Origin of the sequence: Acinetobacter portensis (assembly GCF_009372215.1) — a bacterium.
Lineage (GTDB): Bacteria > Pseudomonadota > Gammaproteobacteria > Pseudomonadales > Moraxellaceae > Acinetobacter > Acinetobacter portensis.
In genome coordinates, this window is the sequence record NZ_LWRV01000113.1 from 1 (window position 1) to 57,671 (window position 57,671).

Sequence of the window (57,671 nt, forward strand, 5' to 3'; positions counted from 1 at the left end):
TTGATTTATGACGGAAGTCTAATGTAGTAAATGAATAAATCCAACTGTTTTGATAGGATTTTTATAAACAGTGCTGAACTTTACTTAACCTTAGCCTAAATAATCGTTAAACTATGACATTCTGCTGTATATCCAGACTTGGAGTAATTGTATGTCGTGGCTTTCTTCACTTAAATCTGTCTTTTCACCTGCCAAAGGGGTGAATGAAGAAGAAATCCAAAATGTGCTTCAAAATTACATTTTGCCAAATTCGACAAATCAATTAAAAGATCGAATTACGCAAGTAAATGTAGAAGGCCATACATTGCAAATTACAATTAATACAGTGCCTGCTGAAGCAGATGATTTGCAAAAAATCCATGATGATTTAGCGGATGCTTTGGAAAAATGTGGCATCACAGAATTGAATATGCATGTGATTCAGCAAAAAACAGGCAGTTGTGGTCACGACCATAAAGAAGGTGAAAGCTGTTCAACGCCTAAGCCTGAAACAGCAAAAAATAATTTACCGCCTGTCGTGGATGCATCGGGTTCAGCCAAAGCAGAAGAAGATCCGAACAATCCACCTATTCAAAAAGCTGCTCCACAACAACGTGATGTGCCAAAACATCCACGTATTCAAAATGTGATTCTGGTTTCATCAGGCAAAGGTGGTGTAGGTAAATCTACAACAACGGTGAATATTGCACTTGCACTTCAAAAGCTTGGTTTAAAAGTGGGTGTATTAGACGCAGATATCTACGGCCCAAGTATTCCGACAATGTTAGGTAATGCAGGTCGTACACCAATGATTGAGGCAGAACAATTTGTTCCTATTGAAGCATATGGTATGGCAGTGCTTTCAATTGGGCATTTAACAGGGGATAACAATACACCTGTGGCTTGGCGTGGTCCTAAGGCAACAGGTGCGCTTATGCAGTTGTTTAATCAAACATTGTGGCCAGACTTAGATGTACTTGTGATTGATATGCCACCGGGTACAGGTGATATTCAATTGACACTTGCTCAGCGCATTCCTGTAACAGGTGCGGTTATTGTGACAACACCACAAAACGTTGCCTTGCTTGATGCGACTAAAGGTATTGAGTTATTTAACCGTGTACAAATTCCTGTCATGGGTGTGATTGAAAATATGTCGACACATATTTGTTCGAACTGTGGTCATGAAGAACAAATTTTTGGTACAGGTGGTGGCGATAAACTTTCTGAACAATATCAAATTCCATTACTTGGTCGTTTACCGTTAAATGCATCTATTCGTGAAAATGCCGATGCAGGTAAACCATCTGTTATTGTGGGTGATGCTGCAGCAGAAAACTATATGGATATTGCACAAAAAATTGCAGGCAAATTATCAAAAGTTGAAAAAGATCAAAGCCGAATTTTCTAATTTTGTGTCATTTTTAACGCAATTTAAAAAGCTCATCAGATGATGGGCTTTTTTTATGTGTAGAAAATTAGATTGCAAATTAGTTGATTAATCCACAATCCGACAAGCGGTTAAAAAACACCTCATTTTGTGATTATTTACTCTAATTTTAATTTCTAGAATATGAGTTCTCCCTAATCATGAAAAGAGTGTATTGAAAATGATGACTCAAAAAATTCTAGCTACTGTAATTTTTTCACTTAGTGCCGTGGCTTTCAATGCTTCAGCAGCAATCATTAATAATGTAGATTTTCCTGCTGAGTTTGTTCAAGCAAAAGACAAAGTTGCTTCTGCCGATCAAGAGCAAGTAACCGCTGCTGATCATGCAAAATAAAACTTAAGTTTTGCAGAGATTAAAGAGGGCATTAGCCCTCTTTTTTATTGTAGATTTAACATATTGATGAATAAAAAATCAGTTAAATCATAAAAATAGTTAAATTTACAATTCAGTTACATTTGTTTCACAAGTAATTCTTATTTTCAGCGCTTAATTCCCGATATTGAATAACACCCATATCTATTTTGTTTTAGGCATTCACATGAAATCTATCATTAAAGCTTTAGTTCTTAGTTTATCAACAGCAATTGCTGTACCTACTATGGCAACAACTACATCTGCACCAACGTTGAAACAAGTAGCAACTTCTGTTGCACAGCAAAAAACTGCTGAGAATAAAGATGTTCAAAAAGTAAATGCACAAAAACAAGTAGCATTAAAGAAAGCTGAAAAGAATAAAAAAGCCCTTGCTGACAAAGAGTTGAAAGAGCAAAAAGCAGTTCAAGAAAAGCTAAATAAGGCAAAAGTAAAAGCAGATAAGCAAGCGGCAAAATCAAAAGCGAAACAAGAAAAAAATCAAAAAGCCTTAGCGGAAAAACAAGCAAAAGCACTGAAAGAAAAAACAAAAGCAGATCAAAAAATTCAAATGACAAAAGATATTAAAAAATCTGTATTTACAGGTTAATATTTTTTTAATCATTAGATTAAATTGATTTAAAAGACCCAAAGATTGGGTCTTTTTTTATATTTGTATGAAAATTAAACACTATGACTTTGCAGTCTATATCGTAATAATAAGAGTGAATCCATGCCTAATGTATTGATAATCATCATTATATTTAATTTTTTGTTGCAATTAGATAATTCCGCTTACAATTGATTTTTTGCTAAGATTTATCAACTGATCTATTCTTCGCTGATTCTCAGGTGAGGTCTTTATATGATTTCATGGTTATTTATCGGTTTAGTGGTGACTATTCTTTTAACACCAGGGCCAACAAACACGTTGCTTGCATCGTCAGGTATACAAGTTGGCATACGCAAATCTTTCCGATTAATTCCTTCTGAAGCATTTGGCTATCTTATTTCAATTACGGCTTGGGGTTTCCTTATTGGAAAAGTTGCTGCGTATATGCCGTTACTCCCTGTAGTTCTTAAATTATTTAGTGCAAGTTATATTATTTATTTAGCGATTAAACTTTGGCGTACAGCAAATGTTGAAGTGAGTTTTAATCAGCCGACCATTCGTGCACGAGAGTTGTTTGTTGCGACTTTGCTAAATCCTAAAGCTTTATTATTTGCTTCGGCAATTTTCCCAGCAATTGCATGGCTGAACATTAATTATTATGTTTCACACATGCTAACATTCTTATTACTTATTGTGCCTATTGCATTTTTTTGGACATATATTGGTTCTGTATTGGCATCGAATAAAATACGTTGGTTAAATCAAACCAATTTGCAAAAAACAGCATCTTTGGTCTTACTTAGTTTTTCAATTCCGCTAAGTTATTCTGCAATTTTAAGCCTTTGATGCGATATTCATCTCATTCCTTGAATTGAATTTCTTGCAAGATGCATAGACTTATTTTCATTAAGCTAGATTTCAGTTAAAGTACTTCGCAGTGAATTATTTAGCATTATTTGGATAGAACTCAATGGCAATTAAATCGGATCGCTGGATTCGCGAAATGAGCGAAAAGCACGGCATGATTGAACCGTATGCTGAAAATCAAGTCCGTTTAGATGAAAATGGTCAAAAACTGATTTCATACGGTGTTTCAAGCTATGGTTATGATGTACGTTGTGCGCGTGAATTTAAAGTTTTCACAAATGTACATTCTGCAATTGTAGATCCGAAAAACTTCGATGATAAATGTTTTGTCGATATTGAAGCAGATGTTTGTATTATTCCACCAAACTCATTTGCCTTAGCGCGTACTGTAGAATATTTCCGTATTCCACGTAATGTGTTAACGGTTTGCTTGGGTAAATCTACATACGCACGTTGCGGTATTATCGTGAACGTAACACCACTTGAACCAGAGTGGGAGGGTCACGTGACTTTGGAATTCTCAAATACAACAAACTTACCTGCTTATATTTATGCAGGTGAAGGTGTTGCACAAATGTTGTTCTTTGAATCTGACGAAGTATGTGAAACATCTTATAAAGACCGTGGTGGTAAATACCAAGGTCAAACAGGCGTAACTTTACCTAAAGCTTAATGTTTTAAATAAAGTAAAAAATCCCGCTATTTAGCGGGATTTTTTATGTCATGCAGTTTTATATTTTGATCTTTTAACGTCCTCAATTGAAAAAATTAAAAGATCTATAAAACTGAATATTTCAGATTTTACTTGGCAAATTTTGCAAGCAATTCTTCTTTGGTTAAGTTCGTAGATTCTGCATCTGTACGACCTTTATATTCGAATGTACCTGCATCCAAACCTTTTTCGCCAATGACGATACGGTGTGGAATACCTGTTAATTCGATGTCAGAGAATTTAACCCCTGGACGTTCGTTACGGTCATCAAGAAGTACATCAAAACCTGCCGCTTGAAGTTCTGCATAAAGTGCTTCAGCAGCTTCTACAGTGCGTGGAGATTTATGTGCATTCATTGGAACAATCGCAACATCAAAAGGTGCAATGGCAGCAGGCCAAATAATACCTTTGTCATCGTAATTTTGTTCAATTGCAGATGCAACCACACGTGTTACACCAATACCATAACAACCCATTGTCACAACTAAAGGTTTACCATCATCACCTAATACTTTACAGCCTAAAGCTTCTGAGTATTTTTGACCCAATTGGAAGATGTGACCCACTTCAATACCACGTTTAATTTGAAGTGTACCTTTACCATCAGGAGATGGATCGCCTTCAACAACATTGCGTAAGTCATAAACTTCTGTGAATTGTGCATCACGTTCCCAGTTTACGCCTGTAGCATGTTTGTCTGCTTCGTTAGCACCTGCAACAAAGTCAGAAAGCACAGAAGCTGCACGGTCAATAATTACGGTTAAGCCTTTTTCAACTAAACCTTGAGGACCGCAGAAACCAGGTGTTAAACCAAATTCAGCAATTTGTTCTTCAGTTGCAAAAGTAAGTGGAGATGCAATTAAAGGATGTTTTTCAGCTTTAATTTCATTCAGTTCGTGATCGCCACGAATGAACAATGCAACAACAGGTACTTTTTTACCTTCTTCTGCTACACCTTGAACTAATAATGCTTTAACAGATTGAGCAGGATCAGATTTTAAGAATGTAGATACATCTGCAATTGTTTTTTGATTTGGTGTTTCTACAATTGCTAATGCTTGAGTTGGTGCAGCACGCTCACCAACAAGAACAGCTTCAGCCATTTCTACGTTCGCTGCATAATCAGAATCTGTAGAGAATGCGATATCGTCTTCACCACTTGAAGCCAATACGTGGAATTCGTGAGAACCTGAACCACCAATAGAACCTGTATCTGCTTGAACAGGGCGGAAGTTTAAGCCTAAACGTGTGAAGATTTTGCAGTAGGCATCGTACATCACATCATAGGTTTCTTGTAATGATGCTTGGTCTACGTGGAAAGAGTAAGCATCTTTCATAATGAATTCACGTGAACGCATTACACCAAAACGTGGACGAATTTCGTCACGGAATTTTGTTTGTACTTGGTAGAAGTTAGCAGGAAGTTGCTTATAACTTTTCAATTCGTTACGTGCTAAGTCTGTAATGACTTCTTCGTGTGTAGGCCCAAGTACAAAGTCGTTGCTATGGCGGTCTTTAAAACGTAATAATTCTGGACCGTATTGCACATAACGACCCGATTCTTCCCATAAAGATGCAGGTTGCGTTACAGGCATAAGTACTTGAAGAGAACCTGCGCGATCCATTTCTTCGCGAACAATCGCTTCAACTTTATTTAATACGCGAACGCCCATCGGCAACCAAGTATATAAACCTGAAGCCAATTTACGAATCATCCCCGCACGTAACATGAGCTGATGTGAAATAACTTCAGCATCATTTGGGGTTTCTCTTAACGTTGCAAATAAAAAGCGACTCGCGCGCATGGAAACTGTCCTAATAAATTTTGCGTGAAAGCAAAGAGTATACAATAAAAAATGAGGTGAGAATTTGTCGATCTCACCCCAATATTTTGCCAAATATGGTCAAGGGAAATTATGACATGATTTTTTTAGTTTGACGCATCATAAAGTTTTTAAAATCGTCTAAATAGGTAAAAATCACAGGAACAACGACTAAGGTCAGTAGGGTGGAGGTAATAACGCCACCAATCACAGCATGTGCCATAGGCGCACTTTGTTCACCGCCTTCGCCTAAACCAAGTGCAAGAGGTACCATTCCCATCACCATTGCACTTGTGGTCATTAAAATTGGGCGCAAACGTGTTTTACCTGCTTCAATAATAGCATCGTATCTGCTTGTGCCTTTATCCATTGCTTTTTTAATAAAGTCGATGAGTAATATGGCATTTTTAGTGACCAAACCCATCAGCATGATAATGCCAATAATAGAGAACAAGTTCATGGTCGAATTGAACAAGAACAAGGCAAGAAATACACCAATGAGCGATAAAGGCAACGATGCCATAATTGCCGCAGGATGTATAAAGCTATTGAATTGTGAACCTAAAACAATATAAATAAACACAATAGAAAGGGTAATTGCCGTTAAAGCATAACCTGCCGATTCTGCCATGTCTTTGTTTGAGCCTTGAGTATCGAAGCTATAACCGACAGGGAGTTTGAAATCACTTTGAATTTTTGCAATATCTCCACCAATGTCACCTGTAGGTCGTCCTGATGTATTTGCTTCTATCAAAATTTCACGAGATAAATCACGACGATTAATCTGTGATGCACCAAGTGTTTCATCAAATTGGGCAACAGATGCTAAAGGAATCAGAATTGGATTGTTATCTGCATCAGTTTTTTGCGATGTTAAATACATGTTTTGAACATCGCTTGGTAAGCGACGTTTGTCTTCATTTAAACGCAGATTTACATCGTAAGTTTCACCATTTTCATCTTGCCAAGAAGTCACATCATCACCTGCAATAAGCGGGCGAACAACGTTGGCAATTTGATTCACTGAAAGTCCTAAGTCACTTGCTAAAACCCGATTGATTTGAACATTTAAGGTCGGTTTCGGTTCTTTAAATGAACTTTCTAAATCGACAATACCATCGACTTTGGAAATTTTAGCCATAAAACGATCTGAAATTTTTTGTAGTTCGTTTAAGTCAGGGCCTTTAATTGAAATCATCACTGGTTTTTTGCCACCTGAAACCACTTCATCTGCCGATGCAATTGAGGTAATGGTAATCCCTGCAACCGATTTTAAGCGTTCACGGAATTCGTTATTTAACGCATTGAGTTTTTGTGTGCGTTCAGAACGAGGGGTTACAGAAACACGCAAACTCACATGATTTTTGCCGCGATCTGTTGTGCTATTGATAGAACCATAAGTGGTTTTTACTTCAGGATGCTGACGAATAATGGCATCGACCTGTTGTAATTTTGCTTGTGAATATTCTAAAGATGCATTTACAGGCGTTTCGAATTTAATGCGAATTTCACCTTTGTCGGGTACAGGTACAAATTCTGTTCCGACAAATTTAGAGAGTCCTAAAGCGCCAAATAAAGAAGCAACGGCTATTAATAAAGTGATGAAACGGAACTTTAAGGCAAGTTTTAACAGTTTTTCATAGTGTTCGTTTAAATTGTCGAGTTTGCGTGAAATCCAATCGAAGAATTTTTGTAGTTTGTTTGGCTTTTTATTTGGATTGTGCTTTTCTGCCCAATGTGCTGAAAGCATTGGATCTAGGGTAAAACTAACAAACATCGAAATCAGAACAGCTGTGCTTACCGTCACACCAAATTGATAGAAGAAACGTCCAATAATACCGCCCATAAAGGCTACAGGTAGGAATACCGCAACAATCGTCAGGGTTGTAGCTAAAACAGCAAGACCAATTTCCTTGGTGCCATCTAATGCCGCAGTTACATGATCTTTGCCCATATCTGCATGGCGCACAATGTTTTCACGCACCACAATGGCATCATCAATAAGTAAGCCAATACTTAAAGATAGTGCAAGTAGTGTCATCATGTTAATGGTGAAACCAAATGCCCATATAAAAGCTAATGTACCTAAAAGGGCAATAGGTAAAGTCAAACCTGTAATGATGGTAGAGCGGAATGAACCAAGGAAAAGTAGAACAATCAATATGGCTAAAACAGCACCTTCTACAATGGTACGAGCAACATCTTTAATACTGCCTCGAATTCCTTTAGAACTGTCTACAACAACTTTTGCGGTTGTGCCTTTTGGAAGTTGTTCATTTACAGATGCTAAGGTTTTATTCATGTTGTCGACAACATCAATCACATTAGAATCTGAGCTTCTTAATATATCTACGGCAACGGCAGATTGACCATTCAGATAAGCACTCGATTCCATTTCAGCTTGGCTGTCTTCAACGTTTGCAATTTGTTTAAGATAAATGGGCGCATCATTTTTATTGGCAACCACTAAATCGCCAAAGGCAAATGGATGAATGACTTTTGATTTAATTTCGACAACAAGTTCTGAATTGGCTTGTTTCAGCGTTCCACCGGGCAGATCAATATTTTCAGATTTAAGTGTGTTGATAACTTGATCTACACCAATGCCAAAACTTTGTAGTTTTTGTGGATCGACCTGAATACGAATTTGTCTTTGTGCATCGCCTAATAAGTTGACCGTACCAACACCAGAAACAGTTTTGAGTTGCGGGATAATACGTTGATCTAAATAAGAGCTTAAATCTCGTAAGGACATCGTATTCGATTCAAATACAATCGACATAATTGGGCTTGTTGTCGGGTCGTATCGTTCGACAATGGGGTCTTGAATTTCATCACGAAATTCGGCAGAAACAGGTGCAACTTTATCTCGAACATCTTGTGCTGCAACAGATGAAGAAACATCTAAATTAAATTCTGCAATGATGGTCGATAAGCCTTCACTTGATTGTGAAATGACTTGTTTAAGACCTGAAATCGTATTGATTTGGTCTTCCATTTTTTTTGTAATTTCAGATTCAACGGTTTCGGGTGATGCACCCGGATAGTTGGTATAAATTACGACAAAGGGGAAATCGACATCTGGAAATTCTTCCACGCCCATGCGTTGCCAAGACGATAAACCCAATACCATCAAACAGAACATCATCATGATCGTAAAAACGGGATACTTCACACTAATTCGGGTTAACCACATAATATGTATCCTAATTTTTAGTTTTTACTCATGACCACTTCTTTATGAATGTCCTGATCTGTGAATTTAATTCGACTGACCACATCATTTTGTTGTAAGCCTGAAATGACTGCAGTGTTTTCATTGTAGCGTTGTTCAAGAATTTGAATATTTGCCTTGGTGATTTTGTTTTGGCGAATTACCCAAACATAAGGCTGAGTTGTTGCATTTACAATTGTATCGAGTGGGATAATTTGTCCTGAAATTTGCGTAGATGAAACAATATTTCCATCAACAAATGAACCAATACTTAATGAGTTAATGGTCGTTGTTGGTTTTGCAAAGAACTCAATTTGGCGGCTGTTTGAATCTGCAATCGGGGAAATGCGCTGAATTGTGCCAGTAAGTTTGTTGGCATTACCTTGAATATTAAACTCAACTTTTTGACCAAATTTTAGTGCAGATTGAGCATCGCTTGGAACTTTGGCTTGTAATTCGAGTTCATTGATATCGACAATTTCAAAAAGAGTTTGTCCCGCGCTCACGGTTTGACCTGGTTCAACTTGACGTTTTGTAATCACGCCATGAATAGGACTGGTAATTACACCATCTTGATTGGCTTTTTGTGCAATATTGACATTGGCTTGCTGCGCACGCGCGTTTTCCAATTGGCTTTTATAATCAAGTTCACTTTGCTCATATTCAACACGTGAAATAAATCCCTGATCTAATAAACGCTTTTTACGTTGCATCATGCTTTTTGCTTGATTGGCTTGTGCTTGCGCAGAATTTAAGTTCGCTTGAGATTGGGCTAATCGAGCTGCATTGTCTTGATTATTTAAGCGTACAAGAACCTGTCCTTTAGATACAGTTTGACCGACCTCTGCATTGACTGTAGTGGCAGTCGCAGTTACTTGAGCTTGAATACTACTTTGATTTACTGCACGAATTGTGCCTGTAAAAGCAGTTTTTTCAATTGAATTGCCTTGCTTAACTTGAATTAAATCTGCCTGAATAAGTTCAATTTTATTATTTTGTGCTTCTGTTGTTTTTGGTGCATCTTTACTACAAGCACTTAAAGCGATACATACACATAGCGTAGTCATACGAAGAGGCGTACATAAATGTGTTTTTAATAATGTTGCTTTAGCGTGCATTAATTCATCCTTTGATGGTAGAAGCGCTTTAAAATTCAATTTATTCAATTACTTTTAGTCGTGCAATAATTTTGTCGTACTCTGCCTGTGTATTTAGGTAACTAACTTGTAATGATTGAATATTTTGTTTCATAGAACTTAAGTTGTTTAGATTGTAAGCGAGATTGTTTTTCAAATTAGCAGGTACTGCTTTACCTTTACGTGTAAATTCCATTTCTTCACGCTTAAATTGAACCCGATCATTTTGTAATTGTTTTAATTGTGTTTGTTGATAATCGATTTGTTTTTTTATCGCTTGTAATGCCACATTACGTTTTTGAGTCGCAATATTACTATTGTTATATGCTCTTTTTAATTTTTGATCATTTTCATGTTGCTTTGCTTGTACTGCACGTTGTGGTGCTTGTTTTAAATCTGCTTCTACGCTGTAAGCTCTATTTTTCTGAATGACTTGCATATTTTTATCTAAAGCTTCATAACCATGGCGAATATGCGCAGGTGTAACAGTAGAACTAATATTGGCAATACCACGACTATCGTAATATCTATACCATGCTGCTTTATTTGGATTGTTAGCAAAACTCATCATAGGGTATAGGCTAAGTATGCTTAGGATTAAAATTCTTTTAATTTTGAGATTACATATTTTAATTATGCAATTGGACGTATGCTCATGCCAGTTCACTTTTTTCCCCAAGATAAAGTTGACTAAATTGCTTATTTTAAAGTAATAATGAAGCTATTTTAGAATAGTTTCATCTATATTAACTTTATATCACTCAAAAAAAAATCGTTGAATCTTGTAAAGTGTGAAGCTGTTGTTGTATTGCTGGTTAAAGTGTAAATTTATGAAGAATAAGTTCATTGAAACTGCAAGTAAAGATATGTTAAAAATGCTTACAATCTGTAATGAATTACAAATTAATCGCTTATCCAAAATGGGAAGGGTCAGTTAAATGGACGATAAATTGCAAAATCTTAAAGTCATGGTAATTGATGATTCAAAAACAATTCGTCGTACTGCAGAAACTTTATTGCAACGCGAAGGTTATGAAGTTGTTACAGCTGTAGATGGCTTTGAAGCATTGTCCAAAATTGCTGATGCAAATCCGGATATTGTATTTGTAGATATAATGATGCCACGTTTAGATGGTTATCAAACTTGTGCGCTCATCAAAAATTCACAAGACTACCAAAATATTCCTGTCGTTATGCTATCGAGTAAAGATGGTTTATTTGATCAGGCTAAAGGTCGTGTTGTGGGCTCAGATGAATATTTGACAAAACCATTTAGCAAGGATGAATTGTTGAACGCGATTCGTAATCACGTTTCGGCATAATCTAAATGGCTGTTCTTGGGGAAAATTATGGCTCGAATTTTAATAGTAGATGACTCACCAACCGAAACATTTCGTTTTAGAGAAATCTTAACTAAGCATGGTTTTGATGTGATTGAAGCTGTAAATGGTGCAGATGGGGTAACGATGGCGCAAGCTGAATTACCAGATTTAGTACTTATGGATGTGGTGATGCCTGGTGTAAATGGATTCCAAGCAACTCGTCAAATTTCACGTGGTGCATCAACAAAACATATTCCAATTGTCATTGTAAGCACAAAAGATCAAGCAACTGACCGTGTTTGGGGAAAACGTCAGGGTGCAAGTGATTATTTAACGAAACCAGTCGATGAAAACCAACTAATTGATGTGATTAAACAACACCTCAATGCAGGATAAAATATGGCAGCGAATGGATTTATCGAATTACTTCGGTTGTCCAAGCGTGGCAATAAAAACTACGCTTCAACTGAAAATGAAGTAAACCGATGGTCAGGCATTGCTTTTGAAATGATGGGGCAATATTTTGTTGCTCCGCTTGGGGAAGTTTCTGAGGTAATTTATCCACCAAAATATACGCTTGTTCCAAATACGCAACCTTGGGTTGTGGGACTTGCAAATATTCGAGGAAGATTGCTCTCAATTTCTGATTTATCTCATTACGTTTCAGGTAAAAAAAGTCAAAATACTCAAACTCAAAAAGTGATGTGTATTAGCCATAACGACCATTATGTCGGTTTAGTTGTAGATCAGGTTTTAGGAATACAACACTTTAATAAGAAAAGTTTCTTTTCTAAACATGAGAATTTAGAAACGAATTTACAAGAATACTGTCAAGGTTATTTTCAACAACATAATCAACAGTGGAATGTTTTTTTATTTAGTCAATTATTAAAGAATCCTAAATATCTGAATGCATCAATGAATTTTTAAAATTAACAATCGTAACCTTATTTTGTAAGGCTAAAGTTTGTAATCGGGGGAAAGCTGAATGGGCTTTAAGTTTAAAAAGAAAAAAACGGGTGAAGTCAGTCCAAAAAAAGAATCTGCATTGGCGAAAAAACTTCAACCGCAAATTGATCAATACGCGCGTGTATTTGGCGATACAGACAAGTCAAAACCGTTACTTTTAGCCGCAACAATTGCTTTAGTGATTGCTGCAATCAGTCTTTTTTCACTGTTTTATACAGTACCCCATTCAAATAATTTGACTCAAAGTTTGGGTGATTTACGTTTGTTATCTCAAACAGTATCTCGTCAAGCGACTGAGGCAACAGCTTCTGGTACAAAAGAATCGATTGATAAGTTGAAAAATCTACAATCAGAATTCAATCGTAATTTGGAAATTGTAAAAAGCGGTCACTCGGCTACAGCAGAACTTGAAGCTGTTGAAAATGACTGGTTTAAAGTATCAAAAAATATTGATTTGATTGTTTCACAACAAAAATTCATTAATACCTTATACGATACAAATATTGCAATTGGTGAAGCGATTCCAGGTATTCAAGCCGAATATAACTTGATGGTTGACCAAATGGCACGTCAAAACTTGCCAAGTAGTCAGGTGGTTATTGCAAAAAACCAAGTATTCCTTGCAGAGCGTATTTTACGTTCTATTAGTTCTGTTTTGGTTGGGGTAGAAAACTCGCGTGAATCTGCCGATGATTTTAGTGTTGATACAGAAACCTTTGGTTCGTATTTAAAAGCGCAATTAAATGGTAGTGCAGAATTAGGTGTACAGCGTATTTCGGATGCCGATTTACGTGCTTCTTTAGAAAGTATTGAAGCTGACTATGACAATGTATTGAAATCTGCTGCGTCAGTTGTTTTAAAAAACTCGAATCAAATTGTACAAGTTCGTAAAGCATCTTCTGAAATTTTTGCAAAATCGGATGAACTACTGAAAAACTTGAGTCAAATTTCTAACGGTTCAGGTTTATACATTATTGTTCCTGCAATTGTTCTAATTTTGGCACTTGTTGCGTTCTTAGTGGTTGTTTATAAATTATTAACACTGCGCGGTGTTTCAGACAAACAACGTGTAACACGTTTACAAGATGAATATGACCGTAACCAAAACGCAATTTTACGTTTACTTGATGAAATTGCCGATTTAGCAGATGGTGACTTACGTTCTTACGCAACGGTATCTGAAGATTTTACAGGTGCAATTGCCGATTCTATTAACTTCGCCATTGACCAATTACGTGACCTTGTATCGCGTATCAATGATACATCTCAAGAAATTGCACAATATACTGCGAACACGCAGGGCATTACCAACCAGTTAGCTGAAGCATCTGAACATCAGGCGCAAGAAATTGCAGGCGCATCTGCCGCAATTAATGAAATGGCATTGTCTATTGACCAAGTATCTTCAAATGCCGATGAATCTGCTTCGGTTGCGGAACGCTCTGTACAAATTGCCTCAAATGGTGCAGATGTTGTAAACCGTTCTATTGATGGTATGGATATCATTCGTGAACAGATTCAAGAAACCTCTAAACGTATTAAGCGTTTGGGTGAATCTTCACAAGAAATTGGTAACATCGTTGCCCTCATTAACGATATTGCAGACCAAACGAACATCTTGGCATTGAACGCTGCAATTCAAGCGTCTATGGCAGGTGAAGCAGGTCGTGGTTTCGCCGTGGTTGCCGACGAAGTACAGCGTCTTGCAGAACGTTCAGCATCTGCAACTAAGCAGATTGAAAGCTTAGTTAAAACCATTCAAACAGATACCAACGAAGCCGTTATATCAATGGAACAAACGACTTCAGAGGTTGTACGTGGTGCGAACTTATCTAAGGATGCTGGTGTTGCCTTAGATGAAATTCAAACGGTATCAAACAACTTAGCGAAGCTCATTGCAAACATTTCCGATGCAGCAAAATTACAGTCTGCATCTGCAAGTCATATTGCAACAACGATGAACGTTGTACAGGAAATTACATCGCAAACGACAAGTGCTACTTTTGATACAGCACGTTCGGTATCTGAGCTTGCAGGTATGGCAGAATCATTACGTGAGTCTGTAACTGACTTTAAATTACCTGAATAGGGCTTAACAGCTTGGGGAAGATGTATCTACTTTTCGAGGTGGGTACATCTATTCAGAGATGAGTATTTATGCTGTAAGTATTTTTAGAGTACAGCATGATCACGACAGATTCAGTTTAAGTGCCTTTCGGTGCGGATAACGTAAGAAGCCTTAGCTATGAAAGAAATATTAAAAAATTTAGTTGAATCGACAACGCTTCCTGAAGATAGCTATCTTGAGCAAGATCAAGAAATTTTAGAAATTTTTGTTGAAGAAATTGAAGAAATCTTCGAAGAGCTCGATCCATTACTTGCTTCGTGGTTGGAAAATCCAACAGAACAGGAATTGTTAAAGACCATACGTCGCCATTTCCATACTTTAAAAGGTTCTGGACGTATGGTGGGTGCGCGTTCGGCTGGTGAAATTGCATGGGTTGTTGAAGATCTTTTAAATCGTGTTTTAGCAGGTGCGGTTCAAACCGATAAAAAAGTAGAGCAGTTTGTTGCGACTGTTTATCACATTTATAAATACAAACTTTATCCGCTCTTTAAAAATGTACAGCCGACACAAATAGACTTAAGACCTTTGGTTTTGATGGGGCAAAGTTTACAGCAACAAGAAAGTCTTGAACCTGCACTTGACGATTTATTGCAATTAGCATCAACGGTAAATTCAGAAGATGATTTAACTGGATTAGAAATTGTTATTGATAATGCTGTTGTTGATGGCTTAGAGATTGAAAATTTTGAGGCGATTGAGCCATTCGTTGAACATGTAGACGTAAATGAAACGATAGAGCCTATTTATTTTGCTGAAGACATTAAAGATATTGAGCAGAATGAAAACATTAATTTAAGTGAAATTTCAACAGAAAAAGACACTGAAGAAAGTGCATTGTTGGCAGAAACAATTGACATTTTCATTGAGGAGGCTGAAGAACATCTTATTGTTATTCATGAGTTTTTAAGCAATGAAAATATTGCCGAAAAAGATTATAACAATCTAATTCGCGCATTGCATACATTACGTGGTAGCTCAACCATGGTAAATTTAGACCATGTATTTGATGCGAGTACCAAAATAGAACATCTGTTTAAAACCTTGGTAGACGATGGTTTAGACGTTAGCTATCAAGAAATGTCTGCATTGCTGAAATATTCAGACTTTATTCAAGATTATTTAGAAGAACTTAGCCAATCATCGAGTGAGAAATTACAGTCAATTTACGACAATTTTGTGCAGGATTGGAATCAATTCGAGTTTGTAGAAAGATCAAATGAAATTGTAGAAAGTACACAGGGTATTGTGACTCGATTGATGGATTTGAATATCGATCGATTATTAGATGCAGAATTCGAATTTGATCAATTGGCGAGTGATGAAAATTATTTACGTGAGTTAAGTCATCAAGCGCAATTATTGGTCGATGGAACGCAAGTTAAAGCTGCGGAAAGTATTCATCATCTCACGCAAGAGCTGAAAACGGCTTATGATGCACTTTTAGATAAACCACAATTATTACATTCAGATTATGCGTACGATGTATTTAATACAGTACATCAAAAACTGATTTATTTATTCGATCATCTAGCTTCAAGTCAGCGCGTAAGTTTGTCTGAAGATGATTTATCTGCGTTACAGAATTTATCTGTATTTGTTCAGCAAGATATTGAAAATATTCCAGTTAAAACAAATGAAATTCAGCAAAATCCAGCACTTGACTTAAATCAATCTTCTATTGGTTTAATTGATTCTGCTCCTGAAATTTTGGCTTTTGAACAGCCAGAGCTTCAAGTTGAAAAGTCAGAAGAAATTCATTTTGATTTCAATCAATTAAATTTTAATGTTGAACCTTTAGCTGTTGAGAAAACTGAAGAAACGACTGTTTTAAATGATTCAGTTTTAGATCTTCAAGTATCTGAACCAAGCTCAGCTTTAAATTTAGCGCAGTTATCTCAGCGTATTGCATCTGATCGATTAGCTGTAGATTCAGAACTCACCAATAGAGACTTCGATTTAGATTTACTTGATATTTTCCTTGAAGAAGCCGATGAACTTTTAAGCTCTATTGATGAAGAAGTCGATACTTGGTCTAAAGATCACGAGAATAAAACATCTTTAACTAATTTAATGCGTTATTTGCATACCTTAAAAGGTGGCGCAAATATGATTTCTGCAAAAAATATTGGCTTAATAACGCATAACTTAGAAAGTATTTATGAGCGTTTAATCAATAAACAGTTTGAAGCATCACCTGCGTTAATGAGTGTTATTCGTTTGGTACAAGATGATGTTTCAGATCGTATTCAAGCAATTCGCGATGAAACGATTGATTATCCCGCAACAGAAACAGTCAATATTCTTCAAAATATTGTCGCGATTACACAAGGTCAAGAGATTGTCAGCACGGAAAGTGTTGCTGAAACAATGACAACAATTGATCTTGAACCTATTCAATCGCTTCAAGATAGTGTTGAAACTGCAATTGATCATTCTATTTCAATTGAAAAAGATAGCATTGAAAGTCATGAAGTCGCATTCGAAACAACCGAAAAATTATCTTTCGATGTAGATGAAATACTAGAGCCAGTTGAAGAATTTAAAGCACAAAGCTTGGTGGATGAATCTGAAATTTCTGATGGCTTTGTAAAAACTGAAACACATTCTGAAGAGCAAAGTCTGCATGAAATTGCAGAGGAGTCTTTCTTTGAAGAAGCAGAAGAGCTATTAGAAACGACTGAAAGCTTAATCCAACAATGGATTGATAACAGAAGTAGTCGTAGTATTTTACTTCAATTACAACGTGCCGCGCATAGCTTAAAAGGTGGCGCACGTATGATTGAGGTAGAGCCTGTTGCTGCAATTGCATATCAACTTGAAAATACATTCGAACAGTTTGCATTCCATCAATTTAACTCAAATGCTTATGACAATTTATTGTTCACAACGGTTGCATGGTTAAAGCAGGCAATCTTTAAGCGTGATTACAGTAATTTTGATGGTCTAAACGCAAGTTTAGCTGCAATAGAATATGTAGATGTCACCGTACAACTTCCTGAAAGTGTTGCACAATTAGATGTTATTGATACTGTAGCGACCTTTGAATTTGTTCAAGGTGATGGTACAGAACCACCTGCAATGTTGGGTGAGTGGAATGATGTTAATCAAGACGACAACAGTAATGAGATGATTCGTATCTCGGCAGATCTTGTCGAGAAAATGATTGATTTATCTGGTGAAAACTCGATTAACCGTTCACGTGTTGAAATGGAACTTAGCCAATTTAACGGTACTTTGTACGAGATGGAACAAGCGATTCAGCGTTTAGCTGATCAGTTGCGTCGAATGGAAGGTGAGCTTGAATCACAAATTATTGCAAAACATGGTAATGAAAATTCACGTTATGCAGACTTTGACCCATTGGAGATGGATCAATATTCATCTTTAAACCAATTGTCAAAATCGCTTGCCGAATCAACATCCGATTTGGTCGATTTCAAAAATACGTTGGCAGATAAAATTCGTGGTGCGGAAGGTCTGCTATTACAACAATCACGTATTCAATCTGAAATTCAAGAAAGTTTGATGCGGACACGTTTGGTACCATTTTCACGTTTATTGCCACGTCTACAGCGTATTGTGCGTCAAACAGCATCTTCATTGAACCGTCCAACAGAGCTTGTCGTTCATAATACAGAGGGTGAGCTAGACCGTACTACGCTTGAACGGTTAGTGACGCCATTTGAACATATGCTTCGTAACGCAATTGACCATGGTATTGAAGATCCTGAAGTTCGATTGGCTGCGAAAAAACCTGAAGTTGGTTTAATTGAGTTAAATATTAGTCGTCAGGGTACAGATGTAATTGTAACGTTTAGCGATGATGGTAAAGGTATTGATGCTCAAGTCATTAAAGAAAAAGCATTAAAATTGGGCTTGATTACGCCGGATCAAGATCTCGATCAACAAGAAATATTGCAATTTATTTTCCATCCTGGTTTTAGTACTGCGAAAGAAGTGACGCAAATTTCAGGGCGTGGAGTTGGTCTAGATATTGTACAAAGTGGTATTAAAGCATTGGGTGGTCACGTTACGGTAACTTCGACACTCGGTAAAGGAACAGCATTTAGTATTCGCGTACCAACAACAGTTGCAGTTAGTGATGCATTGATGGTGAAGGCGGGCGATCAACAATTTGCATTACCATTGGCACAAATTGAACGTATTGTACGTATTGCACCTGAAACACTAGAAGCATACTTCAATAGTAAAGATGACTATTTTAAAATTGATAATGAAAGTTATAAATTACGTTATATTTCAGAATTTATTAGCAATCAGCCTGTACCACGCCTGAACAATGTTGGACACTCATTACCTGTTATTCTCATTAAAGGCAGTGCTGGTCAAACCATTGGGTTATTGGTCGATCAACTTGTGGGTTCACGTAGTCAAATTGTGGTAAAACCAATTGGTCAGCAATTCTCTAAAGTGGATGCAATTGCGGGTGCAACCATTATGGGGGATGGTCATGTCTGTCTTATTTTAGATAGTCAAGGTATCGCAAGACAAGTTCAAGCAACTAAGCGTCAATTAGTAAGCTCTAAACAACGTGAAATTCAACGTAATAATGCACGTCAATTAGTGATGATTGTCGATGACTCAGTGACTGTACGCAAGGTAACAACCCGTTTGTTAGAGCGTCAAGGCTACGATGTTGTCACAGCAAAAGATGGTGTAGATGCTGTTGAGCAACTGGAAAATGTGAAACCAGATCTTATGCTGCTAGATATTGAAATGCCACGTATGGATGGTTTTGAGGTAACAAGCCATGTGCGCCATCATGATCTTCATCAAGACTTGCCAATTATTATGATTACTTCACGTACAGGTGAAAAACATCGTGAACGTGCATTTAGCTTAGGTGTATCCAACTATATGGGTAAACCGTTCCAAGAAGCAGAGTTACTAGAGAACATTGAAACTTTATTGGCAGTAAAACAGGGGTGATTAAATGAGTCAAAATTTAGTAAGTTCATCGCTGATTGATCAAATTAGTCAGCAAGAGTTACATCATTTAATTACGGTATCGACAGGTTTTATCGATGCATATATTGTTGAATGTCATCATAAAGCACCAATGCTTATCCCTCAGAATATTGTACTGTCAGCACTTGATAGCCCAACAAAAGTGAAAACAGTCGATTGGCATGAATTGAATTTGCCTGTTTTTTCTGTGTGTGATCCAAATAAAATATTAGGTGTGGCTTTGGTCATTGAAGGCGATGATGTCGATCAACGCTTTGCCTTAATGTGCAATGAAATGCCCGAAACAATTCGTTTGCGTATTTCTGAAATTGTAGATGATGAACGAGAAAATACCGATGCAACTATTTTCCAATATGTGAAAATGGGTGAAATGGACTATCACATTCCTCATTTGGGGAATATTCAAAGTTCACTTGGAATTAAATAAGCAGCATCTTTAAAAGTAAAAAAGGAACTCAATGGAGTTCCTTTTTTTTAATTTGAATTTTTATTGTCTAAATTAAGCCAAAAGATTTTCTAAAATTTGTTCATAAATTTCAGAGAGTGGCTCTAAATCATCGACATTTACATGTTCGTTAATTTGGTGAATGGTTGCATTCAATACGCCTAATTCAAGCACTTGTGCGCCTGTAGGTGCAATAAAGCGACCATCTGATGTGCCACCGCTTGTAGAAAGTTCGGTCTCAACACCTGTCACATTTAAAATCGCACTTTTCGCAGCATTAACAAGTTCACCGACAGGGGTTAGGAACGGTAAACCTGAAAGTGTCCAAGAAATATCATATTCAACATTATGACGATCTAAAATTTCTAAAGTACGCGCTTTAAGTTCTTCAGCTGTTACTTCAGTTGAATAACGGAAATTAAATAAAGTATTTAATGTGCCAGGAACAACATTGGTCGCGCCTGTGCCTGAATTAATATTTGAAATTTGGAATGTAGTTGCAGGGAAGTATTCGTTACCGTTATCCCAAACAGTTTCACATAATTCAGCAATTGCTTTAGATACTGTATGAATAGGGTTCACTGCAAGGTGTGGATAGGCAACATGACCTTGTTTGCCTTTCACCGTTAAATTTGCATTTAAAGAACCACGACGACCATTTTTAACAATATCGCCTAATTTATTTGTGCTTGATGGTTCACCCACTAAACACCATGTCATTTTTTCATTACGTGCTTCTAAGGTTTCAATAACTTTAACTGTACCGTTAATTGACGGACCTTCTTCATCAGAAGTAATTAAGAATGCAATAGAACCTTTATGATTCGGGTGTTTTTTGATGAAACGTTCGGAAGCAATCACCATTGCCGCTAATGCAGTTTTCATATCTGCACTACCACGGCCATATAACTTACCATCACGAATTTCAGGCGCAAATGGATCTGAATTCCAAGCATCTAAGCTACCTGTTGGTACAACATCTGTATGACCTGCAAAACAAAATACAGGAGATTCTGTGCCTTTACGCGCCCAAAGGTTATCTACATCATCAAAACGCATGTTTTCAATATTGAAACCAATTTTTTCTAAGCGTTTTGCCATAATATCTTGGCAAGTATGATCAATAGGGGTCACCGAAGGTTGGCGCAATAATTGTAAGCTAAGCTCAAGAGTTTCAGACTGAGTCATACCAATAAAAACACATCAAAAAAGTCAGCCTATAATAGGCGAAACTGAAACATAAGGGGAGTTTTTAGATATAAAAAAACCCTATCAACGATAGGGCTCTGTCGTCATATAGAGTAAATTATTTTCTACTGATACTATCTGATGTTTTTTCCGCAGTGTTCGTTACAACGCTTCCGGCTTTAGAAACGTCTTTACCCACACCCTTTACGGTATTACAACCAGTTAATACAAATGCAAGTGCGATTGAAGCTGCAATAATTTTTTTCATAATGTGTTCCATACCTTTAGGTTAAATTTTTATTACCTTTTTAGATTAAAAAATAAACTAAAAAGTAGTGTTGATATTTTATGGTTGTTTAGTAAGCAAATGTAGCTGATAAATTCAGCATTTAAGGTGTTAATAAATGAGTATTTCTATACATATAATGGTGTTGGTTTTTACGTTGAAAATATAAACCATCTGTCCACCAGCGCGCAGTTTCACTGGTTTTCTGTAAATCTGGACAAATCCATTCTTGACGGCTTAAACGATAAAACTCTTCAGATGGAGGCAAGATAGTCGTTCCCCAAGTGCCTAATCGTCTAGCAGGATTAATCCATGCTGGGTGCATTTCATTTAAATGGTATTTAGGTAAAAATAATTGACCTTTCATGACTGCAAATTTATGTGAAATTTCTTGTCCTAATACATGACTAAATTGAAATTGTTTTTGTGTGAAATGATTTAATTTACGTGCAAAAGTATCACTTCTATTTAAGCCATACCAAAAGGGAAGCGAAAAATCTTTTTCTGCTAAATAGTATTTAAGTGCAACTTCCCAATGTTCAATTCGGTTTTCTTTATTATTGAATATAAGGAAATCGAGTTCACCAACAGTTTTTGGTCCATCTATAATTTGAATACTATGTTCTATTAATTTGTAATAATGATATTTGTCATCTAGTAACCAAAACCAAAAGAACATTTCAAAACGTAAGCCTAAACGTGTACTTTTTAATTTAGATAGAAAAATATCGAGTTCTGTACTGTCTAAGTCGAGCTGCTCTAAGCGACTTTCATAGTTTTTATAGTGTTCTTGCCAATGTTCATTTGTATGTAAATTAAAGGAATGAGCAATACTGAGCTCTGATGGAATACTCGATAAAATATTCGGACTTGCAATTGCAAATGCAAGTTGACGAACAATAGGTTTTTTATATTTTAGCCAAGGTTCTACGAATAAAGATGTTTGAGCGTATGGCATTTAAAATCCAAGCTAAAAAGTGCAGAAATGCAACGGATAATCATTTAAAACCACTTATACTACAAAAATGAGATACGCAGGAAAAATCTATGAGAACGTTGTTTTGGCGAAGTTTGGTGATCATCTTCGTAATACTTGGCTTTATAGGGGCATTATTACCCGGTATGCCAACAACAGTGTTTCTTATCTTGGCTGCATGGGCAGCATCTAAGGGGTGGCCACAAATGGATGCTTGGTTATTGAATCATCCTAAATATGGTCCTACATTAAAGGCATGGCGTGCAAATGGCACAGTTCCAAGAAAAGCCAAATGGTTTGCCAGTATTATGATGCTAATTAGTGGGGTGCTGATGTTACTAACAACTGCGCCTCTTGCTGTTAAAATTTTCACAGATGTTACTATGTTAATTGTTGCAATTTGGCTGTGGTTAAGACCAGAACCAGCAACTCAGGGGAATTAGGGATCATTATGAAATACGCTTTAGAACAAGCAGACATTTTAATAGATTTAGAAGAACAAACTTTATATGTGCCAAAACATAATAAATATTATGTCATCTCAAGTGGCTTGAACGGTATTGGTGAAAAAGAAAACTCGGGGAAAACACCAAGAGGATGGCATGAAGTTGCTTTAAAAGTAGGTGATAATGCTCTTGAAAATACAGTTTTCATTGCTCGAAAAGAAACAGGTGAAATTTATAACCATGATTTAGTAGAAGCATTTCCAAAAAGAGATTGGATATTGTCACGCATTCTTTGGTTAAGTGGCTTGGAAGATGGATTTAATTTAGGTGAGGGGTGTGACACTTTTAATCGTTATATCTATATACATGGAACACCAGACACAGAACCAATGGGTATTCCAAAGTCACATGGCTGTATTCGAATGCGAAATTTAGATGTTATTGAGTTATTTGACTTAATTCCTGAACGTGCATTGGTATATATCTCTGAAAAAAAATTGCTGAATATTTAAAAAAAATAAAAAATGATGCTGATTTTTACTTTTTTATTAAAAAAGTTACGGATGAAAATGTGAAAACAAGTATTAATTTCTACAAATAATTGAAGAATCTGTTTGTTTTTGAATCGAATAACCTATTTTTTAATCACTCGAGCTGAAAATATGGAAAACAGTTAGAAAAGCGTTTGACACTCCGTCAGGATTCTCTATAATGCACCTCATCAAGCGATGAAGTCGATTTGAAAGGGCGCTTAGCTCAGTTGGTAGAGCGTCTGCCTTACAAGCAGAATGTCGGCGGTTCGATCCCGTCAGCGCCCACCAAGCTTCTTTCAAAGTTAAGATACTTATAGTGCAGCGGTAGTTCAGTTGGTTAGAATATCGGCCTGTCACGCCGAGGGTCGCGGGTTCGAGTCCCGTCCGCTGCGCCACTTTAGTTCTTAATACATTGTTTGTACTTTAATAGCGATATTATGTAAGTGCAGCGGTAGTTCAGTTGGTTAGAATATCGGCCTGTCACGCCGAGGGTCGCGGGTTCGAGTCCCGTCCGCTGCGCCATTTACGTAATAGACCTTTTAAGGGCGCTTAGCTCAGTTGGTAGAGCGTCTGCCTTACAAGCAGAATGTCGGCGGTTCGATCCCGTCAGCGCCCACCAGATTTTTTGTGATGCAGCGGTAGTTCAGTTGGTTAGAATATCGGCCTGTCACGCCGAGGGTCGCGGGTTCGAGTCCCGTCCGCTGCGCCATCCTAAAATCGAAATGTTAGACCCTATAAGGGCGCTTAGCTCAGTTGGTAGAGCGTCTGCCTTACAAGCAGAATGTCGGCGGTTCGATCCCGTCAGCGCCCACCATCTTTTATTAATTTAAAAGATAAATACTTAGAAATAAGTATAGCGATGCAGCGGTAGTTCAGTTGGTTAGAATATCGGCCTGTCACGCCGAGGGTCGCGGGTTCGAGTCCCGTCCGCTGCGCCATTTTTCATTCCCTGAAGTGAAAAATGTAATTCAAGCAAGTTTTATGACTTGTGTCATAAAAACAACAATGTTGTTTTTATTCTTCAGGGCGCTTAGCTCAGTTGGTAGAGCGTCTGCCTTACAAGCAGAATGTCGGCGGTTCGATCCCGTCAGCGCCCACCATATATTTGAATATAATTAAAAATAAACATATTATAAAATTCAATTATCATATTTATGATGAAAAATCCATATTAGCTAAATTCCACACTTCAAAATCTATCAAATCTTAGTGTTAAAGATCATTATCAAACTTTTCTAGATACGATTTTACTCAAGGCTTTTAATTGGCTTATATTGCGAATAGTGGGCTTTGTGTAATGCACATAGGGCAGCAGAGCTTAGCTATTTGGAGTCATAAGAATTTAGCTAGCTTGCTTATAAAAGGTGATTGGGTAAATTATAAAATTCAGAAAGTTTCATTAAGTATATTTATTGAAAAAATCATTCCATATTTAAAAGAAGCTAAATATATTCTTTCGCTGAATTTATCCCCAGAAGGTCAAAATATTCAGCTAAGTCCTGAAAAAATGTTATTAGATTTAGAATCTATCCTATATAAACTTCATACGAATAGACCTGATTTATATGAAAAATTAGAATTACCTTTACCGCGTATTATTCGTATTCATTAAATTATTCTTCAAAAAGTTAATATTCATTTAATATCCAGCCACTTAAAAATGCAAAGTATTCACGTAGCCACGAATTATAGCGAATATTGAATGGTGTGGTCGCACTGAGCATATAGGGGTTTTGATAGCCTACTTTTTTTGCAATTTTCGATGCACGAATTGTATGGAAGTCACTTGTAACAATTGCAATCGGGTGCTGTAGTGATATTTCATGCTCATTTAATCGTTTTTGACTATTGATTAAGTTTAATTCAGTGCTCGTACTTTCTTTTTCTAGAATCATTCTATTGAGCGATATTTGGTATTCTGTATTTAAATAATTTGCCATCACTTGTGCTTCAGATAAAACTTGACCGTAATCGATGCCACCGCTTAATACCATAAGCGTTTGGGGCTGTTGTTTAGCAAGCATTGCTGCAGCATCTAATCTTGCTTGTAATACTGGAGATGGTTTGCCTTGTTCAGTTCCGCTACCTAGTACAATAATTGCAGATACGGGTGTTTGAATTGAGTTTGGACTTATATTTATTTTTAAATAACTAAAAAATACCACTATGCTGATAAACCAAATAATTCCTGCTGTGATCCCAATTTTCCAAATGGCAAAAATTTTAGGTTTTTGTTTTAGAAAATGATGAACTTTTGCTTGAAAAATAAGATAGAAACCAACTGTAATCCCTATTAAAAATGGAAGTATTGTTCCAAGATGGAGTTTTCCAAGTGAAAAAAGATAAATGCCATCTACAATAAAAATTAAACTGAGTATCCATAAAAGTACAGAAATTCTTTTTGACATATTAAATTGAGAAATTATCAATTATTGTTTAAATCAGTGTAATAAAAAACCGAGTACGAATACTCGGTTTTTGTTATTTAATTATGTAAGTGTGTGGATAAGCTTGGCTTTAATAAACATCACGTCTATAGCGGCCATCTTGGCGAAGTTGATCAACTGTAGTTTCACCTAAAATATGAACAAGTGTGCTATCAATATCTGTTGCCATGCCATTAATGCTGCCACAGACGTAAATTACAGCACCTTCATCGATCCATTTTTTCAGCTCATCTGCATTTTCAGCAAGTTTATGATGAACGTAAATTTTTTCAGCTTGGTCTCTTGAAAAGGCAAGATCTAAACGTTGAAGCATGCCCATATTTTTCCAAGCCTCAATGGTTTCTTGGAAGAAATAGTCATGCTGAATTTGACGCTCACCAAAAATAAGCCAATTCTGTGAATAATCTTGGCGCACACGTGTGTGGAGAATGCTCATTAAACCTGCAATACCAGTACCATTACCAATACAAATAATTGGTCGGTTATCATCAATAAGATGGAACGATTCATTGGTACGAATGCGTAAATCAAGGGTTGTATTCAAGTTTGCATACTGAGTTAACCAACCAGAACCAAGTCCCAATTGTCCTAGTGTATTGGACTGTTGGCGTACAACTAATCGTAAAACTTGTTGAGAGGGAATACTTGCAATTGAATATTCACGCGCAGGTAAATCTACAAGTTGTTCTAATAGATGATCTAAATTGGCAAATGGCTCTATTTCACTTGTTAGGTCTTTATATAACAGAGCCTGTTTAATTCTAATGCCTGAAGAATCTACTTTTGTATTTTCAATTATTTGATGTTTAAGCATAAATTGATGAATTCTGCCAGGACTATTACCTGGTTGAATTTCAGCAATATCACCTGCTTGCCAAGTTGCATCATGAGATGGAACAAGTTCAATGCTATATGCAGGTGCACCTAAACTATTTTCATTTAATAAAATACGATTTTTTAATGTCCATTGATCGAATGTTTTATCAATTGAAACATGGTGTAAATCGAGATTTGTTGCTTTTGCAAGAGAAGCATTCCATTTCTGAATGTGCTCTTTGTTCGCATTATCAACCTCAATTACGTCAAAAAATGCATGAGCTTTATTGTTTTTTAGCCATGCATCAATTGCATGCCCAAAACTACAATATGTTTCAGCATACTCTTTCGACCCAAGTGCAAGTACCGCATAATTTAAGTGGTTTAAATCGGCAGATACATTTAAGACTTTTTTTGCAAAGCCAGAAGCTAGATCGGGTGCTTCACCTGTGCCATAAGTACTTGCAATAAATAAAACTTGATCTGTATTTTGTAAATCTTGTAGTGAAATTTGCTGTGCAGATTTTACAGTTACAGGTTGATGTGCTTCTTGTAAGCTTGTTGCTGTGCTCCATGCAAGTTGTTCTGAAACACCCGTTTGTGAAGCGTACACAATAAGCCAAGGTTTTGCATTTGGATCTACGATAAAACCTGTTTGTGAGTTACGTGCAGCAAGGGTTAATTTCTTTTGCTTACGACGTTTTAAATACAGCATCCATCCTGTAACGAAGAACAGAGGCATTAATAACGCAGCAACCATTGCAAAGAATTGATAAACAGGGCCGAAGAAACTACCACGGTGAACAGGTAGCATACTGCTCATAATTTTTTCATTTAACTTTTTGTCTTCATAGATTTCGATATCTTTAATTTCAGACGTTTTATAGTTAAATGTTGCTTTGTTACGAGCACGTTCATGTTGTGGAACAGCATCTACAAAGCTGATCTCCATTTCACCATTTGGCTTTTTAGGAATATTCAGTGTGAGGGTAGAGTAGTCGCGACCAATTTGGCTGTTAAAACCTGTCCAAGCTTGTGTTAAAGCAATATTAATTTGTTCAGGATTTAAGCCTTTACGATCTCTATTATTCTTTTTAGATTCATCATTATGACCAGATCGAGTTTGCAAATTTACTTGACTATCATCACGACGAGATTGAGCTTCAGTATTTTGTTCTCGATTAGAGCGATTAGCCTCAGAGCGCGCTTCACCATTTCCTTCTTTGTGTTCACCTTGATTTTGTGGATTGTTGCCACGACCTTCAGGACGAGGTTGATTTGCTTGCATTTCAGGTTGTGGGCGTTCAACACCAAGCACTTTAAACATGCCGTTGCGCCACCAATCATATGACCAATACAAACCTGTGCATGCAAGTAATAGGTAGAAAATAACAACCCAGGTTCCTACAACTGCATGTAAATCCCAAAGGAAATTACGACCTTTTAGTTTTGGTTTTACAGCCAGCCATTGTTTTAATGAATGCTTCTTTGGCCAACGTAAATAAAGACCACTCAGCACAAATAAAATTAATATCAGGGTACATGCACCAGTAATTTGTTTACCAACAGGGCCAACTGTTAAATTACGGTGTAATTGTTGAATAAACTGAAAGAACTGCTGACCTTTTATTTCAGGCAGTTGTTGTGCATTGTAGGGATTAATTAAAATATTTTGACCACGACGAGCACCTTCTTTTTCAATATTTACTGTTGATGATGCAGTAGGGTCTTTGGCAACAGTAATACTATTTATTTTTATTTCTGCATTTTCTTTATTGAAATGTTGGTAAATTTCAGCAGGAGTAAGTTTAGGTGTATTTTGAACTTGAATCACATAACTGTCTTGGTTAATCAGTTTTAGAATTTGCTGTTCATATGAGTAAATAGCACCAGTGACTCCCATTAAAGAAAGGATAAGACCTGCTGTAATCCCCAGAAACCAATGAATTTGGAAAAATGTTTTTTTTAACATGAGCGAAAGGAGTGGTTGAATGTTTGGTGATTATTATATATGAACAAATTGAAGATAAAATGGATTTTAAATAATAATTATTATCATTAGCATCAATGATATGAATAATAAAAAAACCTCCTAAAGGAGGTTTTTTTATTCAGTAAACTAAAACATTAAATGTTTTTAGCATCACCGACAGATTCTTTTAAATGCGTACGAATAGTTTTAAATGAGAAGTTTTTAGAATCTAGGCGTTTAGGAAGAATATATGCACCTTGTTGATCTTTTACTTTGAAGTTAAGTAAAAGAAAATCTGGTGTGTTATACCATTCATAAATATCTTTCCAAGCAACAGCACCAACGCCTTCTTGAACGCCCATTTTTTGACGCATTACGATACCGTGAGGCTGAACGCCTAAACGGATACCTGTAGTTGCTTGAACAGGAAATTCATTCATTTTGCGTTTAACGTACCATTCTAAACCGAATCGACGAGCTAAGTAATAAGCAACGACACTGACAAGAGCAACCCAACAAAAAATTGTTGAATAATTTTTCAGTAGAACGATACCTAAAATAGAAAGTAAGGCAACAACACCCATGATAGCCCAAGCTTTCATGCCAATTTTATTGGTACTACGCCAAATCGTTAGTTGAGCATGACGCTGCTCAGCTTCAGAAATTTCGTAGTTCACAGGTTGTAGCGTATATGCGTATAAGTTTTTCGCGGTCATAGTGAAATTAACAAATTTAGAACTGTAAAAAGTGTAGCATTAATTGAATCATTTCAGGAGTATATTGTTGCAAATTCACCCTATTTATAAGGATGCTAATTCGGTTGAATTTTCATCTCTATCATGACTCAAGCTTTGCTTTAGGCGGCTAAGTTGATTCAATATACTCATTATCAAAGATAATTGCTGTAAAATAATGAGAGATTTTTGGTCTTCATCTGTATTTGCCGTTAAACGTTGACGAATTTTTTGTAGCATATTTTGAGCACTTAAATCAGGGACTTCATCACGAAGAACTGCACCATTAATATCATTCAGAGCTTTATCTAGCAATGCTAAAATCTCAGGATCTTCAATTTTTTCTCGATGTGCACCTAAAGCAGCAATATAACTCAGGAAAGTGTGGTTCAAGCATAGAAATTCAAAGGCAAGTGATTTTTGGTTTGGATCGAAATCGGGTTCAGTTGCTAGCGTAGAAATTAGAGAAGCAACATCGGCATCTGTATTATGTGCAGCGCGACGAACAACACGATAATTCAAACCATTATTTCGACCTGTTTTATATTGCTCAATAATTTCTGCTAAATAATTGCATTGTGCATTGAGTGAACGAGAAATGTTGCGTGGTAATCGTCTAAATTTCCAATCTGGGAAGATATAAGTCACACCTAACCAAGCCAAAGCACAGCCAATAAGTGTATCCATCATACGAGGTAATGCTGCTGTGAAACCTAATCCGTCTAAATTAAAATTAATTAATGCAAGAATAGTGATAAATGCTGTTGCTTGAGCATATTGTTTGCTGCGTAAGTCAAAGAATAAAACCCCACTAATGATCAATAGAAGAAGTTGACCTTCTACAGATGGGATAAAATATAAAATGCCATAGCCAATAATAATGCCTATCAACGTGCCAATAACCCTTAAACGTAAACGACGTTTTGTTGCATTAAAGTTAGGCTGAACGACGAATAGGGCTGTAAGCAGAACCCAATATCCATATTGAATGTCGGTAAGCTGTACAAAAATATATGACACTAAGAGTACAAGAGATAGTCGAATTGCATGGCGGAAGAGTACAGATTCAGGTGTTAGATTCTGTTTAATACGCACCACAATATCAGCCCAACCTTTTAAATCATCATCTTTGAGTTGGTTTTCAATATGTTTAGATTTATCGAGTGATATTGTACGTTCTGTTTCAAGGTTTTTGAGTTGAGCATCAATTGATTTTAAATTTTGATACAGGGAGTAAAGCGCATTTACCCAAATTTGATCAAAAGAATCATCTTTTTTTAATTTTTCAAGAGAGTATTTTAGGTTTTGAAATGCATGCTTAAAGCGACGATTATGATTGTAAACTTCACGTTTCATTATACTTTGACTTAAGTCTTTACATGCTTTTCCTTGTAAAGACAAAATGCGTTGAAAACGGAAAAGTACATCACTATGCTCGAAAATTTTTGCTAATTTTTGATAATCAATATGCGCAGAATCTGCACGCTCATGTATGTCTTGAGCAACAAAATAATATTGTAAGCTACGACGTGTATCTTTTTGTCCGCGGTCACCTTTTAAACGTGTGAGTAATGCGGTCTTCATTTGGTTGAATATTCCGACTAATTTTCCATTTTCCAATGAAAGATCAATCATACTTTGTTGATAACTATCTGGTGTCATATCAACATCAAAAAGATTAGATTTTGCAAAAAGAAAATCACCTAGAGATGAATAACATAATGAAAGTTTATCTTGCACTTCACGCACAGGAAAAAGGAGGAAGCTAATAGTGGAAATAAGTCCATACCATGCCGCACCGATGACCAATAAAGAGGGTTGGATATACCAATCTTCAAAAAGGTGAACACCTAACATTGAATAGACAGAAACAACTAAACAACCATATGCAATAGTGGCGTATCTGCGACCTAATGAACCGAGTAAAATTAAACAAATACAAGAAATAATAAGACCACATGCAAATAAAATTGGATGTGGAAAAAGTAACTGAATAGATGTTGCTGTAATAAAGAAACCTAAATAGGTAAAAAGTTGGTTTTGAATTCTGGCAGAAAATCGGTCGTCAATATCGCTAATACCTGCTGCAACAACACCTAAAGTTAAGGGAATAGTTGCAAGTTGATTTCCTATAAAATAGGGAAGAAACGCGGTTCCTGAGAATGCAATGATCATTCTGATGCTGTACATAAACGTCGTGTTATAAGTCGTTTGTTTTAGACGTGTAAGCCAATGTTTCAAAGCAAATCCTTTATTAGTTTTTGACTAGATCATTCGTGATGTATTTGTACGAAAGATGAATCTGAATAGAATGTTAAATCATACTATGAGCATATTAATTTTGTCTGTAATTTAAGATAGAAAATAGATATTTGATCTTATTTGGTTGAAGTTTTTTTAATGCTATTTGGGCTGGGAAGTTAAATTCATGTGATATTCATATAAAAAATATCACAATATTTAAGTGGAGAATGTTGATATACCTATATTTATTATTGTTTTAATACTGTATTTTTATAATATATGTTATATATCAATCAAATAGCTTTATATTTTAAAAATAAAGATAATACAAAAGTCTTATATTTTTTGATTTAATGAAAAATTAATCTACATTAAAAACAATAACTTATATTAAAATAATCCATTTTATCAATAATTAATAGTTACTTATTCTATAAAACTGATTTTAATCTTGGTAAGAACTTGTTACATTAAATCCATAATTCAATCTATGTCTTATTTTTGGATTGAGTTAATAACTAAATTACACGTGTTGTAATAATTACACTTTAAGCTTCTGTATGCAGATGTGTCTTCTATAGAGCTTTTGAGTTTTACGGTTATTAAGGAATATATAAATAACCTTAAAAGAAAAAGTCACGGACGCAAATTTTAATTTTGGAGAATTTCATGAGTCAATTGCTTACTACTAAGTTTGTAGCAAAAAGCTTAGCGGCAACTGTATCTGTTTTAATGTTAAGCACGGTTGCAAATGCTGCAACAGCAGAACAAGCACAAATTAAGCAACTTCGTCAGGAAGTGGAAACATTAAAAACACTGATTCAACAACAACAACAAGTGCAATTACAGCAAGCTTCTCAAATTGAGCAAGTAAAAGCTGCACCAGCACAATCAGGTTTTGCTGGTTTAAAATCTAAAGCTGGCGCAAATGTAAATATTTACGGTTTTGTTCGTGCTGATGCTCAATATAAAATTGAGGGTGCTGATGGCATTTTTAGTTCGATTGATAAAGCTGATCTTACTAATTCTAAAGCAAATGAAGATCGTTTTTACGCAACTGCAAGAACAACGCGTTTAGGTTTAGACTTTAAAGCACCTGTGGAAGGTGCGGATGTTGGTGGTAAAATCGAAGTAGATTTTGGTAGTGGCTCAGGTGATGGGGCATTACGTATGCGTCATGCTTATTTAACATATAACAATTGGTTAGTAGGTCAAACAACATCTAACTTCTTGTCTGGTGCAACAGTACCTGAAATGATTGATTTTAGTTCACCACTAGGTATAGGTACAAAACGTACACCAATGGTTCGTTATGCTGACAAAATCAATGCAAATACATCTTATGCAGTGTCTTTAGAAAAAGGTGCTGATGTAAACCGTTTACCTGCAGCAACAGCAAAAGTTGATTACAAATTCAACAAAGGTGTTGTGAATGCACGTGCTTTAGTGCAAGAAGTACGTAATCGTACATCTTTAGAAACAAGTGCTGCTTATGATGATAAGAAAGTAGGTTGGGGCTTAGCAGTTGGTGCAAATGTAAAACCAGTTGATGGTTTATCTCTAAACGTAGATTACTCGCATGTGAAGGGTGATAATTTCTATTTAGGTTATACAAGCTCTAATACTGCATATGTAGTAGATGGTAACGATATTGATTTATCAGAATTTGATGCAGTAACTGTAGGTGCAACTTATCAGTTTACTCCTAAAGTGCGTAGTACTTTAGGTTATGGTGCTATTTTCTATGATAAAGAATCTGTAAAAGTTGATGCAAATAAAAAGCTACAACAAGCTTGGTTAAATGTACTTTATAGCCCAGTTAAGCCATTAAGTTTTGGTGCTGAATATGTTTATGGTAAGCGTGATACTGTAGACAACAAAACAGGTAAAGAAAATCATGTTGGCTTCATGGCTAAATACGATTTCTAATTTAAACCTTAAAGTTTAAATTTCAAAAAACAGGAGCAATATGCTCCTGTTTTTTATTGTTTGTTTATTCTGTTATTTATTAGTAAATTGTAAAGTATAATTAAATAATTAATCATAAAAATGCATAATGCGCTCACATTTATAGGGTGTGAATACATTTTGAATAAAATATGTTCTCACTCTAATTAAAGAATTTCTAATTTTATAGCTTATAGGATTGCATATGGATGAGCATTTGAACGAACGCTTGTTGGCGTTGGTCAATACACTAAATACGCCGCTTTGGGATTTTTTAGTGATATTCCTTTTAGCTGTAGGTGTGTTTTACACACTCATTACAGGCGGAGTACAACTTCGTTTGTTTTTTCACAGTATTAAAGTAATGAAAGGAAGTCGTAAAGAAGGTAATGATGACCATGGAATTACCCCATTTCAAGCCTTTGTCACTGGTTTAGCGAGTCGTGTTGGTGTAGGTAATGTTGCAGGTGTTGCAATTGCAATTGCGATTGGTGGTCCAGGTGCCGTATTTTGGATGTGGTTTACCGCTTTTTTAGGTATGAGTTCTGCATTTGTAGAATCATCTTTAGCACAGCTATTTAAAATTAGAGATAGAGAGAATCAGCAGTTTCGTGGTGGTCCTGCCTACTATATTACCCAAGGCTTAAAGCAAAAATGGTTAGGTGTTGTTTTTGCAATTACCTTAATCTCTACATATGGTTTTGTTTTTAATGCCGTGCAAGCCAATGCAATTGTGGGTGCAACTTCACATGCATGGGGATGGGATAAAGCAAATCCTATTATTGCATTAGGTGGTTTTAACCTTGAAATTTCTTGGGTCGGATTATTTTTAGTATTGCTTACGGCATTAATTATTTTTGGTGGTATTAAGCGTATTGCTAAAGTTGCTGAAAGTTTTGTTCCTATTATGGCAGTGCTTTATCTTGCTGTAGCCCTTTATATTGCCGTTACAAACTATTCAATTTTGCCAGATATATTCCATCTTATTTTTAGTAAAGCTTTTGAATTTGATGCAGCAGCGGGCGGTTTCTTTGGTGCAATGGTTTCAATGGCGATGATGCAAGGGATTAAACGTGGTTTATTCTCGAATGAAGCAGGTATGGGTTCTGCTCCTAATGCGGCAGCTGCATCGGATGTGAAGCATCCTGTAAATCAGGGTTTGGTACAAATGTTGGGTGTGTTTGTTGATACTTTCGTTGTGTGTACTTGTACAGCAATTATTATTCTAGTATCGGGTTTGTATCATGATGCTGGGTTTGAAGGTGTGACGCTGACGCAAATGGCATTGGAAAGTCAAATTGGATCTTGGGGTGGTGATTTCTTAGCGATTATTTTATTTATGTTCGCATTTTCATCTATTATTGGTAACTATGCTTATGCCGAAGGCAATATTCAATTTATCAATAACAATAAACAAGTGATGTTTGTGTTCCGAGTTTTTGTGTTGATCATGGTTTATTTTGGTGCTATTACAAGCGTTCCTTTAATTTGGTCGATGGCAGATTTATTTATGGGAAGTATGGCGTGTATTAACCTACTTGCTATTCTTTTGTTAACGCCATTCTTACTGATGCTTTTGAAAGATTACCGAACGCAATTGAAAAATGGTGTGAAAGAACCTGTATTTAATTTGGATGATCATCCTAAATTTAAAGGCAAAGTAAAATCTGATATTTGGTAATATTGAATTAAATGATTAAAGAGCCTCTTTTATAGAGGCTTTTTTATTATTTTGAATAAAGAGAAGTATTAAGCTTCAAGTGAAATTTTTAACGAAAATTAACGTATACCACTTCAATTTATCCATGAATTAAATGTATGGTGTAAAGGGTAAATTAACTAGCTTTGTAGAATAATGTTGAAATCAAATTTTTTAATTTTAAGTTGTTTAAGTTTAATATTAGTTGGGTGTCAAAGTATGCCTCAATTAGAGTCTTATAAAAATAAACCACAACAGAGTTTAAGTTATTTACCTGATGCACAAGAATTACCAAATCAAGTTAACTTTCAGCAAATTGAAAAAAAAGAAAAAAAGCCAGTTATCGCCTTAGTTCTTGGAAGTGGTGGTGCACGTGGATATGCACATATTGGTGTAATTGAAATATTGGAAAAATATAATATTCATCCAGATTTTATTGTAGGTACGAGTGCAGGCAGTATTGTTGGAGCACTTTATGCAAGTGGTAAAAGTGCCGATGAATTAAAAGAAATTGCTCTAAGTTTAAAAGCGAATGATGTTCGTGATGTTAAGCTAGATATGAAAGGCTTTTTTGAAGGTAAGAAAGTTGAAGATTTTATTAATCAGCAGGTAAATGATACACAACTACAAAAATTAAAAATTCCGATGTATGTGGTAGCAACAGAATTACAAGATGGTAAAAAAGTTGTTTTTAATTATGGCAATACAGGGCAGGCAGTAAGAGCATCTGTTGCTATACCTAGCATGTTTATTCCCACGAAAATTGGCACAGATGAATATGTGGATGGAGGTTTAGTTAGTCCTGTTCCTGTAAAGACTGCGAAAGATTTAGGAGCAGATATTGTCATTGCTGTGGATATTTTGGCACAGCCTACACACACAGAAACATCGAATATATGGGGCTTGTTTAATCAAAATATTAATATTATGCAAAAACATTTGGCACAAGAAGAACTTAAGTACGCAGATATCGTGATTCAACCAGATTTGCGGGAAAAAGTGCATATATTTGATGTAAGTGGACGTGAAGAAACGATGAGTGTAGGTAGGGAGGCCACAATGAGTAAAGTACTAGAGTTAAATCAAATCATTGAAAAGGCGAAGTATTCTTTTGTGAAAGAACAATAAAAAGGATTTTAAAAAAATTAAATGAAAACATAAAGACCTACATTTATTAGGTCTTTATTTCTATTAATAAAATTTAAAAATAAATAATAGATGAAATAAAGTACTGAAAATACTCCTTTAATTATTTTAATTAATATGTTTTTTCTATAAATGTATTTTTTAAATTTCATATAAATTAATTAATTCAACAGTTTATATTTAACGTTTGTTATATTTAGTGGTGTTTTTTTTATAAGTAAAATTCAGTTTTTAGTTTTATAGATGATAAATAATAGGGTGTTGAATGTATAAAGTTAGGTTGGGTGCTAAAGTGACAATGGCAGCCATTGAAAATATTGAATTTGAAGTTGTGAAGCAAAATGTAGATGGTTCATTTGAAATAGAAGCAGTTTTAGATGCGAATCAAGTTCTTAAGTATGAGAATATTGCCAAAGAGATGTTAAAAGTATCAACACGACCACAAAAAAATAAATAGCAATGACGCTGAAAAGTAGAAGTACTTTGCAGAAATTAGGAGATAATGAACATTGCATTGTTTATTTTTGTATATAGCTAATTATGATATTTATAAGATATTTTTTAGGTTGGAATATTAAAAATAGTAAAAACAATCAATTAGAATGGGCTTTAATGGTATTAGATATACATTTTTATGAATGATACCCTAATCATTATAAATAATAATGATGAGTTTTTTGTCGATTTAAACGCTCAATATTGTGAAAAAGCGATATAATATTATTCACATATCTTATTGTCTTTAAAAGAGTCTAGAGTCCGTAATGTCCCCATTAGATCAAATTGCCCCAATTTTAGAAGACCAGTCTGAGTTAACAATGTCTGTATTAATGACTCCAGATATGGCGAATTTTTCAGGTAATGTTCATGGTGGAACAATTTTAAAATTACTAGATCAAGTGGCTTATGCTTGTGCAAGCCGCTATTCTGGAAGTTATGTTGTTACGCTTTCTGTAGATAAAGTAACTTTTAAAGAACCAATTCATGTTGGTGAAATGGTGACTTTCCTTGCAAGTGTGAACCATGTAGGTCGTACTTCTATGGAAATTGGTATTCGTGTTGAAGCACAGAATATTCAAAAGCGCACAATTCGCCATACAAATAGTTGCTACTTTACAATGGTTGCTGTAGATGAGAATGGTAAGCCAAAAAATATTCCTGCATTAAATTTAGATAATGATTGGAAGCGTTGTCGTTTTGAATCTGCGGAACATCGCAAAGTAGCGCGTTTACAAGAAGGTCATCATCCCTCTTGCAGTATTTATAAAAAATCTAAAAAATAATGTGTTGTTAATTGAATTAATTAGGAAAAAGATCTCAGATGAGGTCTTTTTTTCGTCATATGATTTTTATTGAGTCATCTAAAAAAGCTTATGGATCACTTTGGGCTATTTAAAGATAAATAATGATCTAGCCAATACTTTTTTCTTTATATCTAAGATAAAAAATAGCTGAAAAGCAGTGCAATTCAGCTATTTAGATAAATTTGAGTAATACAAAAAGGTGGAGATATTACTCAAATTTATTTGTTATGCTCAATAAAATTATTGAGCAGCGGCTTCAGAAGTCGCAACTTCAGAAGCAGGTGCATTTGTTGCTTGATCTTGAGCAGCGGCAGCTTCAGTATTTTGAACAGGAGTTTGTTCAGCAGAAGCAGCAAAAGTAGTAGCAGCTGCAGCAGCGATAGAAGTAGCAAGTAAAATTTGAGCAAGTTTCATTTTGGTAACCTTATTAATTAAATTTCATATAAATATAAAAATCGATATCTACCATCACATAGATATTGAGTTCGATCATGCTAAGTGCTGAACGTATTTTGGGCAATGAAAGCAACAAAGTGAAACATTGCTATTAACGTAGAAAATACATAAGTCATATAAGTGTGATTTTTATGTTAATAGTGGATTAAAAGATCCATATAATTTGTATGGAAATATGTCATAGTGCTTATTATTTAATCTTTTCAGTAAAATTAATTGTACATAACTTCTGCGTGAATCAAAAAACAGTCATCTACTAATGTAATTTTTTATTGCTACAGACTTATTTGTGTATCTCAATCATCTTCTTTTAGTCTTGAACTCTGTCTTTTTCTTGGTAGCATGAGTAGATACACATTGAACGGTGAGTTTCTTTTGAAATTTATTGCGCCAACAAAAGCGATTCCAACACATATTATTTCTGGTTTTTTAGGGGCTGGTAAAACAACCTTATTACAGCATTTTTTAAGTCAAAAGCCTGAGGAAGAAATTTGGGCAGTATTGATGAATGAGTTTGGTCAAATTGGAATTGATCAACAACTTATGCCTCAAACAGATGGTTTTGCTGTTCAAGAATTATTAGGTGGTTGTTTGTGTTGTAGTAGTCAGTTGCCTATGCAAATTGCTTTGTCACGGTTGATTTCAGAAAATAAAGTAGATCGACTTTTTATTGAACCTACAGGGTTGGGGCATCCTGCACAATTATTAGAACAACTTACAGAGCCACATTGGTTACAGCATTTAAGTATGCGTAGTTTAATTACCGTAGTTGATGGTTCACGTTTAAGTGATACAAATTGGTCGCAACAAAATTTATATCAAGATCAACTAAAAGCAGCGCAAGTTGTTGTGATCTCTCATCAAGATCAAATGTCTGATACAGACATTCTTGCTTTAGAAAAATTGAAAAAAGAATATGACGCTTATCAACAGAAATGGATTTTAACTTCGCAAGGTAAATTATCTATTCAAGATGTTGATCAAATTTATACAGGCACAAAACGCTTAATACAGCCATTGTTAAAAATTCAACAAAATTTAGCTCAGGATGAAAAGCCTATCATTAAACAGTTACCTTATCATTATGTTGAAAGCGCTCAAGGTTATAGCGTTGCAGGATGGAAGTTGCCAAAAAGTTGGAGCTTTAATTTTTATGATGTGCTTGATTTATTATGTGAACAAAAAGATTGGCTAAGAATTAAAGCTATGTTTCATACCAATGAAGGTTGGAAATCTTTTAATTTCAACCCTAATCAATTTAATTATCAATCTGCTCAGGAAGGAATTGATAATCGCATTGAAATTATTTATCAAAATGAACGTAAATGGTTAAGTTTTGAAGATGCGTTATTTCAATGCAAAATAGATTAGTCCAACGGTAAATCTTCTCTGCAAAAAAAGTTGAAATCTTATATGCTAAGCGCCAAATTTGAGGAAATTTTCATGGCGCTTAAAGCAACAATTTATAAAGCAGATTTAAATATTGCCAATATGGATGTTCATCAATATGGTGACTATCAATTTACAATGGCATTGCATCCATCTGAAACGATTGAACGTTTAATGGTGCGTATTTTGGCGTATGCGCGCTATGCAGATGAAGCTTTAGAATTTACCAAAGATTTGTTTGAAACAGATGAGCCTGCATTGTGGGAAAAAGATTTAACAGGTCAGCTCACAAAATGGATTGAAGTGGGCAGTCCAGATGAAGATAAAGTAAAAAAAGCCAGTGCACGTTGCAAACAAGTTGCTGTAATTACGTATGGTTCATCTGTAGATGAATGGTATAAGCGCAATAGTAAATTGAAAACATTGAAAAATGTAGAAATTTGGCAACTTTCAACAGCAACAACAGAAGCTATTCAAGCTTTATGCGAACGTACCATGCAGTTGCAATTGAATGTGATGGATGGTGAATGGACGCTTATTGGCGACAATGCTCAGGCTGTCATTGAGTGGACTCAATTACAATAAGTTAGTCTAATTGATTGAAAAAAAGGAAGATGCTATACGTGATGTTAGCATCTTTTTTTATGTCAAATTGTTTGAATAATAAAAGCTAGATTCATGGATTGAGAAAATATGCATAAGTTCTAAAGATGTAAAACTTCAAATTTTTAGTCCAATCCCGTTTATACTATAAGTTGAAATATTGGTATATTTATAGGTGAAATACTGTGTCAGCAGAATTAGAAATCATTGAGTTAAAAGTGGGTGAAGGTAAAGAAGCAGTTAAAGGTGCTTTAATCACAACACATTACACGGGTTGGTTGGAAGATGGTACAAAGTTCGATTCTTCTATCGATCGTGGTAACTACTTTGAAACTGTGATTGGCACAGGTCGAGTAATTAAAGGTTGGGATCAAGGTATTATGGGTATGAAAGTGGGCGGTAAACGTAAACTTATCGTTCCATCACATTTAGCTTATGGTTCACGTAAAATGGGAAATATTATTCCTGCAAATTCAAATCTCATTTTTGAAATTGAATTGTTCGATGTGAAAACACGCGATTAATTTATATTCTTTGAATAAGGCAATGTGAGTTGCCTTATTCAATATAAAAAATAATTAAAATTTTTAACATTTAATAAAAATAAAGTGAATTATATCTAATTTATGTGCCATATTTTTTTGTTAATTTGCATAAATCATGTACATTAAAAAGGGTGTAAGCCGTGAATCAATATCGTGGGTACGCTTATGGTTAAATTACTAATTATTATTGTTTTTATTATTTCTGCTTTTGCATTTTGGAAAGTTTTTTGTAAAATTAAAATCAACCAAGCTTTTAAATCTAAATATTTTGCAAAGCTCAATGCTGTCAAAGTGTCTGTGACAAAAGCATCAGCACACACGTCTCCAGAAATTGTTGAAGTTGTGGATGAGTATGAACAACAACTTTTTGATGATGTCGCAACGATTTTTTTAGAATCTAAAACACATGACATGGCAAAAACAAATGCAGTAAATATTCAAGAAAATATTCTCAGCAAAATGCCTATTCAAACACAAACAAGTTTAAGAAATTTAGATTTAGAAGAATGGTCAGTTTATTGGGGGTTTTATCACCAATCTTTAGAATATTACGTGGGACGTTATGGCGTGTTTATTACCCATGTAGATCGAGATGGGTTAGAGCACCAATACACTTATCGTATTCAAGATTAATAGAATGAACCATTAAATTTTAGTGATTTACACGAGTCAGCATATTTAGGCTAAGCACATTTCATCGAATGTATTAATCATCGATTGCCAAATTTTTTCTGATCCTTTGCGGAAATATCCCATATGCCCAATTTCTTTTAATCCATATTGTTGCGCTGTAATATCAATGTATTGCACTGTGGTTTTTGAGTAATGTTGCATAAATGCATGACGAGATTTAGGTAAAGCCCAAGCATCATCTAAAGCAGCAACCGCAAAGATAGGTGTTTTTACTTGAGCATATAAATCGAATAGATGTTTTTGATCTGGATCTCCAAAAAAATACGTTGGATTTTTACACCATTTTTTCCATTCTGTATAAACACCTTTGGGTAAATCTGCCCCCATATTTACTTTGCTCCACGCTAAATAGCCCGAATGTGCAACCATAGGTGGGAAAACAATATTCCAAACAATTTGAACTTTAATTCTTTCCTTTAAAGGCATATAGCCATGCCAACCTGCACCTGTTCCAAAACAATACATCGCCTTAATGTGATGATGATTTGATGCAAGCCCCAAGGATTGTCCGCCATAAGAATGCCCAACCATAAAAAGATCTAAAGCTTCTTGTTTTAAATAATTGATTGCACCAGATAAATCGAGCCGTCCCCAATCTAGGTAAGACATTTCAAAGCCTTTTAAGCTTTTAGGCGCAGATTGAGCAACACCGCGATAATCGAAACATAAAACTTGATAGCCTGCTTGCATGGCATATTCAGCAAAGCGTCTGTAAAAAGTTTGTGGAACACCTGTTGCACTTGCAACGAGTATTTGTGCTTTAGGTTTTGGTGGAGAATAAAGTGTGCCTGTAAGTATGTAGTCATCTAGGGCAGGGAATTGAACGGTGTTTACATACTCTTTCATTTGATGAGTCGCTATATTATTCATTCTTTAATCCCTGAATTTGTTTTTTATGTACTTTCACTGTTTTACTCAATTGCTAGATTGAAGTCAAAACTCACAAGTTCATCACTGTATCCAATTAAAATTACACGAGAATACTTGAGAATTAGTTCAAAAATTTGATAATGATCAGTATGCTTTCTGAATATTGAAAATATGTCGCCTTTAGAAGTTTTTGCCGTAATTATTAGTGTAATTGGTGTGGTTCTGACAATTCGTCGTCATTTGTGGTGTTGGGGTGTAAACCTCATTTCTTATGTTGTTTATGGCTACTTATTTTTTGAATATAAGTTGTATGGCGAAACCATTTTACAAATCGTTTTTGTGTTCTTGGGGATGTATGGTTTTTATCATTGGTCTAAAACCAAAAAACAAGATCATGAAATTAGAATTGAACCTATCGCTGCTCAAAAAGTTTTATTTCATATAATAATTACTGCAATAGGTGGTTTAATCTTTGGTTTAAGTCTGCATTATTTTACCGATGCTGCATTACCACTTTTAGATTCTCAACTTGCTGCATTTAGTTTACTTGGAACGTATTGGACAAGTCGAAAACATATCGCCACTTGGGTGCTTTGGGTATTTGTTGATATTATTTATACAGGCATGTTTATGTATAAAGATTTATACCTAACAGCGGTTTTATATGCATCATTCGTGGGCTTGGCAGCATGGGGATGGCATCAATGGACGCAAGTGCAAAACAAACAAAATCAAGTAATCATTGAATAATTTAAAGGGATAGGATGATTTTAGATTTCGATCAGTTTAAGAAAGAACAGTTTCTCGCTGTAGCATCTAAAATTAAAGCTTCTCCTCATTTATATTTAAATTTCGATACTGTTGCAGACTTTTATCAAGCTCATTTTTTAGATGAATTTCCAAGAGGAACAACATTGTCTGCAACAGGTTTAGATGATGGCGCAGAACAGTTTTATGCCGTAATCGAGTTTAAAGACTTGGTGATTAAAATCAGTAAAACTGATTTTGTAGAAATTACGGTTAATTGGGTTTAATCTTCGATTGAGAGATGGGCAGATGTCCATTGAATTTGGTTTCGACCCGAATTTTTTGCTTGGTAAAGCTGTGCATCTGCTTGATGTAATGCCTCTTGAAAAAGGTTCTGATCTTGGAAAAAACTTATACCTATACTAATACTTAAATAAATAGCATGGTTGTCATGTTCTAATGGTGTAGACGCAATGGTTTCACGAATACGTTCTGCTACGTATAGTGCTGTATCAGTTGATGTATCTTGTAAAAAAATGACAAATTCTTCACCACCAATACGTGCAATTTCATCATAACGACGAACTGCTTTTCGCATAATATAACTTACATGTTGTAAAGCCAAGTCACCAATATAATGTCCATAAATATCATTAATGTTTTTAAAGTGATCTATATCGCAAATAAGAAGTGCATTTTGTGAGTTAGGGTGAGGTTCTAAATGGTCAATGATTTCATTGAAAGCGCGTCGATTGAGCAAGCCTGTAAGTGGGTCAATATTACGTTCATATTCAAGTTTTCGAATGGAATCTCGAATAGAGCATGCACACAGTAAAATAAAAATTAAACTGGTAAAAAATAGAATGAGAAATTGAGAGCTTGCCCAAATAAAGGGGAAATCTTCTAGGGTTCGGTTATTCTTTATCAGACTTACAAGTACAACTGCACGAATAGAAACAGCCAATATAGAACCCGATAAACTGAGCTTTAATAGGCGTTCTAAAATATGCGTATGTTTAGCATTTATAAATGGTTGAGCGTTATTAAAAAGTATAGCAATGGTGGCTAAAGCAATTGCAATAAAGCGAACTGCTAAATTTTGTTCTATATAAGAGTAATATCCAACAGTGGAAACGGTAATGGTTAAAACAAGGGTTAAAAATTTCCAAGAAGTTTTGATTCTTAATCGTTTATACACCGCATGAGTACATAAAATAATGCTAATTAAAAATAGTAAGGTGATGAATGGTGCAAATAAAAAAAGATCATTTGGAAGTAATGCTGTTTGTATCAGCTGTGCAAGTGCAGAGATAAAAATAGCAGAGCCAAACCATGTCATTTCAATTGATACAAGTTTCTTTGTGCGTAATATAAAAATCAGAAATGATGTCGCAAAAAGAAACAGCGGAATCAATAGGCTGAAATAATTCAATCCGTTAAATGTCATGGAAAAATACATGTGAAATTTTATTTATTATATCAATAGCTAAGTTATTGATGTTTTTCATTGGTCGTAATTTAAATGGTATTTTTTAATGGTTTTAATTTGAAAAAGTGATAATTTTATAACCTATGATCTTCATTGAAGTTTGCGATTAATTGAGCAATTGTCTATGACTGAAATTTTAAAAGTCGCACAAAAGGGTGAAGCTGTTTTAGCTTTACATGCAGCTGAAGTAAGTATGCAAGAGTTTGGTTCAACATGGTTAAATACGCTTGCAGATGCGATGCATGCCACCATGCTTGCGCGTAATGGCGTGGGTATTGCAGCACCACAAGTGTACGTATCTCGCCGTGTGATTATCGTTGCTTCACGATCAAATATTCGTTATCCAGATACGCCTGAAATGGACGCTATTGTGATGATTAATCCTGAAATTATTCAGCGTTCAGATAGGCAAGTATTGGGTGAGGAAGGTTGCTTGAGTGTGCCTAATGAAAGAGGGCAAGTTGCAAGAGCTGAAGTGATTCGAGTGAGTTACCAAACTTTAGCGGGAGATAGTGTAGAACAAGAATTTTCAGGTTTTCCTGCACGTATTGTGCAACATGAAATAGACCATTTAGATGGTATTCTTTTTGTTGAACGAACTTAATGACATTTATAAGTGGATATATGTTGTAGATATGGCTTAGAAAATTAGAATGAATATAAAATGACAGATCGAAATATACTTCAATTTTCACTTTCTTTAGATGATATTCAAATATCGGATCAAGCACAAAACTTTGAATTTTCTCAAGGTTTAAATGATATTCAGAAACAAAGCTTACGCTGTGGATATGTTGATGCTTTGGCTATTGAGAATATGATTTATGTGATTGAAGAGATTTTAGAAAAAATTCATATTGATCATAAAATTCAACATTATGCGCAAACATCAGATATGTTTATAAAGGAATTATCTGCAATATTTTTTAATTCAGATATGTGTATTGATCAAATTAAGTTGGAACATGCATTTAATGAGTTTATTGAACATACTGAATATTATGTAAATAAAGTCGGAGATGAAAAGATTCATCTATTTATCTACTTTGTTTTTATTCGAGAGATGATGCATCATTTAAATATTATTGAAATTGATATTTTACCGTAGGATTTTTTCTGTAAATACCCTGTGATTTTCTAAAAAAAAGCCTCGAACAAATCGAGGCTTTTTTAATAAAGATCTTATTTAATATGCTGTGCAATGTCTGTGAAAATCACGCCTAAACCATGAGCACCTGCATCAGGATAGCCTAAGCTACGATCACCAACTGTACCTGCACGTCCCATACGTGCCACAATTTCTTTAGTTGCTTCAGCACCTTTTACCGCTGCTTCTGCACCTAAAACAAAGTTTTCTTTAAACGATTTATTTGCATTTGCAGACCAAGAATCGGCACATGGTACAAGCGCATCAATTAACGTTTTATCACCCACAACCGCACCACGACCAAATGAGCGTTCGCCTGTGGCTTGAATGCCTTTTACTGCATCTTGTAAAAGATGAGCAAAATCTGCAACAGTTAAAACATCTTTACCTTTAACAGCTTTGCTTGCGGCACGGAATGCAGAACCCCAAATTGGACCTGAAGCACCACCACAATGTTCCATAATAATCATTGAACAATTTAGTAAAAAATCATCCATTTTTTCAGCTTGTAAAAGCTCATGCCATTGGCGTTTAAGTTGTTTAAAGCCTTTTGCAACACTCATACCAAAGTCACCATCGCCCGCGTGTGCATCTAGCTCACAGAATGGTACTTCATTTTTAATGATGCATGCGCTCATGACATCTACTACATAACGCATGTTTTCAATGGTGAATTGTTCATTGCTAATTACAGCATGTTCAGCATGTGTTTCCACATCTGTATTCACTTCACGTTTTACTGTTTCATCTTTTTTTGAAAATTCAAAAGGTAGGGCAGGCGAACCATCCATTTTAAATGCAGGGGTATTTGCTTCAGCATCTAAATAAGTTTTTAGTTCATCATCTACAGCAAGAAGTGAAACCGAAGCACCGTTCATATCGATACTTGTCATGTAATTACCAACGAATGTGCGGTAAATTTTGATACCTTTGCTTGCAAGGTGTTCGCATACATCATTGTTAAATACATACAGTTCTTGTAATGGTGTAGTACCAAAACCATTCACCAAAACTGCAACTTCTTTTAAGTTAGGACGATCTAAAAATAAGTCATCGACAATGCGTTGAGCAAGTTCTTTTGATGGCAAGATTTTCTCACGACGAATACCTGGTTCGCCATGAATGCCTACGCCATATTCCATTTCGTCATCTGCCAAGGCAAATGTTGGTGTACCTTTCGCAGGAACTGTGCAAGAGGTGAATGCAAAACCTAAGCTTGTTACATTGTCCGCAGCTTTTTGTGCAAGTTCTTTTACACGTGCAAGGTCGTAACCTTTCGTTGCCGCAGCACCTGCAATTTTATGTACAAATACAGTACCTGCAACACCACGACGACCCACCGTGTAAAGGCTGTCTTTTACGGCAATGTCATCGGCTACTTTGACAAAATCGACTTTAATGCCGTCATCTGTTGCTAAAGCTGCGCCATTCTGGAAATTCATCATATCGCCAGAATAGTTTTTGATGATCATTAGCACGCCTTTGTCAGTTGCGACTTGTGTTAATGCTTTATAGATTTGGATTTGCGATGGAGATGCAAATACATCGCCACATACGGCAGCGTCGAGCATGCCTGTACCTACAAAGCCTGCGTGTGCAGGTTCGTGACCGCTACCGCCACCGCTAATAAGGGCAACATTTTGGTGTTTCTGTTTTCGTGAAACAATTTTGTATGATTCATTGAATGCGAGTTCTGGGTGCGCAAGTACGAAGCCTTTGCACATTTCAACGACGATGTTTTCAGCACCGTTCATTAATTTTTTCATGGAAACACCAGTAGTCTAAATTTGGGGGAGATTAAGATTTAATGGCTATTATAAAACGGATTTATTCACTAAGTGGTAAAAATGTTGGATGATGGGTTATGTGATTAATTTTGGTAAAAGTATTGTTTTGTTGAATCTCCCTAAATCCCTCTTTATAAAAGAGGGACTTTACGCGAATTTGATGGTGGTTTTAGATTCGTGAAGTTCCTCTCTTTTTTAAAGGTGAGCCATGTATGGCGCAAGAGGAGGGATTATTAAAAGAGAATAAAAATGAAACCCTATAATAAAAAATTAAAACAAGCCTCACGTGACTTACGTAACAATATGACAGAAGCTGAAAAGTTATTGTGGTCGCGACTGCGAAATAAACAAATATTAGGTTTGCAGTTTTATCGGCAAAAGCCAATTTTGAATTACATCGTAGATTTTTATTGTCCTGCTGCAAATTTAGTGATTGAGTGTGATGGTAGTCAGCACTTTACGGATGAAGGATTAGAAGCAGATAGTCTTCGTGATGAGGTTTTGGCTCAACTTGGATTAAACGTATTAAGGTTTGATAATGGGCAGGTGATGGGGCAGATTAATAATGTGGTGGAAGTGATTTATCGGTATTGTTTGGACATTTTGACAATAGAATCTCCCTAAATCCCTCTTTGGAAAAGAGGGACTTCACGCTAATTTGATCACGGTTGTGGATTCGCATAATTTCTCACCTATTAAAAGGTGAGCTGTATGGAGCAAGAGGAGTGCTTAAGGAAATTATAAATATACTAGATTTTAACGTAAGTATTTGATAAAAATTCTAGATTAAAAATAAAATCTAACTAGAGTCTGTTGACATTTCATAATGGTAACCAGATAAAAATACAGGCTAAAGCAAGTGAGTTTTCATAATTCCGCTTTAGCTTGTCATAACGAGTGGCAATACCCCTGAAATGTTTTAATCTGGCAAATGCGTTTTCAACTAAGTGCCTGATTTTATATAAGTGCCAGTCCATATGTTCATTATTGGATTTACTGTTACCTTTTTTTGGAATATTGGCTTTCGTTTTTGTACTTTTAATTTTCTCTCTGAGAAATTCTGAGTCATAACCCTTATCAGCACACAAGATCTCTGTTTCTGCTAAATCCAAGCAATCGATTAACCTAGGTGCAACTTTCACATCATGAGTTGTGCCATCACCAATAATAAACTCGATAGGATTTCCGTTTGCATCTACAGCTAAATGAATTTTAGAGCTATTCCCACCGATACTTTTGGAAATTGATTGATCTTTAACTCCTGTCGCATGTTGATGCGCTCTCACATGACTAGCATCAATAAAGATCCATTCCAAATCTGCATCGCTCGACAATAATTTAAATATTTTTAACAACTTACTATCTTTACACCAACGATTAAATTTCTTAAAAATAGAGTTTGGCTTACCAAAGACCTCGGGTAGATCCCGCCAAGGGCATCCCGTTCTAATGCGATAAAGAATAGCTTCAATAAATAATCTTAAATTATGTTTGAGATAAATACTGAAATTGACGAGAATAGATTTTAGCTTAGACCAGTGTTGATCTGTCAGCATAGTTCGAGGCATAGCGAGAAGTGAATTTGGTTTGACGATTGAATTTTACTTTCTCGCTATTTTTTTGAACAGCAAATGTCAACAGACCCTAATTATGAAGAAAGAAAAAAGACCATTTACAAATGGGGATGTGAAGCGTGCAAGTTATTCTTTGATTGATCCTGACTTGGAGAATAACGAAGAGCTTTTATCGCAAACGATAAGTGTATTAACTTATTGGCGTAATTGCCATGTTGTGCCTTTATCTCAAGCAGAAATGCTAGTTTTAAAATATATAAATAGAATTGATAAAGATGCGTATATTGCAAAACGGTTAAAAAGATTGGAGTCAATTAGAAAAAAATTAAACTACAATAAACATAATTCAAATGGTCCAATGGTATTAACCAGTATGCAAGACATAGCTGGTATACGCATAGTTTTAACAAATAATGTAAAGCTAAAGAATTTTTTTAAAGTTCTAGAGAAAGAAAATTGTTTTAGAGAAAATGGTGTATTAATAAAACTTAAAGATTATATCAAAGTTCCTAAAGATGATGGATATAGAGGTATACATCTAGTAGCAAAGTTCAAAAATGAATTTGGTGATAATAAAAAAGTTGAATTTCAATTAAGAACCAAATTACAACATAGTTGGGCAACCAGTTTAGAAATTGTAGATTTATTTACTAAGCAAAACTTGAAAAGTAATGATGGGGGCGAGGGGTGGAAAGTCTTTTTTGGACAGGTAGGAAAACAGTTTGAAATAATTGAAAATTTACCATCATTTGAAAAAAATGATCAAAAGTTGGTAGTAAGCGAATATTTGAAATATCTTAAATTACATCCACAGGCTTTATATCAATCTATAGCTATTTACAAATTTATTACTACTCCATTAGAAGGTATAGTCACAAAGGTCACTGTTGAAGGTTTATTTAAGTTATATGCTGAATCCTTAAATGAAATTAATGAAAAGATCATAATGCATAATAAGTCTATTGATGATTTAGTATTATTACGTTTGAATGTACTTAATAGACAGCTAGAGTTAGATTTTTTTAATAAAAACCAAACAGAAAAAGCTTCGGAACAATATGGTTTTTATGAGACAAAATTAGCAAAGAATCCTAATTGGGTTGTCGCTTTATTATCGACAAATGCTATAGGTGGTTTAAAGCAAGCATATCCTAACTACTTTGCTGATTCTGAAGTATTTTTATCTTATATAACATTAATAAAATACGGTGCAGTAATTGTCTTTAATCAACAGAGAAAAATATCAGCTTAATAAAAAAATCCCCTCAATCGAGGGGATTTTTTTATATTCGATACGAATGGATTCTTCCCCCTTTATCAAAGGGGGCTAGGGGGATTCTTAAGAAATCGAATCATCCAAATTCGGCGCTAACCAACGTTTCGCTTCATCCAACGTCCAACCTTTACGTTTCGCATAATCTTCCAACTGATCGCCAGAGATTTTACCTACGTTAAAGTAATCAGTTTCAGGGTTTGCATAATAGAAACCGCTCACAGAAGAAGGTGGCCACATTGCAAAACTAGACGTTAAGAAAGTACCCATCTTCTCAGTTGAACCTAACCAATCAAACAATGGCGCTTTTTCAGAATGCTCAGGACAAGCAGGGTAGCCAGGCGCAGGACGAATACCGACATACTTCTCTTTAATCAAATCATCATTCGTTAAAGTTTCAGAAGCTTGATAACCCCAGAACTCTTTACGAATACGCTGATGTAAATGCTCAGCAAATGCTTCAGCGAAACGGTCACCTAAAGCTTGAACCAAAATCGCATTATAGTCATCACCTTTGGCTTTATATTCTTGTGACATTTCTTCTGCACCAAAGATCGATACAGTGAAACCACCTAAGTAATCTTGAGCAACGTCTTTTGGTGCAATAAAGTCAGCTAAAGAGTAGTTTGCTTTGCCTGTCACTTTGTCAGACTGCTGACGAATATGCTCAAATGAATGTGTCACATAGCCATTTTCATCAGTGACTGCAACCGTATCTGCTGCAATGCGGTTTGCAGGGTAAATGCTGAATGTTGCACGTGCATCGAAGCGTTTGTTTTCAATAATGTCTTTCAACATAATTTGCGCTTGTTCATACAAATCACGTGCTGCTTCACCCACCACTTCATCTTCTAGAATTTTTGGGAATTTGCCCGCCAAGCTCCAAGAAATAAAGAATGGTGTCCAGTCGAAGTATTCCACCAAGGTTTCTAAAGAATAGTTAGTGAAAGTCTGTGAACCAATGAAGTTTGGTTTAACAGGTGCATGCTTTTCGAAATCAATTTTAAAGCCATTTTCAACCGATTGTGCATAAGATAACTTCGCCGCTTTTGGTTGCTTATTTGCTAAGCGGATGCGGATTTTTTCATAATCCGCAGCATAATCTTCTGCCAATTGTGGCTTCATTTCAGCAGAGAGTAATTGAGTTGCAACACCCACAGCACGTGAAGCATCCGCCGTATAGTACACGCCATCATTTTGATATTGCGGTGAAATTTTTACAGCGGTATGTGCTTTAGAAGTTGTAGCACCACCAATCATCAGTGGAATGTTAAAGCCTTTACGTTGCATTTCTTTCGCAACAAAAACCATTTCATCGAGTGACGGTGTGATCAAACCTGACAAGCCAATGATATCAACTTTTTCATCAATTGCAGTTTGTAGAATCTTCTCACACGGTACCATCACGCCAAGGTCAACGATGTCATAACCATTACAACCAAGTACAACGCCTACAATGTTTTTACCAATGTCGTGTACGTCACCTTTAACCGTTGCAAGTAAGATTTTACCTTTAGATTGAGCACCTGTTTTTTCAGCTTCAATAAACGGGTTAAGCCATGCAACCGCTTGTTTCATTACACGTGCAGATTTAACCACTTGTGGTAAGAACATTTTACCTGAACCAAACAGATCACCGACTACGTTCATACCCGCCATTAAAGGACCTTCGATCACATCGAGTGGGCGAGTAGATTCTAAACGTGCTTCTTCAGTATCTTGGTCGATATACGTGGTGATGCCTTTAACGAGTGCGTATTCAAGACGTTTTGCAACGCTTGCATTACGCCATTCAAGGTTTTCTTCCGCTTTTTGTGCGCCCGCTTGACCACGGTATTTTTCAGCAACAGTCAGTAATTTTTCTGTTGCATCCTGACCGCTTTCACCTTGATTTTGGTTGAGTACAACATCTTCAACGGCAGCTTTTAACTCTGTATCAATATCATCGTAAATCGCCATTTGACCTGCGTTTACAATACCCATGGTCATGCCTTGTTGGATGGCATGATATAAGAACACTGAGTGAATGGCTTCACGTACAGGCTCATTACCACGGAATGAGAACGATACGTTTGATACACCACCTGAAATCATTGCATGTGGTAGGTTTTGTTTAATCCAACCTGTTGCTTCAATGAAGTCCACACCGTAGTTGTTGTGTTCTTCAATCCCTGTTGCTACCGCAAATACGTTCGGGTCAAAGATAATATCTTCAGCAGGGAAGCCCACTTCATTCACAAGTACATCGTATGAACGCTTACAAATTTCACGTTTACGTGCTGCTGTATCTGCCTGACCATCTTCATCGAAAGCCATTACAATAACAGCGGCACCGTACTGACGACATAAACGCGCACGTTCTACAAATTCGTCATAACCTTCTTTTAAAGAAATTGAGTTAACAACAGCTTTGCCTTGAACGCATTTTAAACCTGCTTCAATGATGTCCCATTTTGATGAGTCAATCATGATTGGCACGCGTGAGATGTCAGGCTCGGAAGCGACAAGATTCAGGAAATGCACCATTGCACCTTGTGAATCGAGCATGCCTTCATCCATGTTAATGTCGATGATCTGTGCGCCAGCTTCAACTTGTTGACGTGCAACATCTAAGGCTTCGGCAAAGTTTTCTTCTTTAATTAAACGAAGGAATTTTTTAGAACCCGTAACGTTGGTACGTTCACCTACGTTTACGAATAATGAATCTTTAGTGATGTTAAATGGCTCTAATCCACTTAAACGACATGCAGGTTCAATGTCAGGAATTTGACGAGGTGTAATACCATCAACCGCTTGTGCAATCGCACGGATGTGGTCAGGTGTTGTACCACAGCAACCGCCTGTAATATTAATTAAGCCACTTTCAGCAAATTCTTTAATAAATGCAGCTGTTTCTTCAGGCGTTTCATCATAACCACCAAAGGCATTCGGTAAGCCTGCGTTTGGATGCGCTGACACAAACGTATCGGCAACGTCAGACACGGTTTTTACGTGTGGACGCATTGCATCCGCACCGAGGGCACAGTTAAAGCCAATAGATAAAGGCTCTGCATGGCGCATTGAGTTCCAGAATGCTTCTGCTGTTTGACCTGTTAAAGTACGACCTGAGGCATCTGTAATTGTGCCTGAAATCATAATTGGTAATTCATAACCAATTTCTTTAAATACTTCTTTTACCGCAAAAATTGCAGCTTTAGCATTTAAGGTATCGAATACAGTTTCAATTAAGATGATGTCTACACCACCTTCAATCAAGGCTTTAGTCGATTCAATATAATCAACTTTTAAAGCATCAAAAGTGATGTTACGGAATGCAGGATCATTCACGTTAGGTGAAATAGATGTTGTACGTGATGTAGGACCAATAACACCTGCCACGAAACGTGGTTTTTCAGGTGTTGAATACTTTTCACATGCTGCTTTAGCAAGACGAGCCGCAGCAATGTTGATTTCAGGAACTAAATCTTCCATGTGGTAGTCAGACATTGAAACACGTGTACCGTTAAAGGTATTGGTTTCAATAATGTCAGCACCTGCTTCTAAATAAGCTTCGTGAATACCTTGAATAATTTGAGGTTGTGTAAGGACTAAAAGATCGTTATTACCTTTGAGGTCTGATGCCCAATCTGCAAAACGTTCACCACGGTAATCTGCTTCTTCTAATTTATGGCGTTGGATCATGGTACCCATCGCACCATCGATAATTAAAATTCTTTTGCTAAGAAGCTCTTTTAGGGTGGCAAGTGTAGACATTCAAACGTTCTCAGAAGGAATTAAAAAACGGTAATAATCTTAACAGATTAGCATATTGAATTCTGCGCTGCTTTCGTCAGAAAGTTGGATATAGATGATTTGAAAAAGTTATAAGACAAAGAATGTATTTTAATCAAGTTTAATAGGTTAATAGTTCAGCAAAGTAGGGGAGTTTATTTAATGACTATTTGATTAAAAGTTACACAAAGTAACAAATATTATTTATTTAAAAAGATAACAGATTTAAGTACTTAGTTTTAATTTAATAAAATAACTACTCAGTCACAGTATTTTTAATTAAAAGTGATTGATTAAATAATAAACGATAATAAAATGAGTTATAAATCACAAAAAATTAAAAAATAAGCTATATGAATAAAGTCTATAAGTTAATTTGGTGTATGTCTCGCAATATTTGGGTAGTGTGTTCTGAGTTGGGGCGTGCATCGACAAAATCTAGCCATAGAAAAATAATAATTACAGGTTTTATTGCATTAAATTCAACTATTGTTTTTGCTGTAGAGTGTACTTCAGGAGTATCTCCTAGATATGCAATAACGAATCAGCAAAATGCACAGTGTACTATATCTATTGCCAACGATAACTTTTCTAATGCTTATAACTATCTATTAGTACGTCGCGGTAATGTTACGTTTACAGATGACTTTACATTGGTTATGTCTGGAAAGTCTGGTGTTTTTGCAGGGAATGTGAGTGGGATTACTGCTCAATACTCACCTTCTACGATTACTGGTAAAAATTTAACTATGACACTTAATGCTACAGGTTTTACAGGAAATGTTATTGGTGTCGATAATAGTAGTGCAAATACCATTAAATTTAATGATGTAAGAATTACGGCAAATCCAAGTCTATGGTCAAGCTATAGTTATGGCTTACTTGCTGGATCATCAACCGATTCGGGCGATTCTTCAGCAGCATCAAGCTATTCCGATATTATTGTGAATGATGCAACAATTACAATTGCAAATAATAGTGGTCAAAGTGCTGCATTACGTGCGATTCAAGGTGGACATAACAATAATATTGTAAATGGAAACGGCTCTACAGGGCGTATTACTGTAAATGGCAATTTAACGGCAAATGTTTCAGGTTCAAATTCAAGTGGTATTTATGTTTCTGGTGTAAGTAATACTCCAGTTGTGATTTTAAATGGAAGTAATAATTATATTAAGACAGTAAATAGCACAAATGGAAGTGCTGTTAAATTAGGTAAGGCGAATGATATTCTCGGTGGAGGGGCTGGTCAGCTGATTTTGAACGGTTCTCTTACTATCGACACTACGCAATCGAGCGGGGCGGCGATTCGTTTAATCGATAATTCATTTTTTGATAGTTCAAATACAAACTCATCACTTACAGTAGATGCAAAAGGTAGTGCAATTCATGTGAGTAATTCAGATGTTGGAACAGGAATAAACAATGGTAATGCGACATCTACGGGCGCAAAAATATATTTAAATCAAGCAAATTTGAAATCTACATCAGAAGATAAATCTTTAATTTTAGTTAACTCAAAGCAAAAAAATGTAGAGATAAAAGTCAATAAAACAAGTGATTTAACTGCGAGTTCAAAAGCTTGGCTGTTAGAAGTACAAGGTGACTCAACTGTCGATGCTAAATTTGAAAAAAATGTATATTTACAAGGGTTAGTTTCAAAATCAACAGTCGGCGATTTAAATATTGAATTGAAAGATAATTCTAAATGGCAGTTAGCTAAGAATAACGCTATAACATTATCCACTTTTTCAAATTTAGTATTAGATGAATCTACTTTAAATGCATTTGATGTAGAGCAAGCAAATTGGGGTGCTTCAAATTTTACATTACAAGGCCAAAGTGTTAACTCTAAAAGTGGTGTGATTAATATTGATAATGGCAAGGTTGGAGACAAACTTACAATTGATGGTAATTATATAGCGAGTGGCTCTGCAACAGTTAAAATGAATACTTTGTGGAATGGTCCTGGTGATGATGTCGGTACAAACTCATCTTCTGATGTTTTGACTATTACTGGGCGTGCGACAGGAATGACGACAGTCGTTCCTGTGAGCGCTAATGGAACATTAAATTTAATAGATGGGAATGTGACACAAATCCAAAGTATTATTAATACAGTTCCTGTGATTAATGTTGAAACAGCAGGTACTCAAGCATTCCAAGGTAATGCAAGAACAACAGGTATATCTCAGGTACAGCTTGCTATGAGAAGTAATTCAGTTACAAATCAAGATGAATACTACTGGACAGCGAAAGCAACACAAAGAAATATTGAAATTATAAATCCTGAAACACCAAGCTATACTCAAATGCCTATTGCGAATATGGAGTTAGGTTATACAATATTAGGAACATTACATGAACGTCGTGGGGAAAATCAGACACTCGCATGGGATGACTGTGGAACATGTGTTAAAGATAACCAAGGTCAAAGTTGGGGGCGTGTAGTTGGTAGTCATCTAGATTTGGAAGGAAAAAATCGCTTTAACATAAATGGTGAACAGTACTTAATGCAACTAGGTCATGATTTTATTATTCACGAAAATATGGAAAAGCAGTCTCGTAATCATACAGGTGCATATATTTCATATGGTCGTAGCGATATGGAATTTGAAGACCGTTATAGAGCTATTGATGGACAACTTGTTGATCATAAAAATACAGGTAATGGAAAAACGGATGCATTTAGTTTAGGGCTATACAACACATATTATAATAGAAATGGCTCATATGTAGATTTAGTAGGTCAAGTATCTCATTTACGCAATACTTATAATTCTGAAGGTTTAGAACAAGTTAAACAAAATGGTTTAGGTGTTGTAATTTCATTAGAAGCTGGACGTCCATATGCATTAACAGAACATAAAGATAACGAATCTGGATGGATGGTAGAACCTCAAGCACAATTAATATATCAATACTTAGGTTTAGATTCATTTAATGATAATGTTCGTACAGTTGATCAGAATGATCAACATGGTTTACGTGGTCGTTTAGGTATTCGTTTAGCGCGAAATAGTGAAGCCAAAGATTTGAGAACGAATACGGTTTATTTTACGGCAAATGTACTTCATGATTTTTTACAGCAAAGAGACATTAATATTGGTCCAGATACGATTAATGAAAAATACAATAATACATGGGGATCGGTTGGAGTAGGCGCACAATTACCTATAAGCCAACATGGCTATTTCTATGCTGATGGACGTTATGAACATTCATTTACATCAGAAAAGCGTGAAACTTATAAAGGTACTTTAGGTCTGAAATTTACTTGGAAATAAGCAAGTCAAACATAACCAAATTGAAGTTTAAAAATATAGATGAAAAGGTTATAAAATGAAAAAAAATTATATTGTGCCTCTAACGACAAATTGTATAAATATTATGGGACAACAAGCGTTAAGAGCATGCCTACAATCCGACCGTCGCGTAAGCTTAGATATTATTGGAATAAAGAAAAGTCAAAAATGAATAATCTTCTATAAAAAGTAAAAAAAGAGGCTATAAGCCTCTTTTTATTGTCATAAAAGTTTCATTCACTTGTCATAAATGTAGTGCATATTAGAAAGATACAAAAAGACATG

Annotated in this window: 47 protein-coding genes and 8 tRNA genes; 38 read left to right on the top strand and 17 right to left on the bottom strand. The window is 35.6% G+C overall.

Annotated elements, in window-relative coordinates; translation table 11 throughout:
• Positions 1 to 151 precede the first annotated feature (151 nt).
• From apbC to dcd, 5 genes are all read left to right on the top strand, one after another.
• Complete coding sequence (apbC, locus tag A6M14_RS13420) at positions 152 to 1,390, top strand: iron-sulfur cluster carrier protein ApbC (protein WP_152875741.1); 1,239 nt, start codon at positions 152 to 154, stop codon at positions 1,388 to 1,390.
• Positions 1,391 to 1,589: 199 nt separating this feature from the next.
• Positions 1,590 to 1,763 (top strand): hypothetical protein, encoded by a 174-nt coding sequence (locus A6M14_RS14145; RefSeq protein ID WP_171500296.1) that lies wholly within the window; start codon positions 1,590 to 1,592, stop codon positions 1,761 to 1,763.
• A gap of 205 nt (positions 1,764 to 1,968) precedes the next feature.
• The gene (locus tag A6M14_RS13425; protein ID WP_152875743.1) at positions 1,969 to 2,391 is read left to right on the top strand and encodes a hypothetical protein; all 423 of its coding nucleotides are present in this window, start codon (positions 1,969 to 1,971) and stop codon (positions 2,389 to 2,391) included.
• 255 nt (positions 2,392 to 2,646) lie between these two features.
• A complete protein-coding gene (locus tag A6M14_RS13430) occupies positions 2,647 to 3,240 on the top strand; it encodes a LysE family translocator (protein ID WP_152875744.1) in 594 nt (197 codons plus the stop codon).
• A 124-nt stretch (positions 3,241 to 3,364) separates the two neighbouring features.
• Positions 3,365 to 3,934 carry a dCTP deaminase gene (gene dcd, locus A6M14_RS13435; RefSeq protein ID WP_152875746.1) on the top strand — a complete coding sequence of 190 codons (570 nt, stop codon included), beginning with the start codon at positions 3,365 to 3,367 and terminating at the stop codon, positions 3,932 to 3,934.
• Positions 3,935 to 4,062: 128 nt separating this feature from the next.
• Here dcd and A6M14_RS13440 read toward each other — a convergent pair whose 3' ends face one another.
• The 4 genes from A6M14_RS13440 to A6M14_RS13455 form a co-directional block, all read right to left on the bottom strand.
• A complete protein-coding gene (locus tag A6M14_RS13440) occupies positions 4,063 to 5,778 on the bottom strand; it encodes a proline--tRNA ligase (RefSeq protein WP_152875748.1) in 1,716 nt (571 codons plus the stop codon).
• Between the two features lie 109 nt (positions 5,779 to 5,887).
• A complete protein-coding gene (locus A6M14_RS13445) occupies positions 5,888 to 8,992 on the bottom strand; it encodes an efflux RND transporter permease subunit (RefSeq protein WP_152875750.1) in 3,105 nt (1,034 codons plus the stop codon).
• A 17-nt stretch (positions 8,993 to 9,009) separates the two neighbouring features.
• Positions 9,010 to 10,128, bottom strand: coding sequence for an efflux RND transporter periplasmic adaptor subunit (locus A6M14_RS13450; protein ID WP_152875751.1), 1,119 nt, complete (start codon positions 10,126 to 10,128; stop codon positions 9,010 to 9,012).
• A 40-nt stretch (positions 10,129 to 10,168) separates the two neighbouring features.
• Positions 10,169 to 10,717 (bottom strand): hypothetical protein, encoded by a 549-nt coding sequence (locus A6M14_RS13455; protein ID WP_152875752.1) that lies wholly within the window; start codon positions 10,715 to 10,717, stop codon positions 10,169 to 10,171.
• 367 nt (positions 10,718 to 11,084) lie between these two features.
• On the opposite strand from A6M14_RS13455, the gene pilG reads away from it, so the two are divergent.
• The 6 genes from pilG to A6M14_RS13485 all read left to right on the top strand — a co-directional run bounded on the left by pilG (position 11,085) and on the right by A6M14_RS13485 (position 19,981).
• Positions 11,085 to 11,468 (top strand): twitching motility response regulator PilG, encoded by a 384-nt coding sequence (pilG, locus tag A6M14_RS13460; RefSeq protein ID WP_152875753.1) that lies wholly within the window; start codon positions 11,085 to 11,087, stop codon positions 11,466 to 11,468.
• A 27-nt stretch (positions 11,469 to 11,495) separates the two neighbouring features.
• A complete protein-coding gene (locus tag A6M14_RS13465; protein WP_152875755.1) occupies positions 11,496 to 11,864 on the top strand; it encodes a response regulator in 369 nt (122 codons plus the stop codon).
• Between the two features lie 3 nt (positions 11,865 to 11,867).
• Positions 11,868 to 12,398: a chemotaxis protein CheW gene (locus A6M14_RS13470; RefSeq protein WP_152875756.1), complete on the top strand. Its 531-nt coding sequence runs from the start codon at positions 11,868 to 11,870 to the stop codon at positions 12,396 to 12,398.
• Between the two features lie 58 nt (positions 12,399 to 12,456).
• Entirely contained in the window at positions 12,457 to 14,526 is a 2,070-nt protein-coding gene (locus A6M14_RS13475) for a methyl-accepting chemotaxis protein (protein ID WP_152875758.1), read from the top strand.
• A 156-nt stretch (positions 14,527 to 14,682) separates the two neighbouring features.
• Positions 14,683 to 19,515 (top strand): hybrid sensor histidine kinase/response regulator, encoded by a 4,833-nt coding sequence (locus tag A6M14_RS13480; protein WP_152875759.1) that lies wholly within the window; start codon positions 14,683 to 14,685, stop codon positions 19,513 to 19,515.
• Positions 19,516 to 19,519: 4 nt separating this feature from the next.
• Entirely contained in the window at positions 19,520 to 19,981 is a 462-nt protein-coding gene (locus A6M14_RS13485; protein ID WP_152875761.1) for a hypothetical protein, read from the top strand.
• A 72-nt stretch (positions 19,982 to 20,053) separates the two neighbouring features.
• Here the strand turns inward: A6M14_RS13485 and dapE are convergent, their stop codons facing one another.
• The 3 genes from dapE to A6M14_RS13500 form a co-directional block, all read right to left on the bottom strand.
• Positions 20,054 to 21,187: a succinyl-diaminopimelate desuccinylase gene (gene dapE, locus A6M14_RS13490; RefSeq protein WP_152875763.1), complete on the bottom strand. Its 1,134-nt coding sequence runs from the start codon at positions 21,185 to 21,187 to the stop codon at positions 20,054 to 20,056.
• A gap of 118 nt (positions 21,188 to 21,305) precedes the next feature.
• The gene (locus A6M14_RS13495; protein ID WP_152875764.1) at positions 21,306 to 21,455 is read right to left on the bottom strand and encodes an entericidin A/B family lipoprotein; all 150 of its coding nucleotides are present in this window, start codon (positions 21,453 to 21,455) and stop codon (positions 21,306 to 21,308) included.
• Between the two features lie 121 nt (positions 21,456 to 21,576).
• Positions 21,577 to 22,431 carry a DUF1853 family protein gene (locus A6M14_RS13500; RefSeq protein WP_152875766.1) on the bottom strand — a complete coding sequence of 285 codons (855 nt, stop codon included), beginning with the start codon at positions 22,429 to 22,431 and terminating at the stop codon, positions 21,577 to 21,579.
• An 89-nt stretch (positions 22,432 to 22,520) separates the two neighbouring features.
• On the opposite strand from A6M14_RS13500, the gene A6M14_RS13505 reads away from it, so the two are divergent.
• The 11 genes from A6M14_RS13505 to A6M14_RS13555 all read left to right on the top strand — a co-directional run bounded on the left by A6M14_RS13505 (position 22,521) and on the right by A6M14_RS13555 (position 25,040).
• Positions 22,521 to 22,892, top strand: a complete 372-nt coding sequence (locus A6M14_RS13505) for a YbaN family protein (RefSeq protein ID WP_152875768.1) — start codon at positions 22,521 to 22,523, stop codon at positions 22,890 to 22,892.
• An 8-nt stretch (positions 22,893 to 22,900) separates the two neighbouring features.
• Positions 22,901 to 23,407: a cell wall-recycling L,D-carboxypeptidase ElsL gene (elsL, locus tag A6M14_RS13510; protein ID WP_152875769.1), complete on the top strand. Its 507-nt coding sequence runs from the start codon at positions 22,901 to 22,903 to the stop codon at positions 23,405 to 23,407.
• A 233-nt stretch (positions 23,408 to 23,640) separates the two neighbouring features.
• A tRNA-Val gene (locus A6M14_RS13515) sits at positions 23,641 to 23,716 on the top strand.
• A gap of 30 nt (positions 23,717 to 23,746) precedes the next feature.
• A tRNA-Asp gene (locus A6M14_RS13520) sits at positions 23,747 to 23,823 on the top strand.
• A gap of 50 nt (positions 23,824 to 23,873) precedes the next feature.
• Positions 23,874 to 23,950: transfer RNA gene (locus A6M14_RS13525), tRNA-Asp, on the top strand.
• A gap of 21 nt (positions 23,951 to 23,971) precedes the next feature.
• Positions 23,972 to 24,047, top strand: a tRNA-Val gene (locus tag A6M14_RS13530).
• 13 nt (positions 24,048 to 24,060) lie between these two features.
• Positions 24,061 to 24,137 (top strand) — tRNA-Asp (locus A6M14_RS13535).
• 29 nt (positions 24,138 to 24,166) lie between these two features.
• Positions 24,167 to 24,242: transfer RNA gene (locus A6M14_RS13540), tRNA-Val, on the top strand.
• 47 nt (positions 24,243 to 24,289) lie between these two features.
• Positions 24,290 to 24,366, top strand: a tRNA-Asp gene (locus tag A6M14_RS13545).
• An 86-nt stretch (positions 24,367 to 24,452) separates the two neighbouring features.
• Positions 24,453 to 24,528 (top strand) — tRNA-Val (locus A6M14_RS13550).
• A gap of 164 nt (positions 24,529 to 24,692) precedes the next feature.
• The gene (locus tag A6M14_RS13555; RefSeq protein ID WP_241678076.1) at positions 24,693 to 25,040 is read left to right on the top strand and encodes a DUF2750 domain-containing protein; all 348 of its coding nucleotides are present in this window, start codon (positions 24,693 to 24,695) and stop codon (positions 25,038 to 25,040) included.
• 16 nt (positions 25,041 to 25,056) lie between these two features.
• On the opposite strand, the gene A6M14_RS13560 is transcribed toward A6M14_RS13555, so the two are convergent.
• From A6M14_RS13560 to yccS, 4 genes are all read right to left on the bottom strand, one after another.
• Positions 25,057 to 25,836, bottom strand: a complete 780-nt coding sequence (locus A6M14_RS13560; protein ID WP_152875771.1) for a YdcF family protein — start codon at positions 25,834 to 25,836, stop codon at positions 25,057 to 25,059.
• A gap of 109 nt (positions 25,837 to 25,945) precedes the next feature.
• Complete coding sequence (locus A6M14_RS13565; protein WP_152875773.1) at positions 25,946 to 28,663, bottom strand: PepSY domain-containing protein; 2,718 nt, start codon at positions 28,661 to 28,663, stop codon at positions 25,946 to 25,948.
• A gap of 155 nt (positions 28,664 to 28,818) precedes the next feature.
• The gene (locus A6M14_RS13570; protein ID WP_152875775.1) at positions 28,819 to 29,379 is read right to left on the bottom strand and encodes a YcxB family protein; all 561 of its coding nucleotides are present in this window, start codon (positions 29,377 to 29,379) and stop codon (positions 28,819 to 28,821) included.
• 84 nt (positions 29,380 to 29,463) lie between these two features.
• Complete coding sequence (yccS, locus tag A6M14_RS13575) at positions 29,464 to 31,638, bottom strand: YccS family putative transporter (protein WP_152875777.1); 2,175 nt, start codon at positions 31,636 to 31,638, stop codon at positions 29,464 to 29,466.
• A gap of 672 nt (positions 31,639 to 32,310) precedes the next feature.
• Between yccS and A6M14_RS13580 the strand changes: the two genes are divergently transcribed.
• The 5 genes from A6M14_RS13580 (at position 32,311) to A6M14_RS13600 (ending at position 37,716) form a co-directional block, all read left to right on the top strand.
• Positions 32,311 to 33,570: a DcaP family trimeric outer membrane transporter gene (locus A6M14_RS13580; RefSeq protein WP_152875778.1), complete on the top strand. Its 1,260-nt coding sequence runs from the start codon at positions 32,311 to 32,313 to the stop codon at positions 33,568 to 33,570.
• Between the two features lie 223 nt (positions 33,571 to 33,793).
• Positions 33,794 to 35,269, top strand: a complete 1,476-nt coding sequence (locus A6M14_RS13585; RefSeq protein WP_152875780.1) for an alanine/glycine:cation symporter family protein — start codon at positions 33,794 to 33,796, stop codon at positions 35,267 to 35,269.
• A 174-nt stretch (positions 35,270 to 35,443) separates the two neighbouring features.
• Complete coding sequence (locus A6M14_RS13590) at positions 35,444 to 36,415, top strand: patatin-like phospholipase family protein (protein WP_152875782.1); 972 nt, start codon at positions 35,444 to 35,446, stop codon at positions 36,413 to 36,415.
• Between the two features lie 283 nt (positions 36,416 to 36,698).
• The gene (locus tag A6M14_RS13595; protein WP_152875783.1) at positions 36,699 to 36,890 is read left to right on the top strand and encodes a hypothetical protein; all 192 of its coding nucleotides are present in this window, start codon (positions 36,699 to 36,701) and stop codon (positions 36,888 to 36,890) included.
• A gap of 307 nt (positions 36,891 to 37,197) precedes the next feature.
• Entirely contained in the window at positions 37,198 to 37,716 is a 519-nt protein-coding gene (locus A6M14_RS13600; protein ID WP_152875784.1) for an acyl-CoA thioesterase, read from the top strand.
• Positions 37,717 to 37,977: 261 nt separating this feature from the next.
• On the opposite strand, the gene A6M14_RS14150 is transcribed toward A6M14_RS13600, so the two are convergent.
• Positions 37,978 to 38,151: a hypothetical protein gene (locus A6M14_RS14150; RefSeq protein ID WP_171500297.1), complete on the bottom strand. Its 174-nt coding sequence runs from the start codon at positions 38,149 to 38,151 to the stop codon at positions 37,978 to 37,980.
• 417 nt (positions 38,152 to 38,568) lie between these two features.
• Between A6M14_RS14150 and A6M14_RS13605 the strand changes: the two genes are divergently transcribed.
• The 4 genes from A6M14_RS13605 (at position 38,569) to A6M14_RS13620 (ending at position 41,363) form a co-directional block, all read left to right on the top strand.
• Positions 38,569 to 39,564 carry a CobW family GTP-binding protein gene (locus A6M14_RS13605; protein WP_152875785.1) on the top strand — a complete coding sequence of 332 codons (996 nt, stop codon included), beginning with the start codon at positions 38,569 to 38,571 and terminating at the stop codon, positions 39,562 to 39,564.
• 72 nt (positions 39,565 to 39,636) lie between these two features.
• A complete protein-coding gene (locus A6M14_RS13610) occupies positions 39,637 to 40,167 on the top strand; it encodes a YaeQ family protein (protein ID WP_152875786.1) in 531 nt (176 codons plus the stop codon).
• 203 nt (positions 40,168 to 40,370) lie between these two features.
• Positions 40,371 to 40,709: an FKBP-type peptidyl-prolyl cis-trans isomerase gene (locus tag A6M14_RS13615; RefSeq protein ID WP_163120963.1), complete on the top strand. Its 339-nt coding sequence runs from the start codon at positions 40,371 to 40,373 to the stop codon at positions 40,707 to 40,709.
• A 186-nt stretch (positions 40,710 to 40,895) separates the two neighbouring features.
• Positions 40,896 to 41,363, top strand: coding sequence for a hypothetical protein (locus A6M14_RS13620; RefSeq protein WP_152875787.1), 468 nt, complete (start codon positions 40,896 to 40,898; stop codon positions 41,361 to 41,363).
• Between the two features lie 45 nt (positions 41,364 to 41,408).
• Here A6M14_RS13620 and A6M14_RS13625 read toward each other — a convergent pair whose 3' ends face one another.
• Entirely contained in the window at positions 41,409 to 42,293 is an 885-nt protein-coding gene (locus A6M14_RS13625) for an alpha/beta hydrolase family protein (protein WP_152875788.1), read from the bottom strand.
• A gap of 171 nt (positions 42,294 to 42,464) precedes the next feature.
• On the opposite strand from A6M14_RS13625, the gene pnuC reads away from it, so the two are divergent.
• Together pnuC and A6M14_RS13635 are read left to right on the top strand one after the other, a co-directional pair.
• Positions 42,465 to 43,043 (top strand): nicotinamide riboside transporter PnuC, encoded by a 579-nt coding sequence (gene pnuC / locus A6M14_RS13630; RefSeq protein WP_152875789.1) that lies wholly within the window; start codon positions 42,465 to 42,467, stop codon positions 43,041 to 43,043.
• Between the two features lie 14 nt (positions 43,044 to 43,057).
• Positions 43,058 to 43,327 carry a hypothetical protein gene (locus tag A6M14_RS13635; protein WP_152875790.1) on the top strand — a complete coding sequence of 90 codons (270 nt, stop codon included), beginning with the start codon at positions 43,058 to 43,060 and terminating at the stop codon, positions 43,325 to 43,327.
• Here A6M14_RS13635 and A6M14_RS13640 read toward each other — a convergent pair.
• A complete protein-coding gene (locus A6M14_RS13640; RefSeq protein ID WP_171500298.1) occupies positions 43,324 to 44,379 on the bottom strand; it encodes a GGDEF domain-containing protein in 1,056 nt (351 codons plus the stop codon). The two genes, A6M14_RS13635 and A6M14_RS13640, sit on opposite strands and share 4 nt — an antisense overlap.
• A 274-nt stretch (positions 44,380 to 44,653) precedes the next feature.
• Between A6M14_RS13640 and def the strand changes: the two genes are divergently transcribed.
• Both def and A6M14_RS13650 read left to right on the top strand, forming a co-directional pair.
• Positions 44,654 to 45,133 (top strand): peptide deformylase, encoded by a 480-nt coding sequence (gene def, locus A6M14_RS13645; protein ID WP_152875792.1) that lies wholly within the window; start codon positions 44,654 to 44,656, stop codon positions 45,131 to 45,133.
• Positions 45,134 to 45,193: 60 nt separating this feature from the next.
• A complete protein-coding gene (locus A6M14_RS13650) occupies positions 45,194 to 45,637 on the top strand; it encodes a hypothetical protein (RefSeq protein ID WP_152875793.1) in 444 nt (147 codons plus the stop codon).
• A 74-nt stretch (positions 45,638 to 45,711) separates the two neighbouring features.
• On the opposite strand, the gene dhaK is transcribed toward A6M14_RS13650, so the two are convergent.
• Positions 45,712 to 47,442: a dihydroxyacetone kinase subunit DhaK gene (gene dhaK, locus A6M14_RS13655; RefSeq protein WP_152875794.1), complete on the bottom strand. Its 1,731-nt coding sequence runs from the start codon at positions 47,440 to 47,442 to the stop codon at positions 45,712 to 45,714.
• A gap of 270 nt (positions 47,443 to 47,712) precedes the next feature.
• Between dhaK and A6M14_RS13660 the strand changes: the two genes are divergently transcribed.
• Entirely contained in the window at positions 47,713 to 48,087 is a 375-nt protein-coding gene (locus A6M14_RS13660; RefSeq protein WP_152875795.1) for an endonuclease domain-containing protein, read from the top strand.
• A gap of 197 nt (positions 48,088 to 48,284) precedes the next feature.
• Here the strand turns inward: A6M14_RS13660 and A6M14_RS13665 are convergent, their stop codons facing one another.
• Positions 48,285 to 49,031, bottom strand: a complete 747-nt coding sequence (locus A6M14_RS13665; RefSeq protein WP_152875796.1) for an IS5 family transposase — start codon at positions 49,029 to 49,031, stop codon at positions 48,285 to 48,287.
• 82 nt (positions 49,032 to 49,113) lie between these two features.
• On the opposite strand from A6M14_RS13665, the gene A6M14_RS13670 reads away from it, so the two are divergent.
• Positions 49,114 to 50,289 (top strand): RelA/SpoT domain-containing protein, encoded by a 1,176-nt coding sequence (locus A6M14_RS13670; protein ID WP_152875797.1) that lies wholly within the window; start codon positions 49,114 to 49,116, stop codon positions 50,287 to 50,289.
• 87 nt (positions 50,290 to 50,376) lie between these two features.
• Here the strand turns inward: A6M14_RS13670 and metH are convergent, their stop codons facing one another.
• A complete protein-coding gene (gene metH / locus A6M14_RS13675; protein WP_152875798.1) occupies positions 50,377 to 54,063 on the bottom strand; it encodes a methionine synthase in 3,687 nt (1,228 codons plus the stop codon).
• A 371-nt stretch (positions 54,064 to 54,434) separates the two neighbouring features.
• Here metH and A6M14_RS13680 point away from each other — a divergent pair, with 371 nt between their 5' ends.
• The gene (locus A6M14_RS13680; RefSeq protein ID WP_152875822.1) at positions 54,435 to 57,368 is read left to right on the top strand and encodes an autotransporter outer membrane beta-barrel domain-containing protein; all 2,934 of its coding nucleotides are present in this window, start codon (positions 54,435 to 54,437) and stop codon (positions 57,366 to 57,368) included.
• The last annotated feature ends 303 nt before the right edge of the window (positions 57,369 to 57,671 follow it).

What these genes read in the sequence shown, in the direction of transcription:
- A6M14_RS13625 (WP_152875788.1), bottom strand. Translation starts at nt 42,293, where the DNA reads ATGAATAATATAGCGACTCATCAAATGAAAGAGTATGTAAACACCGTT.
- A6M14_RS13565 (WP_152875773.1), bottom strand. Translation starts at nt 28,663, where the DNA reads ATGTTAAAAAAAACATTTTTCCAAATTCATTGGTTTCTGGGGATTACA.
- A6M14_RS13610 (WP_152875786.1), top strand. Translation starts at nt 39,637, where the DNA reads ATGGCGCTTAAAGCAACAATTTATAAAGCAGATTTAAATATTGCCAAT.
- A6M14_RS13635 (WP_152875790.1), top strand. Translation starts at nt 43,058, where the DNA reads ATGATTTTAGATTTCGATCAGTTTAAGAAAGAACAGTTTCTCGCTGTA.
- A6M14_RS13480 (WP_152875759.1), top strand. Translation starts at nt 14,683, where the DNA reads ATGAAAGAAATATTAAAAAATTTAGTTGAATCGACAACGCTTCCTGAA.
- A6M14_RS13590 (WP_152875782.1), top strand. Translation starts at nt 35,444, where the DNA reads ATGTTGAAATCAAATTTTTTAATTTTAAGTTGTTTAAGTTTAATATTA.
- A6M14_RS13455 (WP_152875752.1), bottom strand. Translation starts at nt 10,717, where the DNA reads ATGATGAGTTTTGCTAACAATCCAAATAAAGCAGCATGGTATAGATAT.
- A6M14_RS13500 (WP_152875766.1), bottom strand. Translation starts at nt 22,431, where the DNA reads ATGCCATACGCTCAAACATCTTTATTCGTAGAACCTTGGCTAAAATAT.
- pilG (WP_152875753.1), top strand. Translation starts at nt 11,085, where the DNA reads ATGGACGATAAATTGCAAAATCTTAAAGTCATGGTAATTGATGATTCA.
- A6M14_RS13585 (WP_152875780.1), top strand. Translation starts at nt 33,794, where the DNA reads ATGGATGAGCATTTGAACGAACGCTTGTTGGCGTTGGTCAATACACTA.
- A6M14_RS13650 (WP_152875793.1), top strand. Translation starts at nt 45,194, where the DNA reads ATGACAGATCGAAATATACTTCAATTTTCACTTTCTTTAGATGATATT.
- A6M14_RS13495 (WP_152875764.1), bottom strand. Translation starts at nt 21,455, where the DNA reads ATGAAAAAAATTATTGCAGCTTCAATCGCACTTGCATTTGTATTAACT.
- def (WP_152875792.1), top strand. Translation starts at nt 44,654, where the DNA reads ATGACTGAAATTTTAAAAGTCGCACAAAAGGGTGAAGCTGTTTTAGCT.
- A6M14_RS13620 (WP_152875787.1), top strand. Translation starts at nt 40,896, where the DNA reads ATGGTTAAATTACTAATTATTATTGTTTTTATTATTTCTGCTTTTGCA.
- A6M14_RS13600 (WP_152875784.1), top strand. Translation starts at nt 37,198, where the DNA reads ATGTCCCCATTAGATCAAATTGCCCCAATTTTAGAAGACCAGTCTGAG.
- A6M14_RS13445 (WP_152875750.1), bottom strand. Translation starts at nt 8,992, where the DNA reads ATGTGGTTAACCCGAATTAGTGTGAAGTATCCCGTTTTTACGATCATG.
- A6M14_RS13450 (WP_152875751.1), bottom strand. Translation starts at nt 10,128, where the DNA reads ATGCACGCTAAAGCAACATTATTAAAAACACATTTATGTACGCCTCTT.
- dapE (WP_152875763.1), bottom strand. Translation starts at nt 21,187, where the DNA reads ATGACTCAGTCTGAAACTCTTGAGCTTAGCTTACAATTATTGCGCCAA.
- elsL (WP_152875769.1), top strand. Translation starts at nt 22,901, where the DNA reads ATGAAATACGCTTTAGAACAAGCAGACATTTTAATAGATTTAGAAGAA.
- A6M14_RS13580 (WP_152875778.1), top strand. Translation starts at nt 32,311, where the DNA reads ATGAGTCAATTGCTTACTACTAAGTTTGTAGCAAAAAGCTTAGCGGCA.
- A6M14_RS13660 (WP_152875795.1), top strand. Translation starts at nt 47,713, where the DNA reads ATGAAACCCTATAATAAAAAATTAAAACAAGCCTCACGTGACTTACGT.
- A6M14_RS13430 (WP_152875744.1), top strand. Translation starts at nt 2,647, where the DNA reads ATGATTTCATGGTTATTTATCGGTTTAGTGGTGACTATTCTTTTAACA.
- A6M14_RS13680 (WP_152875822.1), top strand. Translation starts at nt 54,435, where the DNA reads ATGAATAAAGTCTATAAGTTAATTTGGTGTATGTCTCGCAATATTTGG.
- A6M14_RS14145 (WP_171500296.1), top strand. Translation starts at nt 1,590, where the DNA reads ATGATGACTCAAAAAATTCTAGCTACTGTAATTTTTTCACTTAGTGCC.
- A6M14_RS13505 (WP_152875768.1), top strand. Translation starts at nt 22,521, where the DNA reads ATGAGAACGTTGTTTTGGCGAAGTTTGGTGATCATCTTCGTAATACTT.
- A6M14_RS13665 (WP_152875796.1), bottom strand. Translation starts at nt 49,031, where the DNA reads ATGCCTCGAACTATGCTGACAGATCAACACTGGTCTAAGCTAAAATCT.
- apbC (WP_152875741.1), top strand. Translation starts at nt 152, where the DNA reads ATGTCGTGGCTTTCTTCACTTAAATCTGTCTTTTCACCTGCCAAAGGG.
- A6M14_RS13440 (WP_152875748.1), bottom strand. Translation starts at nt 5,778, where the DNA reads ATGCGCGCGAGTCGCTTTTTATTTGCAACGTTAAGAGAAACCCCAAAT.
- A6M14_RS14150 (WP_171500297.1), bottom strand. Translation starts at nt 38,151, where the DNA reads ATGAAACTTGCTCAAATTTTACTTGCTACTTCTATCGCTGCTGCAGCT.
- A6M14_RS13595 (WP_152875783.1), top strand. Translation starts at nt 36,699, where the DNA reads ATGTATAAAGTTAGGTTGGGTGCTAAAGTGACAATGGCAGCCATTGAA.
- dcd (WP_152875746.1), top strand. Translation starts at nt 3,365, where the DNA reads ATGGCAATTAAATCGGATCGCTGGATTCGCGAAATGAGCGAAAAGCAC.
- A6M14_RS13465 (WP_152875755.1), top strand. Translation starts at nt 11,496, where the DNA reads ATGGCTCGAATTTTAATAGTAGATGACTCACCAACCGAAACATTTCGT.
- A6M14_RS13570 (WP_152875775.1), bottom strand. Translation starts at nt 29,379, where the DNA reads ATGACCGCGAAAAACTTATACGCATATACGCTACAACCTGTGAACTAC.
- A6M14_RS13470 (WP_152875756.1), top strand. Translation starts at nt 11,868, where the DNA reads ATGGCAGCGAATGGATTTATCGAATTACTTCGGTTGTCCAAGCGTGGC.
- A6M14_RS13425 (WP_152875743.1), top strand. Translation starts at nt 1,969, where the DNA reads ATGAAATCTATCATTAAAGCTTTAGTTCTTAGTTTATCAACAGCAATT.
- metH (WP_152875798.1), bottom strand. Translation starts at nt 54,063, where the DNA reads ATGTCTACACTTGCCACCCTAAAAGAGCTTCTTAGCAAAAGAATTTTA.
- A6M14_RS13475 (WP_152875758.1), top strand. Translation starts at nt 12,457, where the DNA reads ATGGGCTTTAAGTTTAAAAAGAAAAAAACGGGTGAAGTCAGTCCAAAA.
- A6M14_RS13560 (WP_152875771.1), bottom strand. Translation starts at nt 25,836, where the DNA reads ATGTCAAAAAGAATTTCTGTACTTTTATGGATACTCAGTTTAATTTTT.
- pnuC (WP_152875789.1), top strand. Translation starts at nt 42,465, where the DNA reads ATGTCGCCTTTAGAAGTTTTTGCCGTAATTATTAGTGTAATTGGTGTG.
- A6M14_RS13670 (WP_152875797.1), top strand. Translation starts at nt 49,114, where the DNA reads ATGAAGAAAGAAAAAAGACCATTTACAAATGGGGATGTGAAGCGTGCA.
- A6M14_RS13485 (WP_152875761.1), top strand. Translation starts at nt 19,520, where the DNA reads ATGAGTCAAAATTTAGTAAGTTCATCGCTGATTGATCAAATTAGTCAG.
- A6M14_RS13640 (WP_171500298.1), bottom strand. Translation starts at nt 44,379, where the DNA reads ATGACATGGTTTGGCTCTGCTATTTTTATCTCTGCACTTGCACAGCTG.
- dhaK (WP_152875794.1), bottom strand. Translation starts at nt 47,442, where the DNA reads ATGAAAAAATTAATGAACGGTGCTGAAAACATCGTCGTTGAAATGTGC.